General features: G+C 46.7%; 62 protein-coding genes and 1 pseudogene (2 of these 63 only partly in view). 43 read left to right on the top strand and 20 right to left on the bottom strand.

Features of this window, described 5'->3' with window-relative positions; genetic code table 11:
- The 13 genes from NYE36_RS19265 to NYE36_RS19205 all read left to right on the top strand — a co-directional run.
- On the top strand, positions 1–656 hold the 3' portion of the coding sequence (locus NYE36_RS19265; RefSeq protein WP_094032579.1) for a GNAT family N-acetyltransferase. Its footprint begins 208 nt before the window's first position; the window shows 656 of its 864 coding nt (coding positions 209–864); the start codon falls outside the window, past its left edge; the stop codon is at positions 654–656.
- A complete protein-coding gene (locus NYE36_RS19260; protein ID WP_047936283.1) occupies positions 656–1,777 on the top strand; it encodes an N-acetylneuraminate synthase family protein in 1,122 nt (373 codons plus the stop codon). The genes NYE36_RS19265 and NYE36_RS19260 overlap by 1 nt, the downstream gene beginning before the upstream one ends.
- Positions 1,770–2,510, top strand: coding sequence for a spore coat protein (locus NYE36_RS19255; RefSeq protein ID WP_176428389.1), 741 nt, complete (start codon positions 1,770–1,772; stop codon positions 2,508–2,510). The genes NYE36_RS19260 and NYE36_RS19255 overlap by 8 nt, the downstream gene beginning before the upstream one ends.
- 1 nt (position 2,511) lies before the next feature.
- Positions 2,512–3,528, top strand: a complete 1,017-nt coding sequence (locus NYE36_RS19250; protein WP_094032577.1) for a glycosyltransferase — start codon at positions 2,512–2,514, stop codon at positions 3,526–3,528.
- Positions 3,529–3,555: 27 nt separating this feature from the next.
- On the top strand, positions 3,556–4,293 hold the full coding sequence (locus tag NYE36_RS19245; protein WP_113766472.1) for a sugar phosphate nucleotidyltransferase: 738 nt from the start codon (positions 3,556–3,558) through the stop codon (positions 4,291–4,293).
- 2 nt (positions 4,294–4,295) lie between these two features.
- Entirely contained in the window at positions 4,296–5,243 is a 948-nt protein-coding gene (gene rfbB, locus NYE36_RS19240) for a dTDP-glucose 4,6-dehydratase (RefSeq protein WP_007407684.1), read from the top strand.
- 20 nt (positions 5,244–5,263) lie between these two features.
- Positions 5,264–6,112: a dTDP-4-dehydrorhamnose reductase gene (rfbD, locus tag NYE36_RS19235; protein ID WP_012118721.1), complete on the top strand. Its 849-nt coding sequence runs from the start codon at positions 5,264–5,266 to the stop codon at positions 6,110–6,112.
- On the top strand, positions 6,109–6,564 hold the full coding sequence (locus NYE36_RS19230; protein ID WP_003150986.1) for a dTDP-4-dehydrorhamnose 3,5-epimerase family protein: 456 nt from the start codon (positions 6,109–6,111) through the stop codon (positions 6,562–6,564). Before rfbD ends, NYE36_RS19230 begins: the two co-directional genes overlap by 4 nt.
- Before the next feature lie 215 nt (positions 6,565–6,779).
- The gene (bslB, locus tag NYE36_RS19225) at positions 6,780–7,241 is read left to right on the top strand and encodes a biofilm surface layer hydrophobin BslB (protein ID WP_022537147.1); all 462 of its coding nucleotides are present in this window, start codon (positions 6,780–6,782) and stop codon (positions 7,239–7,241) included.
- Positions 7,242–7,426: 185 nt separating this feature from the next.
- Positions 7,427–8,713: a Glu/Leu/Phe/Val dehydrogenase gene (locus tag NYE36_RS19220; RefSeq protein WP_003150991.1), complete on the top strand. Its 1,287-nt coding sequence runs from the start codon at positions 7,427–7,429 to the stop codon at positions 8,711–8,713.
- A gap of 207 nt (positions 8,714–8,920) precedes the next feature.
- Positions 8,921–10,468 carry an L-glutamate gamma-semialdehyde dehydrogenase gene (gene pruA / locus NYE36_RS19215; RefSeq protein ID WP_015418463.1) on the top strand — a complete coding sequence of 516 codons (1,548 nt, stop codon included), beginning with the start codon at positions 8,921–8,923 and terminating at the stop codon, positions 10,466–10,468.
- 71 nt (positions 10,469–10,539) lie between these two features.
- The gene (locus NYE36_RS19210) at positions 10,540–12,222 is read left to right on the top strand and encodes a M20/M25/M40 family metallo-hydrolase (protein WP_007407678.1); all 1,683 of its coding nucleotides are present in this window, start codon (positions 10,540–10,542) and stop codon (positions 12,220–12,222) included.
- 24 nt (positions 12,223–12,246) lie between these two features.
- A complete protein-coding gene (locus NYE36_RS19205) occupies positions 12,247–13,665 on the top strand; it encodes an amino acid permease (protein WP_032868187.1) in 1,419 nt (472 codons plus the stop codon).
- 32 nt (positions 13,666–13,697) lie between these two features.
- Here the strand turns inward: NYE36_RS19205 and NYE36_RS19200 are convergent, their stop codons facing one another.
- Positions 13,698–14,900 (bottom strand): multidrug effflux MFS transporter, encoded by a 1,203-nt coding sequence (locus NYE36_RS19200; protein ID WP_144463832.1) that lies wholly within the window; start codon positions 14,898–14,900, stop codon positions 13,698–13,700.
- Between the two features lie 222 nt (positions 14,901–15,122).
- Here NYE36_RS19200 and NYE36_RS19195 point away from each other — a divergent pair, with 222 nt between their 5' ends.
- From NYE36_RS19195 to NYE36_RS19165, 7 genes are all read left to right on the top strand, one after another.
- A complete protein-coding gene (locus NYE36_RS19195; protein ID WP_265451092.1) occupies positions 15,123–16,361 on the top strand; it encodes an MFS transporter in 1,239 nt (412 codons plus the stop codon).
- A 161-nt stretch (positions 16,362–16,522) separates the two neighbouring features.
- On the top strand, positions 16,523–17,137 hold the full coding sequence (locus tag NYE36_RS19190; protein WP_015418458.1) for a bacilysin biosynthesis protein BacA: 615 nt from the start codon (positions 16,523–16,525) through the stop codon (positions 17,135–17,137).
- The gene (locus tag NYE36_RS19185) at positions 17,127–17,837 is read left to right on the top strand and encodes a cupin domain-containing protein (RefSeq protein WP_003151000.1); all 711 of its coding nucleotides are present in this window, start codon (positions 17,127–17,129) and stop codon (positions 17,835–17,837) included. The genes NYE36_RS19190 and NYE36_RS19185 overlap by 11 nt, the downstream gene beginning before the upstream one ends.
- Entirely contained in the window at positions 17,834–18,595 is a 762-nt protein-coding gene (gene bacC / locus NYE36_RS19180) for a dihydroanticapsin 7-dehydrogenase (RefSeq protein WP_007407673.1), read from the top strand. The genes NYE36_RS19185 and bacC overlap by 4 nt, the downstream gene beginning before the upstream one ends.
- 17 nt (positions 18,596–18,612) lie before the next feature.
- Entirely contained in the window at positions 18,613–20,031 is a 1,419-nt protein-coding gene (locus NYE36_RS19175) for an ATP-grasp domain-containing protein (protein WP_064115281.1), read from the top strand.
- Positions 20,028–21,209 (top strand): MFS transporter, encoded by a 1,182-nt coding sequence (locus NYE36_RS19170; RefSeq protein ID WP_007407671.1) that lies wholly within the window; start codon positions 20,028–20,030, stop codon positions 21,207–21,209. Before NYE36_RS19175 ends, NYE36_RS19170 begins: the two co-directional genes overlap by 4 nt.
- 12 nt (positions 21,210–21,221) lie before the next feature.
- Positions 21,222–22,421, top strand: a complete 1,200-nt coding sequence (locus tag NYE36_RS19165) for a pyridoxal phosphate-dependent aminotransferase (protein ID WP_064115282.1) — start codon at positions 21,222–21,224, stop codon at positions 22,419–22,421.
- A 16-nt stretch (positions 22,422–22,437) separates the two neighbouring features.
- Here the strand turns inward: NYE36_RS19165 and NYE36_RS19160 are convergent, their stop codons facing one another.
- Both NYE36_RS19160 and hemQ read right to left on the bottom strand, forming a co-directional pair.
- Positions 22,438–23,217 (bottom strand): SDR family oxidoreductase, encoded by a 780-nt coding sequence (locus tag NYE36_RS19160; RefSeq protein WP_007407669.1) that lies wholly within the window; start codon positions 23,215–23,217, stop codon positions 22,438–22,440.
- 119 nt (positions 23,218–23,336) lie between these two features.
- Positions 23,337–24,101 carry a hydrogen peroxide-dependent heme synthase gene (gene hemQ, locus NYE36_RS19155; protein ID WP_003151011.1) on the bottom strand — a complete coding sequence of 255 codons (765 nt, stop codon included), beginning with the start codon at positions 24,099–24,101 and terminating at the stop codon, positions 23,337–23,339.
- A 261-nt stretch (positions 24,102–24,362) separates the two neighbouring features.
- Here hemQ and pta point away from each other — a divergent pair, with 261 nt between their 5' ends.
- Positions 24,363–25,334: a phosphate acetyltransferase gene (pta, locus tag NYE36_RS19150; RefSeq protein WP_007407668.1), complete on the top strand. Its 972-nt coding sequence runs from the start codon at positions 24,363–24,365 to the stop codon at positions 25,332–25,334.
- A gap of 37 nt (positions 25,335–25,371) precedes the next feature.
- Here the strand turns inward: pta and NYE36_RS19145 are convergent, their stop codons facing one another.
- Complete coding sequence (locus NYE36_RS19145) at positions 25,372–26,349, bottom strand: putative sulfate exporter family transporter (protein ID WP_265451091.1); 978 nt, start codon at positions 26,347–26,349, stop codon at positions 25,372–25,374.
- A 115-nt stretch (positions 26,350–26,464) separates the two neighbouring features.
- Here NYE36_RS19145 and NYE36_RS19140 point away from each other — a divergent pair, with 115 nt between their 5' ends.
- The 6 genes from NYE36_RS19140 (at position 26,465) to NYE36_RS19115 (ending at position 31,171) form a co-directional block, all read left to right on the top strand.
- On the top strand, positions 26,465–27,364 hold the full coding sequence (locus NYE36_RS19140) for a LysR family transcriptional regulator (RefSeq protein WP_007407666.1): 900 nt from the start codon (positions 26,465–26,467) through the stop codon (positions 27,362–27,364).
- 46 nt (positions 27,365–27,410) lie between these two features.
- A complete protein-coding gene (locus NYE36_RS19135) occupies positions 27,411–28,274 on the top strand; it encodes a biotin/lipoate A/B protein ligase family protein (protein WP_007407665.1) in 864 nt (287 codons plus the stop codon).
- A gap of 152 nt (positions 28,275–28,426) precedes the next feature.
- Positions 28,427–28,606, top strand: a complete 180-nt coding sequence (locus NYE36_RS19130; protein WP_003151018.1) for a hypothetical protein — start codon at positions 28,427–28,429, stop codon at positions 28,604–28,606.
- Between the two features lie 48 nt (positions 28,607–28,654).
- Positions 28,655–29,578 carry a hypothetical protein gene (locus tag NYE36_RS19125; RefSeq protein WP_015240789.1) on the top strand — a complete coding sequence of 308 codons (924 nt, stop codon included), beginning with the start codon at positions 28,655–28,657 and terminating at the stop codon, positions 29,576–29,578.
- Positions 29,547–30,344: a hypothetical protein gene (locus tag NYE36_RS19120; protein WP_025285431.1), complete on the top strand. Its 798-nt coding sequence runs from the start codon at positions 29,547–29,549 to the stop codon at positions 30,342–30,344. Before NYE36_RS19125 ends, NYE36_RS19120 begins: the two co-directional genes overlap by 32 nt.
- A complete protein-coding gene (locus NYE36_RS19115) occupies positions 30,335–31,171 on the top strand; it encodes a hypothetical protein (RefSeq protein WP_094032573.1) in 837 nt (278 codons plus the stop codon). The genes NYE36_RS19120 and NYE36_RS19115 overlap by 10 nt, the downstream gene beginning before the upstream one ends.
- Here the strand turns inward: NYE36_RS19115 and NYE36_RS19110 are convergent.
- From NYE36_RS19110 to NYE36_RS19090, 5 genes are all read right to left on the bottom strand, one after another.
- On the bottom strand, positions 31,161–32,114 hold the full coding sequence (locus NYE36_RS19110; RefSeq protein WP_094032572.1) for an ABC transporter permease: 954 nt from the start codon (positions 32,112–32,114) through the stop codon (positions 31,161–31,163). The two genes, NYE36_RS19115 and NYE36_RS19110, sit on opposite strands and share 11 nt — an antisense overlap.
- Positions 32,111–33,031, bottom strand: a complete 921-nt coding sequence (locus tag NYE36_RS19105) for an ATP-binding cassette domain-containing protein (protein ID WP_094032571.1) — start codon at positions 33,029–33,031, stop codon at positions 32,111–32,113. The genes NYE36_RS19110 and NYE36_RS19105 overlap by 4 nt, the downstream gene beginning before the upstream one ends.
- A gap of 97 nt (positions 33,032–33,128) precedes the next feature.
- A complete protein-coding gene (locus NYE36_RS19100; RefSeq protein ID WP_094032570.1) occupies positions 33,129–33,683 on the bottom strand; it encodes a DUF1700 domain-containing protein in 555 nt (184 codons plus the stop codon).
- Complete coding sequence (locus NYE36_RS19095; RefSeq protein ID WP_007614461.1) at positions 33,684–33,998, bottom strand: PadR family transcriptional regulator; 315 nt, start codon at positions 33,996–33,998, stop codon at positions 33,684–33,686.
- A gap of 260 nt (positions 33,999–34,258) precedes the next feature.
- The gene (locus NYE36_RS19090; RefSeq protein WP_094032569.1) at positions 34,259–35,047 is read right to left on the bottom strand and encodes an RsfA family transcriptional regulator; all 789 of its coding nucleotides are present in this window, start codon (positions 35,045–35,047) and stop codon (positions 34,259–34,261) included.
- 202 nt (positions 35,048–35,249) lie between these two features.
- Between NYE36_RS19090 and NYE36_RS19085 the strand changes: the two genes are divergently transcribed.
- The 3 genes from NYE36_RS19085 to NYE36_RS19075 all read left to right on the top strand — a co-directional run bounded on the left by NYE36_RS19085 (position 35,250) and on the right by NYE36_RS19075 (position 37,476).
- Entirely contained in the window at positions 35,250–35,474 is a 225-nt protein-coding gene (locus NYE36_RS19085) for a DUF1450 domain-containing protein (RefSeq protein WP_094032568.1), read from the top strand.
- 160 nt (positions 35,475–35,634) lie between these two features.
- A complete protein-coding gene (locus NYE36_RS19080; protein ID WP_003151035.1) occupies positions 35,635–36,936 on the top strand; it encodes an HD domain-containing protein in 1,302 nt (433 codons plus the stop codon).
- Positions 36,937–36,975: 39 nt separating this feature from the next.
- Positions 36,976–37,476, top strand: a complete 501-nt coding sequence (locus tag NYE36_RS19075; RefSeq protein WP_007407653.1) for a YwgA family protein — start codon at positions 36,976–36,978, stop codon at positions 37,474–37,476.
- A 64-nt stretch (positions 37,477–37,540) separates the two neighbouring features.
- Here the strand turns inward: NYE36_RS19075 and NYE36_RS19070 are convergent, their stop codons facing one another.
- Positions 37,541–38,920, bottom strand: coding sequence for an amino acid permease (locus tag NYE36_RS19070; RefSeq protein WP_094032567.1), 1,380 nt, complete (start codon positions 38,918–38,920; stop codon positions 37,541–37,543).
- 385 nt (positions 38,921–39,305) lie between these two features.
- Between NYE36_RS19070 and NYE36_RS19065 the strand changes: the two genes are divergently transcribed.
- Positions 39,306–39,725: a MarR family transcriptional regulator gene (locus tag NYE36_RS19065; RefSeq protein WP_007407650.1), complete on the top strand. Its 420-nt coding sequence runs from the start codon at positions 39,306–39,308 to the stop codon at positions 39,723–39,725.
- 37 nt (positions 39,726–39,762) lie between these two features.
- Here NYE36_RS19065 and NYE36_RS19060 read toward each other — a convergent pair whose 3' ends face one another.
- Entirely contained in the window at positions 39,763–39,951 is a 189-nt protein-coding gene (locus tag NYE36_RS19060) for a 2-hydroxymuconate tautomerase (protein WP_003151042.1), read from the bottom strand.
- A gap of 105 nt (positions 39,952–40,056) precedes the next feature.
- Between NYE36_RS19060 and NYE36_RS19055 the strand changes: the two genes are divergently transcribed.
- The 3 genes from NYE36_RS19055 to NYE36_RS19045 all read left to right on the top strand — a co-directional run bounded on the left by NYE36_RS19055 (position 40,057) and on the right by NYE36_RS19045 (position 41,822).
- Positions 40,057–40,716, top strand: coding sequence for a site-2 protease family protein (locus NYE36_RS19055; RefSeq protein ID WP_003151043.1), 660 nt, complete (start codon positions 40,057–40,059; stop codon positions 40,714–40,716).
- A 12-nt stretch (positions 40,717–40,728) separates the two neighbouring features.
- On the top strand, positions 40,729–41,247 hold the full coding sequence (locus NYE36_RS19050) for a YwhD family protein (RefSeq protein WP_007407649.1): 519 nt from the start codon (positions 40,729–40,731) through the stop codon (positions 41,245–41,247).
- Between the two features lie 143 nt (positions 41,248–41,390).
- Positions 41,391–41,822, top strand: coding sequence for a hypothetical protein (locus NYE36_RS19045; RefSeq protein WP_015240782.1), 432 nt, complete (start codon positions 41,391–41,393; stop codon positions 41,820–41,822).
- 24 nt (positions 41,823–41,846) lie between these two features.
- Here the strand turns inward: NYE36_RS19045 and NYE36_RS19040 are convergent, their stop codons facing one another.
- The gene (locus NYE36_RS19040; protein WP_244805615.1) at positions 41,847–43,919 is read right to left on the bottom strand and encodes a transglycosylase domain-containing protein; all 2,073 of its coding nucleotides are present in this window, start codon (positions 43,917–43,919) and stop codon (positions 41,847–41,849) included.
- A gap of 199 nt (positions 43,920–44,118) precedes the next feature.
- On the opposite strand from NYE36_RS19040, the gene speE reads away from it, so the two are divergent.
- From speE to NYE36_RS19025, 3 genes are all read left to right on the top strand, one after another.
- Positions 44,119–44,949, top strand: coding sequence for a spermidine synthase (speE, locus tag NYE36_RS19035; protein WP_003151052.1), 831 nt, complete (start codon positions 44,119–44,121; stop codon positions 44,947–44,949).
- 58 nt (positions 44,950–45,007) lie between these two features.
- On the top strand, positions 45,008–45,880 hold the full coding sequence (gene speB / locus NYE36_RS19030; protein ID WP_007614448.1) for an agmatinase: 873 nt from the start codon (positions 45,008–45,010) through the stop codon (positions 45,878–45,880).
- Positions 45,881–46,047: 167 nt separating this feature from the next.
- A complete protein-coding gene (locus NYE36_RS19025; protein WP_003151056.1) occupies positions 46,048–46,266 on the top strand; it encodes a LuxR C-terminal-related transcriptional regulator in 219 nt (72 codons plus the stop codon).
- Positions 46,267–46,856: 590 nt separating this feature from the next.
- Here NYE36_RS19025 and NYE36_RS19020 read toward each other — a convergent pair.
- The 7 genes from NYE36_RS19020 to NYE36_RS18990 all read right to left on the bottom strand — a co-directional run bounded on the left by NYE36_RS19020 (position 46,857) and on the right by NYE36_RS18990 (position 49,966).
- Positions 46,857–47,369 carry a stage II sporulation protein M gene (locus NYE36_RS19020; protein ID WP_031378560.1) on the bottom strand — a complete coding sequence of 171 codons (513 nt, stop codon included), beginning with the start codon at positions 47,367–47,369 and terminating at the stop codon, positions 46,857–46,859.
- A 43-nt stretch (positions 47,370–47,412) separates the two neighbouring features.
- A complete protein-coding gene (locus NYE36_RS19015) occupies positions 47,413–47,694 on the bottom strand; it encodes a hypothetical protein (protein WP_007407643.1) in 282 nt (93 codons plus the stop codon).
- Between the two features lie 185 nt (positions 47,695–47,879).
- A complete protein-coding gene (locus NYE36_RS19010; RefSeq protein ID WP_007407642.1) occupies positions 47,880–48,065 on the bottom strand; it encodes a DUF4177 domain-containing protein in 186 nt (61 codons plus the stop codon).
- A 34-nt stretch (positions 48,066–48,099) separates the two neighbouring features.
- Complete coding sequence (locus tag NYE36_RS19005; protein ID WP_007407641.1) at positions 48,100–48,303, bottom strand: hypothetical protein; 204 nt, start codon at positions 48,301–48,303, stop codon at positions 48,100–48,102.
- Between the two features lie 13 nt (positions 48,304–48,316).
- A complete protein-coding gene (locus tag NYE36_RS19000; protein ID WP_007407640.1) occupies positions 48,317–48,520 on the bottom strand; it encodes a helix-turn-helix transcriptional regulator in 204 nt (67 codons plus the stop codon).
- A 197-nt stretch (positions 48,521–48,717) separates the two neighbouring features.
- Positions 48,718–48,837: a PhrC/PhrF family phosphatase-inhibitory pheromone gene (locus tag NYE36_RS18995; protein ID WP_021494790.1), complete on the bottom strand. Its 120-nt coding sequence runs from the start codon at positions 48,835–48,837 to the stop codon at positions 48,718–48,720.
- The gene (locus NYE36_RS18990; RefSeq protein WP_265451087.1) at positions 48,821–49,966 is read right to left on the bottom strand and encodes a tetratricopeptide repeat protein; all 1,146 of its coding nucleotides are present in this window, start codon (positions 49,964–49,966) and stop codon (positions 48,821–48,823) included. Before NYE36_RS18990 ends, NYE36_RS18995 begins: the two co-directional genes overlap by 17 nt.
- Before the next feature lie 230 nt (positions 49,967–50,196).
- Between NYE36_RS18990 and NYE36_RS18985 the strand changes: the two genes are divergently transcribed.
- Positions 50,197–51,552: a YncE family protein gene (locus NYE36_RS18985; RefSeq protein WP_265451086.1), complete on the top strand. Its 1,356-nt coding sequence runs from the start codon at positions 50,197–50,199 to the stop codon at positions 51,550–51,552.
- A gap of 39 nt (positions 51,553–51,591) precedes the next feature.
- The gene (locus NYE36_RS18980) at positions 51,592–52,968 is read left to right on the top strand and encodes a YncE family protein (protein WP_199022226.1); all 1,377 of its coding nucleotides are present in this window, start codon (positions 51,592–51,594) and stop codon (positions 52,966–52,968) included.
- A gap of 6 nt (positions 52,969–52,974) precedes the next feature.
- Here the strand turns inward: NYE36_RS18980 and NYE36_RS18975 are convergent.
- Positions 52,975–53,487: pseudogene (locus tag NYE36_RS18975) on the bottom strand (bacteriocin biosynthesis protein AlbG); the annotation flags it as partial.
- 153 nt (positions 53,488–53,640) lie between these two features.
- On the opposite strand from NYE36_RS18975, the gene NYE36_RS18970 reads away from it, so the two are divergent.
- The 4 genes from NYE36_RS18970 to NYE36_RS18955 form a co-directional block, all read left to right on the top strand.
- A complete protein-coding gene (locus NYE36_RS18970; RefSeq protein WP_007407634.1) occupies positions 53,641–54,069 on the top strand; it encodes a DUF1934 domain-containing protein in 429 nt (142 codons plus the stop codon).
- Entirely contained in the window at positions 54,066–55,736 is a 1,671-nt protein-coding gene (gene argS, locus NYE36_RS18965) for an arginine--tRNA ligase (RefSeq protein WP_007407633.1), read from the top strand. Before NYE36_RS18970 ends, argS begins: the two co-directional genes overlap by 4 nt.
- 133 nt (positions 55,737–55,869) lie before the next feature.
- Positions 55,870–57,060, top strand: a complete 1,191-nt coding sequence (narK, locus tag NYE36_RS18960; protein ID WP_007407632.1) for a nitrate transporter NarK — start codon at positions 55,870–55,872, stop codon at positions 57,058–57,060.
- A gap of 97 nt (positions 57,061–57,157) precedes the next feature.
- A protein-coding gene (locus tag NYE36_RS18955) for a Crp/Fnr family transcriptional regulator (protein WP_007407631.1) crosses the window boundary here: on the top strand, positions 57,158–57,426 show its 5' portion. The gene runs 448 nt beyond the window's last position; 269 of the gene's 717 nt are visible here — the first part of the coding sequence; its start codon is at positions 57,158–57,160; the stop codon falls past the right edge of the window.

Raw genomic sequence — 57,426 nt, 5'->3', positions numbered from 1 at the left:
CCGGACAGCTCAAAAGGCTGTTTCAGGAATTTTACGCGGCAAGGCGGGCGGACGGCACTGATTTTATATTTATTAAAATACCGGCTGAAGATATCGGCGCGATGCAGGTCGTTCAGCAGCTTCCGAACGCTTATTTTGTAGGGAGTCTGCTCAAGCTCGTCAGTCCGGTGCGTGTATATAACAGCACACCGCCGTTTGAGATTACAGAAGCCGGACCCGGCGACACGGAAGCGATCAGCCGGCTGGCCCGCGACGCCTTTACAAAAAGCAGGTATTACCAAGATCCCCGCCTCAGCTATGAAAGTGCAAACCGCCTGTTTGAAGAGTGGGCGCGGAATAACGCGGAAGGCAGAGCTTCGTTACAATTCGCCGCCACATATAAGGGAGAGACCGTGGGCTTTATTCAGGGGCTGTCTAAAGGCGATGAATTCGTCCTTGATCTGATGGCGGTAAAGCCGGGCTTTGAAGGGAAAGGAGCGGGATTCCATTTAGCGGCGCACATTATTGAACAATCATTGCGCTTTCAGCATAAGACTGTATCAGCGGGAACGCAGCTCCACAATGTAAGAGCCATCCGCCTGTATGAAAGAATGGGATTTAAAGCGGATGCGTCCTATTACTACTATCATGTGTGGCCCGGGAAGGAGGCGGACTGATGGCATCATGCCAAATCGGAACGAAGTCAATCGGCGAAGGTTCGCCCGTATTCATCATCGCCGAAGCTGGAATTAATCATGACGGAAAACTGAGCCAGGCGTTTGAATTGATAGATGCGGCCAGTGAGGCCGGCGCGGACGCGGTCAAGTTCCAAATGTTTCAGGCTGACAAAATGTATCAGAAAGACCCCGGCTTGTACAAAACCGCTGCGGGAAAAGACGTCTCGATATTTTCTTTAGTGCAATCAATGGAAATGCCCGCTGAGTGGATCGAACCGCTGCTTGAATATTGTAAGAAAAAAGGCGTGCTGTTTTTAAGCACGGTATGTGACGAAGGCTCTGCCGACTTACTGTATGCGACTTCCCCTTCAGCTTTTAAAATCGCCTCCTACGAGCTGAACCATCTGCCGTTATTGAAATATGTCGCGGGGCTGAAGACCCCGATTATCTTCTCCACCGCGGGCGCTGATATTTCAGATATTCAGGAGGCTTATCAAACCATTACCGGCGAGGGGAACAAAGAAATTGCGATCATGCATTGTGTGGCGAAATATCCCGCGCCGCCTGAATACAGCAATCTGAGCGTCATTCCCATGCTTGCCGCCGCATTCCCGGATGCAGTGATCGGTTTCTCCGATCACAGCGCCCATCCGTATGATGTGCCGTGCGCGGCGGTCAGGCTCGGAGCGAAACTGATTGAAAAGCATTTTACGATCGATAAAAACCTGCCCGGTGCTGATCACTCCTTCGCCCTCAATCCGGATGAATTAAAACAAATGGTTGCGGCGATCCGCTCAGTTGAAGCGGAGCTGCGGCAGGGGCATCACGCTTCGGTGCCGGAAGTGCTGTCGGGAAGCTCCCATAAAACCACGACACCGATTGAAGGAGATATCAGAAGGTTCGCTTACAGAGGCATTTTTTCAACAGCGCCGATTCAAAAAGGCGAATGTTTTACGGCGGAAAACCTTGCCGTCCTTCGTCCCGGCCAAAAACCGCAGGGGCTCCACCCGAGATATTTTGAACTTTTAACTGACGGGACGCGTGCGGTCAGGGATATCCCCGCTGACACGGGCATCACTTGGGATGACCTTTTGACGAAAGGCAGCCCATATGATGACTGACATTTTGTTTATCATTCAGGCGCGGATGGGAAGCGGGCGTCTTCCCGGCAAAGTGCTGAAACCGATCGGCGGGTATACGATTCTCGATATGATTGTCAAAAGGGTTCGGCAAAGCGCGTATTATGATCAATCGCGGGATAATCTGATCGTCGCCGCGTCTGACAGCAAGACCGACGACATTTTGTCTGCGCACTGCCTCAGCAAGAACTACCGTGTGCACCGCGGCAGCGAGCAGCGCGTGCTTGACCGGTTTGCACAAGTCATCGAACGAGTAAAACCGGACATCGCAGTCAGACTGACGGGGGATAACCCGTTTGTCGACCCTTCACTGCTTGATTTTCTGATTCAATCGCATTTAGATCAGCACGCGGACTACACGTATATCTGCGGTACACCGCTCGGCATCGGCGGCGAGGCGGTAAACGCGCGACTTTTAACGGAGATCAATGCCGACAAAACGCTGGCGGACAAATACCAGGAACATGTCACGCTTTTAATAAGAGAATCTCCTGAGAGGTACCGGCTTCTCTTTCCTGAGCCCCCGCAGGAACTCCGGGCTCCTCACTTGCGGATGACCGTCGATACAGAAGAGGACTACAGGCTGGCCCGCGAGCTGTACGTAAAAGCGGGCTCGCGTCCTGATATTCCGGCAAAAGAATTGATCCATCTGCTGAATCGTGATCCGGAGCTCAGGGCCATTAATCAAATGATCCGGCAAAAAGAGGCTGATTAGCATGCGGGTTCTGATTTTCGCTGACGGGGGCCGTGACATCGGCATGGGGCACGCGGTCCGGATGAAGCTGCTTGCCGGTGTCATTAAGAACAATTGCTCAATAACGTTCTGCACAAATAAAGAGGCTTCTTCTTATCTGTCTTCTTATCTGTCTTCTGACCAATGGGAAGTGATCATCAAGCCTGACAAGGGACAGAAGGAATTTATTGTCCGGGAAATAAACAGGCAGGCTCCTGACCTTCTTATATTCGATCTGCTCGAGATGCCGTGTGACTGGTTAGAGGAAGTCAAAAATCATTCATCGGCACGCATCGTCTTATTTGAAGAAAAACGGGAACATGTCATTCATTTATGCGATGCCGTTATAAACGGCATTTACGGCGGGCTGAAAAGCCGGACGGTCCAAATGGGCAGCGCCGCTGTATATGAAGGCCCGGAGTATATGATTCTTCATCCGGGTTTTGAAAAAGCCAAACAGCTTTATCAGCTGAGAAAAGAATGCCGGACCATATTGGTCTCATTAGGAGGAAGCGACCCGAAGAAGCTTGTCTTTAAAGTGATGGAAGCATGCCGCCGCATCCCCGGCATTCAGCGAAAACGAGTGATCATCGTCATGGGCGGCGCCGCGCCTCATGCTGATAACGTGCGCGCGCATCTTACACAAATGCCTTATGCCGAGATGGTAAGGCAGACAAATGACATGGCCGCGCTTCTTTCGAGGGCTGATATGGCCGTCGTGTCCGGCGGGATCACTTTATATGAAACCATTTGTACAGGTGTGCCCTGTATCGTACTTTCTCAAGTGGAGCATCAAACTGAGACGGCGGAAAAATTCGCCGCACGGGGGGCCGCCGTTCATCTCGGCCTTGGTGAATGCATATCACCGGACGTTCTCGCACGGCATATGTCTGACATGGCCGCTGATTATCCGATGCGGACCGGACTTCATCAAAACGGAAAGCCGCTGGTTGACGGCAGGGGCATCAAACGGGCGGCGGCGATTCTTTATGATTTGTGATAAAACCACACGTAAGGAAGTGTTCATGTGAAAGGTGTTATCTTAGCCGGAGGCACCGGCTCACGCCTTATGCCGCTGACAAAAGCGGTCAATAAGCATTTACTCCCTGTCGGTCCATATCCGATGATTTACTGGTCGGTCATGAAGCTGGAAGAAGCGGGGATTACAGATATCTTGCTGATTACGCAAAAAGAATATATTCCGCAATTTCATAAACTTCTCGAAACCGGAGAAGAGCTCGGCGTCTCAATCACATATCAGGTTCAGCCAGCCGCATCCGGCATATCCGACGGTTTATCATACGCAAAGCGGTTTACAGGTCGCGATCCGTTCGTTCTGCTTTTGGGAGATAATATTTTTGAAGATTCATTAAAACCTTATACGGAGCGTTTCGCAAAGCAGGGAAAAGGAGCGAAAGTGCTGCTGAAAGAAGTGGACGATCCGGAGCGCTTCGGCATCGCCGAGATTGATGAGAAAAACAAACGGATCAAGTCGATCGTTGAAAAGCCGGAGCAGCCGCCGACCAGACTATGCGTCACAGGGATCTACATGTACGACGCAGAAGTGTTTTCCTATATTGAACAAATTTCCCCTTCAAAACGCGGCGAACTGGAAATTACGGATGTCAATAATTTATACATTGAACAAAGTGAGCTGACGTATGATGTGTTAACGGGCTGGTGGGTGGATGCGGGCACGCATGAATCGCTCTACCTCGCCGGAAGCCTGGCGCATCAGGCATTACAGAAAGGACAGGAGCATTAATCATGCCAAAATCATATTTAATTACAGGGGGCGCCGGATTTATCGGCCTTACTTTTACAAAGATGATGCTGAAAGAAACGGACGCGCAGATTACCGTCCTGGATAATCTCACGTATGCAAGCAGGCCGCTTGAAATAGAAGCCTTAAAAAAGAACGGCCGTTTCCGTTTTATCAAAGGTGACATTTCTGAAAAAGAGGACATTGACAAAGTCTTTTCCCAAATGTATGACGCTGTCATTCATTTTGCGGCTGAATCCCATGTGGACAGAAGCATAAATCAGGCAGAGCCGTTCATCACAACAAATGTGATGGGCACATACCGACTGGCGGACGCGGTGTTACAGGGAAAAGCCGGCAGGCTGATTCACATTTCCACAGATGAGGTGTACGGAGATTTGGCGCCGGATGATCCCGCTTTTACGGAGACGACGCCGCTTTCTCCGAACAACCCGTATTCGGCCAGCAAGGCAAGCTCAGACCTGCTCGTCATGTCTTATGTGAGAACCCATAAGCTTCCAGCCATCATTACGAGATGCAGCAACAATTACGGGCCGTACCAGCATCACGAGAAAATGATTCCGACCATTATCAGGCATGCCGTAAACGGCACGCCGGTTCCGCTGTACGGCGACGGGATGCAGATCAGAGACTGGCTGTTTGCCGAAGATCATTGCCGCGCCATTAAGCTCGTGCTGGAAAAAGGAACACTCGGTGACATTTACAATATCGGCGGAGGAAATGAACGGACGAATAAAGAGCTTGCGTCATTTATCATGAAGGAGCTCGGTGTCGAGGAACGGTTTGCTCATGTCGAAGACAGAAAAGGGCATGACCGCCGTTACGCCATCAATGCTTCAAAGCTGAAAAATGAGCTGGGATGGCGGCAGGACGTCACATTTGAAGAAGGAATGAGAAGAACCATTCGCTGGTATACAGACAGCCAAGACTAATCGGAAAGAAGGGGATCCGATTGACGAAGGTATTAGTAACCGGAGCGGCCGGCCAGCTGGGGCGGGAGTTATGCCGCCAGCTGAAGCAGGAAGGGTATGAAGTGATCGCCTTGACAAAAGCGATGATGAACATATCTGACCAGCGTTCGGTGCGGCACTCGTTCAGCCATTACAAGCCGGATATCGTCGTCAATACGGCGGCATACACCTCCGTTGACAAATGTGAAACGGAGCTCGACAAAGCGTATTTAATAAACGGAATCGGCGCTTATTATGCCGCGCTTGAGGCTGAAAACACCGGCGCGAAATTCATTCACATCAGCACCGATTACGTCTTCAGCGGCAAAGGAACACGGCCATACCAGACCGATGATCCCGCAGATCCGGGCACGATTTACGGAAAAAGCAAAAAACTCGGCGAAGAACTGATCCGGTTAACGGGGAAAAACCACACCATTATCAGAACATCGTGGGTGTACGGCAGCGGCGGGCACAACTTTGTCAATACGATGCTGAAACTTGCGGATACACATGATCAGGTGCGTGTCGTTAACGATCAAGTCGGGGCGCCGACGTACACAAAAGATTTAGCCGAAACGGTGATCGGTCTGTTTGACAGGCCGCCGGGCTTATACCACGCCGCAAACAGCGGAGTGTGCAGCTGGTATGAATTTGCCAAGGCTATTTTTGAAGAAAGCGGCAGAACCGCCGCCGTGTTGCCCGTCACGACGGAGGAATACGGAAATGAGACGCCGCGCCCCGCTTACTCGGTGTTGAGTCTTGAGTCGATTGAACGGCAGGGGCTCGGCATGAGGCATTGGCGGGAAGCGCTGCATGATTATTTACAAAGGGAGGGACAGTGCAAGTGATCGAAGGCGTAAAAATCAAAAAGCTGATCAAACACAGCGATGACCGGGGTTTTTTCTCAGAACTCGTCCGTGACGATGAACATCTCTTAGAGCGTTTCGGGCAGGCTTCCTGGTCCAAAAGCTATCCCGGCGTCATTAAAGCGTTTCACTATCATGAGAAACAGGATGACCTATGGTTTTTTCCGACGGGCCACGCCCAGGTCGTGCTGCATGACCTTCGCGAAGAGTCTGCAACCAAGGGAGAAACGGATGTCTACTACATGGGAGAAGACAATCCGATGCTCCTTCTCATTCCCAAAGGCGTCGCACACGGGTACAGAGTGCTGGGTGAAACCCCGCTGACCATTATTTATTTCACGACAATGTCCTACAATCCGGATCAGCCTGACGAAAAAAGAATCCCGTGGAATGATGACACCATCGGATTTGACTGGCAGACGGCTCACCGATAGCGCACAAGACGAAGACAGCGGATGTCTTCGTTTTTTGTGCTGATTCATCTCGTGAAAAATAAATGATAGAATATTCCAAAAAATAATTTACTTCCATGGATAAAGGTGGTAGATTATTCTCAGGAAAAGAGAAACCCAATTCGCGAATGGAATCATCAGACACGCTTTTCCGGCAGAGGACGCTCTGAATCCCATATGATCTGGAGGAATTCATGATGTTAAAAAGAAAATCATTTTCGGCCTTTCTCATCAGTGCTGCGGTATTTTCATCTGTGTTCTTGCCATCTTTTCATGCGAACGCCCAATCTGCCGTTATTGAAGCGAAAACCGTCAATAGTACGAAAGAATACGCGACGTCTGATATTGAAGTCACATACAAGCCGAATGCGCTGCTTGCCGTCGGCGCCGTTGAATTTCAATTTCCTGACGGGTTCAACGCCACTGTGAGGGACTCTGTAAACGGAAGAACACTGAAAGAAACGCAAATTCTCAACTACGGAAAAACGGTCAGACTTCCGCTTACCCTTGACTTATTGGGCGCGTCTGAATACAATCTCGTCCTGGTGCGTAAAAACCTTCCGCGCGCGGGCGCGTATACAATTAAAGGCGATTACGTAAACGGTTTGGGGGCCGGCAGTCTTTATGCCGAAACAAAGCTGGTTATTGACCCGCGTTAATCCAGGATGAAAGAGGCTGACAACAGCCTCTTTTTTTATGCGCAAAAAACCTGGCATGAATCTTGCATATAAAAAGGGCGTAACGACAATGTGAAAGGGATTGATGGGTTTTGGTGTAAAAGCGCTTACATTTTGTTCTGCCGGTAATTGAAGCTTACACGTAAAATACGATGAGGTGATAAAACATGTCAGCCAACCCGCTTTCTAAAAGCAATCAGAAAGATGAAGAAAAAGAAGTTCTTAATTTGTTCTTGTCAACACAATCGATCATAAAAGAAGCCCTGCGCAAACTGGGCTATCCTGACAATATGTATGAACTGATGAAAGAGCCGATGCGGCTTTTAACCGTCCGCATCCCTGTCAAAATGGACAATGGCTCAGTACAGGTTTTCACGGGCTACCGCTCACAGCATAATGACGCAGTCGGCCCGACAAAAGGGGGCGTGCGGTTTCATCCGGAAGTCAGTGAAGAAGAGGTTAAGGCGCTTTCCATCTGGATGACTTTAAAATGCGGCATCACAAATCTTCCTTACGGGGGCGGAAAAGGCGGCATCATCTGTGATCCGCGGACGATGTCATTCGGAGAGCTGGAACGGCTGAGCCGCGGATATGTGCGTGCGATCAGCCAGATCGTCGGTCCGACAAAGGATATTCCGGCTCCCGACGTATATACCAACTCGCAGATTATGGCATGGATGATGGACGAATACAGCCGCCTGAGAGAATTTGATTCACCGGGATTCATTACGGGCAAACCGATCGTTCTCGGCGGTTCACAGGGGCGGGAGACGGCGACCGCGCAAGGCGTCACGATTTGTATTGAGGAAGCCGTTAAGAAAAAAGGGATTCCATTGGAAAATGCGCGGATCATCATTCAGGGGTTCGGAAATGCGGGGAGCTTTCTCGCTAAATTTATGCATGACGCCGGTGCCAAGGTGATCGGCATCTCAGACGCCCACGGCGCTTTGTATGACCCTGACGGCCTTGACATTGATTACCTGCTGGATAAGCGGGACAGCTTCGGCACGGTGACGAATCTCTTCTCGGATGTCATAACGAACAGGGAGCTGCTGGAAAAGGACTGTGATATTCTCGTGCCCGCCGCAATCTCCAATCAGATTACGGCTGAAAACGCCCATCACATTAAAGCCTCAATCATTGTGGAGGCGGCAAACGGCCCGACAACGATAGATGCCACGAAAATTCTGAATGAAAGAGGCGTGCTTCTCGTGCCGGATATTTTGGCAAGCGCCGGCGGCGTGACGGTGTCTTATTTTGAATGGGTGCAAAATAATCAAGGCTTTTACTGGTCTGAGGAGGAAGTCGCCGGAAAACTGCGCAGCGTCATGGTGAATTCGTTTGAATCCATTTATCAGACAGCGCATACCCACAAAGTCGATATGCGTTTAGCCGCCTATATGACGGGCATCAGAAAGTCGGCTGAAGCGGCCCGGTTCCGCGGCTGGGTATAAGTGTTATCCGCAAAGAGATTTTGCATCAGTTATATAGCGGATCGCAAAATTTCTTTGCGTTTTCAGATTACAGCTGACAGATTCGGACAAGCTTCGTCCGCTTTCGGCAAAGATTTTCTTATTTTTATCACAAATTGCTATGCTGGTATGCTTCTTGCATCATCATAAAGCGTGAGCACACATTACAAAATACGGGGAGGAATTCTAATGACAGTTTCATACGCACACGAACCATTTACAAATTTTCAGGAAGAGACAAATAAACAATCGTTTCAGGAAGCGCTGGCTTATGTGAATTCACAGCTCGGCAAGCATTATCCGCTTATTATCAACGGTGAAGCGATTGAAACGGATAAAAAGATCATTTCCGTCAATCCGGCAGATAAAAAAGAAGTGATCGGTTCTGTATCGGCCGCCGGAAAAGAACTTGCGGAAAAGGCCATGCAGGCTGCGCTGCAGGCATTTCAAACATGGAAAAAAGTACGGCCGGAACACCGCGCGAATGTGCTGTTTAAAGCGGCGGCGATCATCCGCAGAAGAAAGCACGAATTCTCCGCGTATCTAGTGAAAGAAGCGGGAAAACCGTGGAAGGAAGCGGATGCGGATACGGCGGAAGCGATCGACTTTTTAGAGTATTACGCCCGTCAGATGCTGAAACTGAAAGACGGTTCTCCTGTAAAGAGCCGTGACGGAGAATATAATCAGTATCACTATGAGCCGCTTGGGGTGGGAATCGTCATTTCTCCATTCAACTTCCCGCTTGCGATCATGGCGGGAACGGCGGCGGCAGCCATCGTAACAGGCAACACGATACTGCTGAAACCGGCGGATGCGGCGCCTGTCGTGGCGGCGAAATTCGTTGAAGTGATGAAAGAAGCGGGCCTGCCGGACGGCGTGCTCCAATTCATACCGGGCGACGGAGGAGAAATCGGCGACTATCTGGTTGAGCATCCGAAGACGAGATTTGTGTCGTTTACAGGTTCCCGCGCGGTTGGATGCCGTATTTATGAACGCGCCGCAAAAGTACAGCCGGGCCAAAAGTGGCTGAAACGGGTCATTGCCGAAATGGGAGGGAAAGATACGGTGCTTGTAGACAGAGATGCTGATCTTGATCTTGCCGCTTCCTCAATCGTGTATTCCGCCTTCGGATTCTCAGGCCAAAAATGTTCAGCCGGTTCCCGTGCGGTCATCCATCAGGACGTCTATGATGAAGTTGTTGAAAAAGCCGTCGCTTTAACAAAATCACTCACTGTCGGAAGTCCGGAAGATTTTGATACATACATGGGGCCAGTCATCCACGAAGCATCTTATAATAAAGTCATGAGTTATATCGAAATCGGCAAAACAGAAGGAAAACTCCTGACGGGAGGCGAAGGTGATGATTCAAAAGGATACTTTATTCAGCCGACCATTTTTGCGGATGTTGATGAAAACGCCCGCCTGATGAAGGAGGAAATTTTCGGGCCGGTCGTCGCGATCTCAAAAGCCCGTGATTTCGACCATATGCTTGAGATTGCCAATAATACCGATTACGGACTGACGGGCGCTCTGTTATCAAAAACCCGCGCGCACATTGAACGCGCCCGCGAAGATTTTCACGTCGGAAATCTATACTTCAACCGCGGCTGTACGGGAGCGATTGTCGGATACCAGCCGTTCGGCGGCTTCAATATGTCAGGAACCGATTCAAAAGCAGGAGGACCTGACTATCTGATTCTTCATATGCAGGCAAAAACAACGTCTGAAGCCTATTAATCTTTCGGAAATAGCGCGATGAAAAAGAGAGTCGCGCTATTTTCTCTATATGAGGGTAAGGAGGATGGAATATGTATCAGCAGCTCAGCAAAATGCTTCCGGAGGAGAAAATAGAAGCCATTACGAAATCACTGGTGGCGTTAAACAGCATCAACGGCACATTGGGAGAAGGAAAAAAAGCCGACTATATCAAAGATATGATCAAGAGCTTTCCCTACTTTCAGGAGAATCCGTCACATGTGTGGGAGCAGGCGATTCCTGAGGACCCTTACGGCCGCAAAAATATTTTCGCATTTATTGAGGGAAACGGCGAAAGCCTGAATACGGTCATTTATCACGCTCATCTTGATACGGTCGGCATCGAGGATTTCGGCCCTTTAAAAGATATCGCTTTTGATTCCGACCGTCTCGCGGAGTATTTCTCAAACTATGAATTTGATCGGGATGTGCAGCGGGACGCCCGCTCAGGCGAGTGGATGTTCGGAAGGGGTTCGGTTGATATGCAGAGCGGTATTGCCGTTCATCTCGCCAATCTGCTTCACTTTTCTGAACGGCGCGATCAGCTGCCGGGCCATATTCTGTTCATGGCAAACCCGGATGAAGAAAGCCAGCATTCCGGCATTTTAACCAGCATTTCTGAATTAAAACGGCTGAAACAAGAAAAGCAGCTTCGTTATTTAGCAGCGATTAATAACGATTTTATCACCCCGCTGTATGAGGGTGACACGACAAGGTACATCTACACGGGCGCGGCAGGAAAGCTTTTGCCTTGCTTTGCGATTTACGGGCGGGAGGTGCATGTCGGTGATACGCTGTCCGGCATCGATCCGAATTTGATCGCGTCAGAAATCACCAGAAGAATTCACAACAATATTCATATGGCGGAAAACATTGAAGGGGAGCTTGTGCTTCCGCCGACCTGCCTGTACCAGCGTGACAACAAGGAAGCGTATAACGTGCAGACCGCCGTCAGCAGCTATGTCTATTTTAATTATTTTATTTACGAGAAAACCGCCAAAGAAGTCATGGATCAGCTGACCGCCGTGGCTGACGAAGCCTGCAAAGAGACAGAACGAAAATTATCTGATTATTACGACGAATACTGTGAGAGAACGAGCCTGCCGAAAAAAGAGATGTCATGGAACGTTCAAGTGTACAGTCTGGAAGATTACCTGAAAAGGCTGAGAAGCCGCGGGATAGACCCTGCACAGTGTATCGGGCAGGCATTTAAAACATATGAACATCTTGAACTGCGGATGAGATGCTTTAAAGCCGTCGAGGAACTGCAAAAACTCGATCCTGAGCAGGGAGCCAAGGTCATTATTTTCTATGCGCCGCCTTACCTTCCGCACAATTATCTGAAAGAAGAGAGCACACGGGACCGGCTTTTGCAGCATGTCATTCAAGAAGCGGTCGATAAAACAGCGGCGTCAACCGGAGAAACATTCGCCTTTAAAAAGTTTTTCCCTTATTTAGCGGACGGAAGCTTTTTATCGCTGCATGAAACAGACGAGGAGGTCTCCGCCTTTACCGATAATTTTCCGGGCTGGGATGTCATCGGGACGATTCCTTTTAAAGAAATCAGGGAATTGAATATTCCGTCGGTCAATATAGGGGTATACGGAAAGGACGGCCATAAATGGACGGAACGCGTGTACAAGCCGTACACATTCCATGTGCTGCCGGAACTCATTCAGCAGACAACAATGCACCTTTTGCACAGCTACCGATTAGACATACGCACAAATGGCTGACATAACAGAATAAGGGGGATGTATATGCAGGGAGATACCAATCAAACTGAATTGCAGCGCACGATGAAGGGCCGGCATTTGTTTATGATCGCCCTCGGCGGCGTGATCGGGACGGGGCTTTTTCTGGGCTCCGGTTTTACGATCAGTGAAGCGGGACCGATCGGCGCGATATTGGCTTATGTGATCGGCGGATTTTTAATGTATTTGGTGATGCTTTGTTTGGGGGAGCTCGCGGTCGCCATGCCGGTCGCAGGATCATTTCAGGCGTATGCGGCAAAGTTTCTCGGGCCGTCGACGGGTTTTACGATCGGATGGATGTACGCATTCAGCTGGGCCAATACAGTGGGGCTTGAACTGACGTCGGCGGGGATTTTAATGCAGCGGTGGTTTCCGGCCGTTCCGATTTGGGTGTGGTGCCTTGTATTCGGCGTCGTCATTTTTTCCATTAACGCGCTGTCTGCGCGGAGTTTTGCGGAAATGGAATTTTGGTTTTCCAGCATTAAGGTCATGGCCATTGTATTGTTTATTATTCTCGGCTGCGCTGCGGTATTCGGCTTTGTCGGTTTTAACGGCGGGCAGACGGCTCCGTATCTGTCAAACTTTACGACGGACAAAGGGCTTTTCCCGAACGGTGCCCAAGCCGTGCTGTTTACCCTTGTCATGGTGAATTTTTCATTCCAGGGCACCGAGCTGGTCGGAATCGCCTCGGGAGAAAGCGAAAATCCGGAAAAGACGCTTCCCCGCTCAATCCGAAACGTCATATGGCGGACGCTGTTTTTCTTCGTGCTGGCGATGTTTGTTCTCGTGTCCATTTTGCCGTACCAAACGGCAGGCGTCATCGAAAGCCCGTTTGTGGCTGTGCTGGATAAAATCGGCGTTCCCTATGCGGCTGATATCATGAACTTTGTCATCCTGACCGCCATGCTGTCGGTGGCGAATTCCGGGCTGTACGCTTCGTCCAGAATGATGTGGTCCCTATCAAAAACTAAGATGGGCCCCGCTTCCTTAACGAAACTGACGAAAAAAGGCGTGCCTCTGAAAGCTCTTTCCATCACCATCGCTATCTCCGGTTTATCCCTGCTGACAAGTGTATTCGCGGCTGAAACGGTGTATGTGTGGCTCATTTCCATCTCCGGTATGATTACGGTCGTCGCGTGGATGTCAATCTGCGCTTCACAATTCGTTTTCCGGAGGCGCTTTCTCGCTGAAGGAGGAAACCTGAAAGACCTGGCATTTAAAACGCCTCTTTATCCGATCGTGCCGATTCTCGGATTTTCGGTTTACGGTCTTATCTTAATCAGTCTCATCTTTATCCCCGACCAGCGTATCGGTCTGTACTGCGGCGTCCCGCTGATGATCATCTGTTACGCGTATTATCACTTCGGTATTAAAAAACGCCTGAATCGTGAGCCGGCTTCTTCGAAAAAAGGCGCTGCCGGATAAGAAAAAAAGCCCTCCGCAAAAAGCGGCGGGCTTTACTTTGTTTTTCGTTTGGCCGACAGCACATAGGATAGAACGGCAAAGAACTCAAAACCGAAAATGCTGACGGCCATCGGCCAGGCATTTTCTTCTCCGGCAATCCCGACAAGGGGAGCGGCAGCCGCACCGCCGATAAAGGGCAGGAGTCCGAGAAGAGCCGCAGCGCTTCCCGCGCCTTTCTCCTGTTTCTGCATAGCCAGAGAAAATCCCGTCGTCGTGACGATCCCGACAGAAGAAACAATGATGAATAAAGAAATGCAGACCGCCGTCAGGCCTAAACCAAACGCAAGTGATAAAAGCAAAGCGATGCTTCCGATGACGGCGATCAACAGTCCGGAGACAAACAGCTTCCGTTCATCATGTGTTTTGGCCATCCGTCCGGTGATTTGGGTGGCGCATATGATTCCCGTACCGTTTACGGCGAACAGCAGGCTGAACATTTGGGCCGATACGCCGTAGATGTTTTGCAGTACAAACGGCGATCCGGCAATATATGCGAACATGCCGGTCATCACAAATGCCTGGCTGAGCGCAAATCCCATAAACATCCGGTCGCCAAGCAGGCCCCGAAACGTCATCAGCGTCTCCCGGAGTCCGCCGCTTGTCCGCTTTTCCGGCGGGAGTGATTCAGGCAACGCCGTAAGCACGGCGGCAGTAATGATACAGCCGATCACCGCCAGCACGACAAATACGATTTTCCAGCCGGCAAACTGAAGGATAAGTCCCCCTGTAATCGGCGCTAAAATCGGCGCCGCCCCATTGACGAGCATCAGTAATGAGAAAAAAGCCGTCAATTCTTTTCCGGAATACATATCGCGCGCGGACGCCCGTGCGATGACGATTCCGGCCGCCCCGGTGAATCCTTGAATAAACCTCATGACAATTAAAAACGAAACAGAAGGGCTGAAGGCGCATAATAAAGAAGACAGCGTATAAAGCAGCAATGACAGAATGAGCGGCTTCCGGCGCCCGATCATATCACTGAGCGGCCCGACAACGATCTGCCCGACCGCCAGCCCCAAAAGACAAAACGTCAGGCTCAGCTGCGCAAGTGACGCTGTCGTATGAAGATCGGCCGCCACCTCAGGCAAAGCGGGCAGATACATATCGAGCGAAAGCGGCCCGAATGAAGCGAGCGTCCCGAGAATCAGTACCATGCCGAGGCCTGCGCGGGCGGCCTTTGAATCAGCGTTATTCATTTCATGACCCCCACCTTAACAAATGATTCTATCACTATAGCATAACCGGACGACGTATTTTATATCATTTGTTGAATACAAACTAAATATTTTATTTAAAATCTGAATGTAAATAAAAAAACAGAATTAGTTTTCATGTGAAATGTAAAATGGAATATAAGGATGCTAAACTATAAAACAACAAAAGGTAGAAAAGTTTTACGGAAGAGGTGTTCAAAGAGCATGAACAGCAAACAAACCGATCACATCGAAACGAAACGCCGATTTCCGATATGTCTCGCGCTTGCTTTGACATTAGGCGTATTTGCCGCCGGTTCTGAAGAGCTGGTGATTTCTCCGCTGCTTCCGGATTTAGCGCGGGCTTTCAGCTCGGATGTCAGTGTGCTGGCGCTTTCCATCAGTATTTACGGAGTGATGATTTTTATCGGCGCGCCGCTTCTCGTTCCGCTGGGAGATAAATATTCCCGGGAGCTCAGCCTGATGGCGGGGCTCCTTATATTTACGGCCGGCACGGTGATCTGCGCGCTGGCGCACAATCTCTTTTTCTTCTTTCTGGGCAGGGCGCTTTCCGGGCTTGCGGCGGGTGCGTTTGTGCCGACAGCTTATGCGGTGGTCGGCGACCGTGTGCCTTATGCGTACCGCGGCAAGGTGATGGGTCTGATCGTGTCAAGCTGGTCGCTCGCTTTGATTTTCGGCGTTCCGATCGGCTCTTTTATCGGCGGCGTTTTAAATTGGCGGTGGACGTTTTGGATTTTCGCCCTCATGTCTGTCCTCGTTGCTTCGCTCATTTTCATTGAGGCGCGCCGCAGCACGACGGATGGGGATAAAACAGAAGAGGAAAACGGACGGCAGGCAGGCACTTTCCGGGATGCGCTGAAGGTGCCCCGTGTCCCTGTATACCTCACGATCACTTTTTGCAACATGATCGGTTTTTACGGCATGTATTCCTTTCTCGGCACATATCTTCACCGCGTGCTGCCGGGGGGGAATACAGCTTCAGGGCTGCTGATCATGGTGTACGGAATCGGTTTTTCCATGAGCGTGTTCACCGGAAAAATCGCAGATAAGGCGGGGAAAATGCGCTCTTTGATGGCGGCATTGGCCGTGATCAGCATATGGCTTTCCTGTCTCGCCTATGCGCCGTCATCAATGCCGTTTTTGGTCATCGGGTTATTCGTCTGGGGATTGATGCAAAGCCTGACGGTGACCTTGCTCAGCACCATTTTAAGTGATTGCTCACAGAGCCGCCGGGGCAAAATCATGGCATTTTACAGCCTGGCGTCCAATTTGGCCGTCACCTTGGGTTCTGCTGTCATGGGTCCGGTCTATGTCGGATACGGATATGCAGCTGTTGGATTTATCTGTGCGGCCGTCACCCTCATCGGCTTTGTCCTCAGCGTTTTCGCATACAGAAGGTATGGGAAATATGAGCATCAGGCCGACCAATCATTGTATCGGTAAAATAAAGTTTCTATAATTTTGCAAATGTTAATTTTTAACACCTTATATCTTAAGGTGTTTTTTAATATATAGGAATAATTATCAATATTTTCAAATAATATTGACAGCTTGAACGTCTATGGATAATATTTACTTAAAATTTAACAGATTGGTTGGTGCTCATGATTATATTGGATAATAGCATTCAAACGAAAAGCAAGGCTTATTCAATATCTAAACTGATTACGATCAACACGCTCGGTCCTGAAGGGACAAGCAGTGAGTACGCAGCAAAAAACTTCATCACCAATTTTACCCTTCTCCAAGGGGTGAACAGCAAATTATCACTGCATGATACATTTGAATCGTGCATTGAAAAAACGCTTCAAAGTCCGCTGGAATACACAATTGTGCCTCACGCGTATGACGGCATTAAGCACTTCTACATGAGACCGGATCTGCAGCTTCTGCAAATTTTCAGGTGCGACACCCCGATGTACGGCCTGGCTGTCCGGCCCGGTTTTGAATATACGGATGACATGCTTGATCAGACTGTCATCGTATCCCACCCGTCTCCTATCAATTTGATTAAGTATTTTACCCGTAAAGATGTCACGTTTGATCTGGTGAACTCAACGAGCGCAGCCGCGAAAAGAGTGAAGGACGGTTTGTCCGACATCGCGCTGACAAATGAGCTGGCCAGACAAAAGTACGGCCTTCACTTTGTCAAAACATTTAAAAGCATTCCCATGAGCTGGTCATTATTTGGAAAAGGAGAGATTCATGATGAAAACTGAACAAGATTTGCAGGAACTTTATTTCCCGACGCCTAAATTAATAGAATGGGATAACGGAGTAAGACAATATTCGTCCGTCAGAGGAGATACGGAAGTTCTGCTTTCTTACGTTCCGCCGCATACAAACGTGGAACCGCATCAGCATAAGGAAGTCCAAATCGGCCTTGTCGTTTCCGGGGAGCTGTCCATGACTGTCGGAGATGTCACAAGAAAGATGACAGCGCTGGAATCAGCCTATATCGCGCCTCCTAATGTGCCTCACGGCGCAAGAAATGAGACGGATCAAGAAGTGATCGCCATTGATATTAAACGCCTGAAAGCCGGTGAAACCTACACAAGCCCTGAAGATTATTTTTTGAATATTTTTAAAACGAGAGACTTATTGCCCGGTATGGAAGTCACGTTCTTCGTGGAAGACTGGGTGGAAATCATGCTTGCCAACATTCCGGGCAACGGGGGAGAAATGCCGTTCCATAAACACCGCAATGAACAGATCGGCATCTGCATCGGCGGCGGCTATGATATGACCATTGAAGGCTGCAAAGTGGATATGACATTCGGCACAGCTTATTTCTGCGATCCGAGAGAAGATCACGGCGCCATCAACAGATTTGAAAAAGATTCAAAATCAGTCAATATCTTTTTCCCTCCGCGCTATAACAGAGCAAAAGCGAAAAAATTAGAGGCGAAAGAGTCATGAACCTGACGGATAAAACCGTCCTCATCACAGGGGGCGCATCAGGCATCGGTTATGCCGCGGTTCAGGCGTTTCTGAATCAGCAGGCGAATGTGGTCGTCGCGGATATTGATGAGGCGCAGGGAGAAGCGATGATCAGGAAAGAAAACAATGACAGGCTGCATTTTGTGCAGACGGATATTACAGATGAGCCGGCATGTCAAAACGCCATCCGGTCAGCGGCGGACAAGTTCGGCGGATTGGACGTGTTAATCAATAACGCCGGCATCGAAATTGTCGCCCCGATTCATGAGATGGAGCTGAGCGATTGGAACAAGGTGCTCAACGTCAATCTGACGGGCATGTTTCTTATGAGCAAGCACGCGCTCAAGTATATGCTCAAAAGCGGCAAGGGCAACATCATTAATACGTGCTCCGTCGGAGGAGTCGTTGCATGGCCCGACATTCCCGCATATAACGCCTCTAAAGGCGGCGTATTGCAGCTGACGCGTTCGATGGCCGTCGATTACGCCAAACACAACATCCGCGTCAATTGCGTGTGCCCGGGAATCATTGATACACCTTTGAATGAAAAGTCGTTCCTTGAAAACAACGAAGGCACGCTTGAAGAAATCAAAAAAGAAAAAGCGAAAGTCAATCCGCTGCTGAGACTCGGCAAGCCTGAAGAAATAGCGAACGTCATGCTGTTTCTCGCGTCGGATTTATCAAGCTATATGACCGGAAGCGCGATCACCGCAGACGGTGGATACACCGCACAATAGAGAAGGAGTGTTTACATATGGAGAGAAAAACAGTATTGGTTATCGCTGACCTTGGGGGATGCCCGCCGCATATGTTTTACAAAAGCGCAGCCGAAAAATACAACCTCGTCAGCTTTATTCCGAGACCTTTTGCAATTACAGCCTCTCATGCGGCATTAATTGAAAAATACTCGGTCGCGGTCATAAAAGATAAAGACTATTTTAAGAGTCTGGCTGATTTTGAGCATCCCGATTCGATTTACTGGGCTCATGAAGATCATGACAAACCTGAGGAAGAAGTAGTCGAAGAAATCGTCAAGGTGGCCGGCATGTTCGCGGTTGACGCCATTACGACCAACAATGAACTGTTTATCGCTCCGATGGCAAAAGCGTGTGAACGTCTCGGCCTGCGGGGAGCGGGCGTACAGGCCGCTGAAAATGCCAGAGATAAAAACAAAATGAGAGCCGCCTTCAACCGGGCCGGCGTCAAGTCTATCAAAAACAAACGGGTGACGACGCTGGAAGATTTCCGCGCCGCGCTTCAGGAAATCGGAACGCCGCTCATTCTGAAGCCTACATATCTGGCGAGCTCCATCGGCGTGACGCTCATCAAAGAGAGGGAAACGGCAGAAGCCGAATTTAACAGAGTCAATGAATACCTGAAGTCGATTAACGTACCGAAAGCGGTCACGTTTGAAGCGCCGTTTATCGCGGAAGAATTTTTGCAGGGCGAGTATGACGACTGGTACGAAACAAGCGGTTATTCCGACTATATCAGCATAGAAGGCATCATGGCCGACGGAGAATACTTCCCTGTCGCGATTCATGATAAAACACCGCAAATCGGATTCACGGAGACATCGCATATTACGCCGTCCATCCTGGATGATGACGCGAAGCGGAAAATCGTCGAAGCAGCCAAAAAGGCGAATGAAGGACTCGGCCTCGAAAACTGCGCAACCCATACAGAGATTAAATTAATGAAAAACCGGGAAGCCGGACTGATTGAATCAGCGGCACGATTTGCGGGCTGGAACATGATTCCGAATATTAAAAAGGTCTTCGGCGTCGATATGGCGCAGCTGTTATTGGATGTTCTCTGTTTCGGAAAAGAAGCCGATCTGCCGAAAGGATTATTGGAGCAGGAGCCATGCTATGTTGCCGACTGCCACTTGTATCCTCAGCATTTCAAAGAAAACGGCCAGCTGCCTGAGACGGCTGTCGATTTCGTCATTGAAAGCATTGACATTCCCGACGGCGTCTTAAAGGGAGACACCGAAATCGTTTCTTTCTCGGCGGCCGAGACGGGTACATCCGTGGATCTGCGGCTGTTCGAAGCGTTCAACAGCATTGCGGCGTTCGAGCTGAAAGGAAGCAATTCGGGTGACGTGGCCGAATCAATCAAACAAATTCAGCAGCAGGCGAAGCTGACTGCAAAGTATGCGTTACCGGTATGAAACAGCTGAAACCGAACTCTAAGTATTTGCTTTTCGGGCAGGCGCTTTCGTTTATGGGAGACTATTGCGTTCTCCCGGCTCTGCTCATTTTGTCTACATACTATCACGACTACTGGGTGACGTCCGGCGTCATCGCGGTCCGCAGTATTCCGATGGTGTTTCAGCCGTTTTTAGGCGTGCTCGTGGACCGGCTCGACAGGGTGAAAATCATGCTGTGGACGGATGTGATCAGAGGTGTCATCTTTTTGGGGCTGACATTTCTCCCGAAAGGCGAATATCCGCTGCTTTTTCTGGCGCTGCTGTTTGTTTCTTACGGAAGCGGCGTGTTTTTTAACCCGGCACGTCTCGCGGTCATGTCGTCTTTAGAAGCGGATATTAAAAATATCAACACTTTGTTTGCAAAAGCCACGACGATTTCGATTATTGTCGGCGCTGCAGCCGGCGGACTTTTTCTGTTAGGCGGTTCTGTGGAGCTTGCCGTCGCGTTTAACGGGGTGACCTATCTTGTCTCCGCGTTTTTCATCAGCCGCATTAAGCTTCAATACGTGCCGATTCAGTCAGAAAACGTGAGAGAAGCTTTTCAGTCGTTTAAAGAAGGCCTGAAGGAAATCAAAACAAATGCTTTTGTGTTAAACGCCATGTTCACGATGATTACGATGGCGCTTTTGTGGGGTGTCGTCTACAGCTATTTCCCGATTGTCAGCCGCTTTTTAGGGGACGGTGAAATCGGCAATTTCATCCTGACGTTCTGTATCGGCTTCGGCGGCTTTATCGGCGCCGCTCTTGTCAGCAAATGGGGCTTTAACAACAATAAAGGGCTGATGTATTTTACAGTGTTATCGATCGTCTCGCTTGCGCTGTTTTTGTTTACCCCGATTTTCGCCGTGTCAGTCATTGCCGCCATTCTTTTCTTTATCGCAATGGAATACGGTGAAGTGCTGGCGAAGGTCAAAGTTCAGGAGAACGCGGCGAACCAGATTCAGGGCCGGATTTTTTCGGTGGCGGAGGCCTCCATCGGATTGTGCATCGCCGTCGGTTCCATGCTGATCAACATTGTAGACGCGGCAGTCATCATGGCGTTTATCGTCCTTTTGGTCAGCGGGCTGTTTCTGCATACAAAACTGGTCAATAAATCCTTTTCAGAACGGAATAACGAATCAGAGCAAATTCATTTATAAGGAGCCTTTCAGATGGAAATCATACCGTCCGACGTCATCAAGACACTTCCGAAACAGGAATTTTCGCTCGTTTTTCAAAAGGTAAAAGAGATGGAGAAAACGGGAGCCCAGATCATTAACCTCGGGCAGGGGAATCCCGATCTCCCCACACCGCCGCATATCGTTGAAACATTGCGGGAGGCTGCGCTGAATCCTTCGTATCACGGATACGGCCCGTTCAGAGGCTATCCGTTTCTGAAAGAAGCCATCGCGGAATTTTATGAGAGAGAGTACGGGGTATCGGTCAATCCGGAGACAGAAGTCGCGCTGTTCGGCGGAGGGAAAGCTGGTTTGTACGTTTTGACGCAATGCCTGCTGAATCCCGGCGATATCGCCTTAGTCCCGAATCCCGGCTACCCTGAGTATTTATCGGGAATTACAATGGCCAGAGCGGAGCTGCATGAGATGCCGCTTCATCCGGAAAACGGCTATCTGCCGGATTTTGAGCGGATTGATCCCGCCGTCCTGAAAAAAGCCAAGCTGATGTTTTTGAATTACCCGAATAACCCGACGGGCGCGACTGCGGATCAGGCGTTTTATGAAAAAGCGGCAGCGTTTGCAAAAAAACATGACATCCACCTTATTCACGATTTTGCATACGGCGCGTTCGAATTTGATCAGAACCCGGCCAGCTTTCTTCAGGCGAAAGAAGCGAAAACGGTCGGCGCGGAGCTTTATTCATTTTCGAAAACCTTCAATATGGCAGGCTGGAGAATGGCATTTGCCGTGGGGAATGAGAAAATCATTCAGGCGGTCAATGAGTTTCAGGATCACGTCTTCGTCGGCATGTTCGGCGGTCTTCAGCAGGCGGCAGCGGCGGCGCTGTCAGGAAATCCTGAGCATACGGAGCGTCTGAAGCGCACATATAAAGAACGGATTGACTTTTTCACGGCGTTATGTGAAAAGGAATTAGGCTGGAGCATTGAAAAACCGAAAGGGACTTTTTATGTATGGGCTGAAATTCCGAATGAATTCGAGTATTCACACCAGTTTTCGGACTATCTGCTGGAGCATGCCCATGTTGTCGTGACGCCCGGCGAGATTTTCGGCAGCGGCGGAAAGCGTTATGTCAGAATATCAATGGTGGCAAAACAGGGTGATTTAAGGGAATTCGTGCTGCGGATTCAAAAGCTCGGTTTGTCCTTTCCTTCATTACAAGAAACATCCCGCTGAGAGCGGGATGTTTTTATTATATGCTTTTCATGCTGCCGCCGTCGGCTGATACTTGCTGTCCGGTAATATAGGAGGCTTCTTCAGAGGCAAGAAAGGCAGCCAGCGCCGCGGTTTCTTCCGCAGTTCCGACACGCTTCATCGGGACGCCTGAGGCAATCCGTTCTTCCGCTTCCGCTTTAGAAATGCCGTTTTGCTTCATGACATTCTTCACGAATTGGTGATAACGGTCTGTGGCGATAAACCCGGGATTCAGACAGTTGACAGTAATGTGAAAAGGCGCAAGCTGAATGGCGATGTTTTTGCTGGCATTAATTAAAGCGGCGTTCATCATGCTGTTGGTAAACATATTGGCGCCGGGTTCTTTCCATAGGTTTCCGACGATATTAATGATTCTGCCGAATTCGTGCTGTTTCATGATTGCTGCGGCCGTTTTCATAGAGTCGATATAGGCGATCGTTTTATTCGTAAAGGTATTTGTCATATCCTCTATATCGCAGTTTTCAAAGGTATCCGGCGAGCCGCCCGGAATGTTGTTGATCAATACATCAAGCCGTCCGCATTGTGATCTGATCTCTTCAAAAATGCCGGCTCTTGTTTTCTGGTCCGACATATCCCCGGCCAGAACGGTGACGCCCGCATCCGGATGTTTGGCGAGGATCTCTTCTTTTACCGATTCGATATTTTCGGGAACTCGTGAATTAATGACGGTATGAAAGCCATTGTCCGCCAGTTTCAGAGCGATCGCTTTGCCGATCCCCTGACTGGCTCCCATAATAAATGCGGTCCGTTTTGACAACTGTCTGCACCCCTTTACCAAAATGGAATCTCCTTTACATCGTAAAAAAAAATGATAAAAATAGCAAATTTTAATTAAATTCTGACAAAGAAAAAACCCGCCGGACAGGCGGGTGGTTATTACACGTGCAAAAACTTCGGAAGCGTGTCGAGAGACAAGCGGTTTCCGACAAAAAATGAACCGAATTCGCCGTAGCGCGCGCTGACTTCATCAAAGCGCATTTCGTAAACAAGTTTTTTGAACTGAAGCACATCATCGCTGAAGAGCGTGACGCCCCATTCGTAATCGTCAAAACCGACAGATCCCGTGATAATCTGTTTGACTTTGCCGGCATAGCTCCGTCCGATCAAGCCGTGGCTTCTCATCAGGTTTCTGCGTTCATCCATAGAAAGCATGTACCAGTTGTCATTGCCGCTTCTTCTTTTATCCATCGGATAGAAGCAGACGTATTTCGCTTCCGGCAGCTCAGGATACAGGCGGGCGCGGACATGCGGATTTTCATACGGATCGCCTTCTCCGCTTGCGAGGTAGTTGCTCAGCTCAACCACGGACACGTAAGAATAAGCCGGGATTGTAAATTCAGCAAGCTTTGATTTGTTAAATTCAAGCTCGATTTCGTTCAGCTCTTCCATTGTCGGGCGAAGAATCATCAGCATAAAATCAGCTTTCTGTCCGACGATGCTGTAGATCGTTTGCGAGCCTTTGCCTTCTTTTTGGGCGACGCCCCATTTTTCAAGCAGTCCCGTAAATTCGTGAATAATCGACAGGCGCTCATCGCTGGATAACATCTTCCATGACGTCCAGTCCATTGTGCGGAAATCGTGAAGCGCGTACCAGCCGTCAAGCGTTTGGGCGGCTTCGTTCGTTTTTTGCTGCTCACTCATGTATCTTCACTCCTATATCTTTTCATTACATTGATGCTCTCACTATATCACAGTTTAACCGTTTCGGCTGTGGAGAAACCTTGAATAATCCGAAGCCTTGTGTCAGAAACTATGCCGTGAACAAACGGTCAATTAAATTAGTTAGAAAAATAAGATTTCTTTTTGAAAGCGCTATAATAGAAGTTGGTTATTTGAATTTAGCTGGAAGAAGAGTATGCTGTAAAAGTAAGCGTTTTTTGTCAACATAGAGGAGGGTATATCGTGGCAGATTTATTTACAAAAGTACAAGAAAAAGTCGCAGGAAAAGATGTGAAAATCGTATTTCCTGAAGGGTTGGACGAACGTATCCTGGTTGCGGTCAACAACTTGGCGGGCAACAAGGTATTAAAGCCGATCGTAGTCGGCAATAAAGAAGACATTCAAGCAAAAGCGAAAGAATTAAATCTTACGCTTGACGGCGTGGACATTTTTGACCCGCATACATATGAAGGCATGGAAGAACTCGTTCAGGCTTTCGTAGAACGCCGCAAAGGCAAAGCGACGGAAGAACAGGCCCGCAAAGCTTTGCTGGACGAAAACTATTTCGGCACAATGCTTGTGTACAAAGGTCTCGCAGACGGACTTGTCAGCGGAGCTGCACATTCTACTGCTGATACGGTGCGCCCTGCACTGCAAATCATCAAAACAAAAGAAGGCGTGAAAAAAACATCAGGCGTCTTCATCATGGCCCGCGGTGACGAGCAGTATGTGTTCGCTGATTGCGCGATCAACATTTCTCCTGACAGCCAGGACCTTGCCGAAATCGCCATTGAAAGCGCCAATACGGCTCAAATGTTTGACATTGACCCGCGCGTTGCCATGCTCAGCTTCTCTACAAAAGGATCGGCGAAATCAGACGAGACGGACAAAGTGGCTGAAGCCGTGAAAATTGCGAAGGAAAAAGCGCCTGAGCTTACGCTTGACGGCGAATTCCAATTCGACGCTGCATTTGTGCCGTCTGTCGCGGAGAAAAAAGCGCCGGACTCCGACATTAAAGGAGACGCGAATGTATTTGTATTCCCAAGCCTTGAAGCAGGAAACATCGGCTACAAAATCGCTCAGCGCTTAGGCGGCTTTGAAGCGGTCGGACCGATTCTGCAAGGATTAAATATGCCTGTAAACGATCTTTCCAGAGGATGTAATGCGGAAGACGTCTACAATCTTGCGTTAATTACGGCTGCTCAAGCGCTGTAATCCGCAAAAGCCGGCCTTTACGAGGGCCGGCATTTTTTTATAGAAAGAACGTCACTGCGGCCCAGCCGAACAGGGACAAACAGAGAGAACCGATCAAGCCTGCTGCGAGCGCCCGCCAGCCGTTATGACGAAACGCCGATATATGGACTTTCAAACCGAGACCCGCCATCGCCATGCCGATGAAAACATAAGACACTTGAACAAGAAACGCGGAAAACGAGGCTGAAATAACGCCTGATGTATGGATGGCGCTCATTCCGAGAAATCCGAAGATAAACCAAGGGATGGGGAGCGAAGCGGCAGAAGCCGTCTTTGACTTTCCGCTGCGGCGCGCCCGCATTCCGAGCATGAATGCGGCCGGGACGAGCAGCGCGACCCGGGTCAGTTTGACGATCACCGCCATCTCGACGGCTGCTTTTCCTCCGGCGCTGCCGGCCGCCGCCGCATGCGCCACCTCGTGAAGCGTTGCCCCGCAAAAGGCTCCGTAAGCCGCAGGAGAAAAGCCCAATCCATGATAAGCAAGAGAATATACAACAGTAAAAACGGTTCCTAATAACGAAACGGCGGCCGCGCTGATGGCGGTTGCATTTTCATTTGATCTGATCTGCGGCGCGATCGCGGCAATGGCAGCCGCTCCGCAGATCGCTGTGCCGCAGGCTGTCAGCGTGCTGAGTGTCTGATCTATACGGAACAGCCGGGACAGTCCGTATACAACGGCACCCGCAAACATCATACAGCAGACGGCAATTGCAAATACGTGCCAGCCCGCATGATAGATATCCGCCAGATTCAGTCTCATGCCAAGCAGGATGATGCCTGCTTTCAGCAAGTATTTGCTTGAGAACGCGATCCCCGGCTCTAATGCCGCCCGCTGTCCGAATACGGCGCGCCAGAGCATGCCGATCAGCATTGCAAGGACAAGCATTCCGAACATATGCAAAAACGGCAGGCGGCTGACATAGAAAGCCGCAAACGCAATTCCTGCGGTAACTGAAACACCTTTTACCATCTTCATCTCAGTCACTTCCCATTATCTTGATAACTCCACTTTACTGCGGTCTTAATCATTAGTAAAATATATTTATATGATCTAAACGATTAGGAAAAATAATGATTAGGGGCGATGCTTTTTGTATTATGGGGAACTGAAAACATTCATTGCCGTCGTGGAAGAAAAAAACTTTACAAAGGCGGCGCAGAAGCTGATGATTTCTCAGCCGAGCGTCAGCCTTCACATTAAAAACCTGGAGAAAGAATTTCAAACCGCCTTGCTGAACCGCTCTCCGAAGCACTTTACGACTACGCCGACGGGGGACATTCTCTATCAGCGCGCCAAGCAGATGGTCTTTTTGTACGAACAGGCGAAATCCGAAATTTACGCCCATCATCATTATGTCAAAGGGAAGCTCAAAATCGCCGCGAGCTTTACCATCGGCGAATATATTCTGCCGCCGCTTCTCGCAAAGCTTCATAACGAGTATCCCGAGCTGAACCTGGACGTCATGATCGGAAACACGGAGGAGGTCAGCGAAGCGGTTCGGATGCTTCAAGCCGATATCGGATTAATTGAAGGGCATACGGGGAAAAACGAGCTGGACATTCAGCCGTTTATGGAGGATGAATTGTGCATTGCCGCACCGAACGGACACCCGCTCGCCGGCAGAAAAAACATCCCGGCTGCAGAATTGCAAAATCAAGCGTGGGTGACGAGGGAGAAGGGTTCGGGAACGAGGGAATATTTAGACCATGTCCTTCAATCAAACGGACTGCGGCCGAAATCCATGATGACGATCAGCAGCAACCAGGGCGTCAAAGAAGCCGTGATCAGCGGAATGGGTCTTTCCGTTCTGTCAAAAAGCGTGCTGCAAAAGGATCTGCTTCACGGCAGCATTTCCGTGCTTGAGATAAAAGGATTCTCCTTAAAACGGAAACTGTCTATCATCCAATCTTCCATTATGGAGAACACAAAAAACAAAGAAATCTTCATCGCTCTTTTGAAAAGCCAATTTCAATCATCACAAGCGGAGTGATATAATAAATGCATGGAAAGCCTATGACGAAAGGGATTTAATATAGATGGGAAAGCAACCGATTGATTTACTGATGCAGCCGAGCTGGAGAATCATTGACCAATCCAGCCTCGGCCCTTATTTTGATGCGAAGCAGTCATTCGCAATGGATGATACGCTGTGCGCCTCCGTAGGCAAAGGGGAATCGCCTGCGACGGCACGCTCTTGGGTGCACCACCGGACGATCGTGCTCGGCATTCAGGACACGCGCCTGCCGTTTTTAGAGGACGGCGTGAAATTGCTGGAGGACGAAGGCTACCGTGTCATTGTCCGCAATTCCGGAGGCCTCGCCGTCGTACTGGACGAAGGCGTATTGAATATCTCGCTTATTTTTGAAGACGAGAAAAAAGGCATCGACATCGACAGAGGCTACGAGGCGATGACAGAACTGGTGCGGAGGATGCTGCGTCCGCACCATGCCGAAATTGAAGCATATGAAATTAAAGGATCGTACTGTCCGGGCAGCTATGATCTCAGCATCGGCGGCCGAAAATTCGCGGGAATCTCACAAAGACGCCTGCGGGGCGGAACCGCGGTTCAGATTTACCTCTGCGCCGATAAAAGCGGAAGCGAACGCGCCGATCTGATCAGACGTTTCTATCAAGCCGCTTTAAAAGACAAAAGCAACGATACAAAAGGCGTATATCCCGATATCCGGCCCGAAACGATGGCTTCATTAAGCGAATTGCTGCAAACGGACATTACCGTGCAGGACTTAATGCTGGCGCTTTTGACTGAACTGAAGGAACTCAGCGGACGCCTGTATGCAGCCGGATTATCGCCGGAAGAGGAAATGGTATTTGAAAAAAATCTGACCCGAATGCTGGAACGGAATGAGAAGGTGTTCGGCACGCAGGAAAGCTTGGACTAAGTCCGGGCTTTTTTTGTTTTTGGTAATTATATACTATTTAGTTATAGTGAAAAAGAATCGTTATATCAAAACTAGTTTACATTATATACCTTATTTGATTAATATATTTATGTAGGTTCCAAATAATTCTATAAACTGAAGGAGATGGAGATATGAACTTTAAAAAAATAAAAGAAGAAAAAAGAATCACGATCCCGACACATTTGTTAGCCGGAGATGCGGAACAATCAGGCAATTCTTTCGCTTGGAGCGGCTGGGTGCTTGTAGTGCCGAGCCAAGAAGACAATCAAAACCCGAATTTGAATTTCTCTGATTTAGCCGCTCAAAAGTAGGATAATCACTGTTTGGAGCCTACACATCTGAGACGAGGCGGTGAGAGTGTGACACAAGAGTATATAAGAGAAATTAAGCGGGGAGCACTGTCATGGATTGTTAAAAATATCCATTATTTTGATATGAATCATAAAGTAGCAAATGATTTCAGGTGGCGCCTTAAAACATTTATAGAACTCATTTTTCTTACCAATTACCTGATCAGAAATCAGGCAGATGATAAGGAAGTTGCTGTTTTAACGGAGTTTATTACAGAAAGGCTCCGTAATGATCAGCTTGAAGAATTTATTCATTTTGATCCGGACGGTCTCGCCGGATTGGCTATTGCGGGTGAATTTCTTACCTTGACTGATCACCCGTCACGGGCTTCGGTGATATGGGAGCTGGAAAAATTCACGGCAGCGCGTTTTGATTGCAGCCTTGCTAAAGTTCCCTTTCGGAAAATGGATCTGAAGTACAGTCTGCAAAGAGCAGGCGTAACCTCAGAAATAACGGATTTTTCTGACTTATATCACTACACAGCAGCTGGTCAGGATATCCCAAATACATATATGACGGATCATGATGCGTACAGCATCACTCATACGATTTTTTATATAACAGACATGGGATGTTCTTCGCTTACGGATAAAGAGTATCATCTGCCGTCCTTAAAAGAAAAGGTCCTGAAATTTCTCGGGATCTATATCTGTCTTGAGAATTTAGATATTACCAGTGAATTATTGATGTGCAGCTCTTTTTTACATATCAACATGGATAAGGACAACCATAAACCGCTCTATGAAGCAGCCTGGAATAAAATCTATCAGGGCCGAATGAAAGAGGGGAATGTCCCGAGCATCACCTATCAACATAAACCCGGTTTGACAGGTGAACAGCGAAGAGAAGATGTGTTCAAACATTGCTATCATACAACACTTGTCGCCGCTGGTGCCGCGCATGCCTGTCTTAGAGCAGAAAGGAACGATTAACTTGAATAGATTAGCTGAAGAGACAGATCAATTTTTATTATCTTTTGCTGAACAATCGCTTCCGGATCAAAAGAGCATTCAGCTGTTTGCCGGCTTCTGCAAGTACTACAGGAAGACGAGCCATTCTTCCGCTGTAAAAGAACATACTGAAAGGATTGCCTCCGCTTTCGTTGATAAGTCATGCTGGGAAGATCTGTTTCACTGTAACACGGCCATTGTCAATGAGTTGATTCATATCTATTTAACGGCAAAAGCTTATAAAAAGAAGCAGGGAATGGATTCGGATGATCAGGTCATACGTCACGGATTGCAAAACGGCTATCTTATAAAAAAAGAATGGCCTTATTTTAAATACGCCGAATTTGTCGGTTTGCTGAGCGAGCTGGGAATGTCAACTGACCATGAAAAAGTGCGCTTTTACAAGAATTCGATGTTTCAGCCTTTGCTCCATGACGCATGGAAAAGAACAGCTGAAAACGAGCTGGAGTTTGTCGAGTACTGTCTTCTTCATTTGAATGAGGGAGAGCATCTGCTTCATCCCGGCTTGAAGGTGTCCATTCAAAAATGGCTTGTATTTTGTCTCGGCAGCCGAAAAATGAAACAGCTGTGCAATATGTTATTTATCCAATCGTGTATCGATCCATTTTTTTATGGCTGTCAAGCGGCTCTTCATCAAATAAATAACGAGAATCCATCCATTCATTGTGCTCCGGCTCTTCTGCCGGCGATTGAGATTCTGAATCTGGAGTGTGGAACATGCAGATAGTCAAGGAACATTTTAATATAAAAAAAACAGAAGAATGGCTGCTGGGTTTTTGGAAGAACATTCAGCTGCAGCCGGAAGAAATGGAAGCAGATGATCTCATGCACCTGTTTTGCGGTTTAGCGGCATGTCATCATTTTGAAAGCAGAAAGGATACAGAAGAAGTTATTCTATTCCTAGACCGTTATTTCGGAGAAAAAACACACGAATGCCATCCGGTCCTGTTCGCGTATGCGTATCATGTGTACCGCAGGATAGATGCCGCAAAAAGCATCTTTTTTCATAACGGACTTGAACAAATGGCCCGCGGTTTACAAGAGGAACTGAAATCAGAGCCCTCCTCTATGATCCTCATGGTGTTAGGGTCTTATTTTGGGGCGGTGACTCCGGAAGAACTGATCGTGTTCTTAGAAACCGGGATGAAACGTGAGGCCGATTTGCTCATGGCACCGGGCGGCATGCAGGAAGAACAGGCGGATGCCCTTTATGCCGTCACTTATTTGCAAATGAATGAATTGCAGCCTTTTCTCACGGAATGGTACAAAACATCAGACTTTGCTTTTTCAGGTTTAATGTTAGCCGAGTGCAGAAAGTATCACATTGACGCCGTTGCAAAATACACAGCCATTATGAAATTTCTCCAATTCGATGAGGCGCTTTTTATACGGGAAGGGCGGGAATTTCTACGCTTTCAGCAGCGAAGCAGCGGGAGCTTCGGTTATTTGAATCCGTTAGCGATGGACCAAGGGGCGGTCAGCGGCAAATTGCTGGACCGGCAGTATTTCCTGCCGTCCGCTCATTATGCCGCCGCCTCTCTGTCTATGCTGTAATGTCTCTCTTTTGAAAGACGGAAAAAGAAATCAATAAACATATAAGAAAGTAGATCGCTATAACCGTCATGGAATAGGGGATGTTTAACGTTGAAATCGCATCACCCGCACTTTTATTTACATAAGCAACGAGATTTAAATGCGGAAAGAGCGTAAATTTATACCACGTAAATTGGGCAAGCAAATCAGTTCCGCCCAATATACTGCCGGCAAACAGCAGTAAAATGGATAAGCAAAGGGAGAGCGCCTGGCTTTTGCACAATACTGACAAAGTGAACGCAATGGTGACAATGCTTATAATTGATATGAAACGAAAAAGCAGAATGATTCCGGATGCTTTGATTGAACTGATGGTATACAGACTGTCATTTAAATGAGTATAGACGAGCGGATATGAAGCATTGGAAAAACCGAATAACACGCCGCCGATCAGCAAACAGCTCACACAGTAAAATAAGTAAATCATACCGGTAAACAGAAGGGAGGCCAGAAATTTCGATGTTAAAATCCGCCATCTTCGGTTCGGGCTTGTAGCGATAAACTTAATCGTTCCAAGGGCAAACTCTTTAGAAACAATCCCGCTGACGGTTAAAATCGCGGTTAAGCTTACGAAAATCTCAAGCCCGTTTGAAGTAACCGTGCCGAAAAACCTCCAGCCGTTCCATTCATAAGGGTTGATGTTATGCTCCAAATAATAGTCTTTATTCTTAACATCAGCAGAATAATAAACGCCTGTCGTTTCAGCGGGTTTATCAATTTCTTCCTGTTTTTTTTCGGCGAGAAGCCGTTCTTTCCAATTGTTATCCGAGGAAGCATCTAACTCATGATTCATAATAAGGCCGGCTAGCAAAACGATGAGAAACAGGAAAAAAAGAGATAAAAGTGTGCCTTTTTTTCGGGTTATTTTTATGAATTCGTTCTGCGCCAGATGAAATATGCTCATACCGCGTCCTCCTGATCTGTAATCATCATGTATTTCTCTTCCAATGACAAAGTTCTTGCAGAAACGCGGGAAATCAGAATCTCTTTCTCTGCCAAAGATTTAATGACATACGGGATGGTATCTTCTTCCGCTTCCAATTCAATGATGCGGCTGTCTTTTTGCTGTACTTGAAGAATACCGTCCTGCTCTAATATTTCTTTCGCCCTTGCCGGATGATCGACCGTGACGGTAAACAGTTTTTTCTGACCAAGGTCATGTCTGTTCTTCATGTCTTCAATTCCTAAAATCCGTCCCTTTTTAATATAGGCAACCCTATCGCAAATCTCCTCCATTTCCGACAATAAATGGCTTGATAATAAAATGGAAACCCCTTGCTTCGCTAAATCGGAAAGAATGGTGCGCAATTCTTTCATTCCTTTAGGATCGAGGCCGTTCATCGGTTCATCAAGAATTAATAATCCGGGATTGTGAAGAAGAGAATAAGCGAGCCCCAAGCGCTGTTTCATACCTAATGAGAAATGTTTCACTTTTTTGCGGGCAGCCTGCTCCAATCCGACTTTTGTAAGAGTATTCATAAGCTCATCCGTTCGCAGCGAGGTGCTGCGCAGTTTAGTAAAATATTTTAGGTTTTGCAAAGCGGTCATATTCGGATACATATCCGGGCCTTCAATGATAACCCCGATATGTCTCATAAAATATTCAAAGTCGCTGTCCGGTCTGCCTCTGAATGAAATGGCTCCTTCTGTTTTTTTAATAAGCTGTACGATCATTCTGAAAATAGTGGTTTTTCCTGAGCCGTTCGGCCCTAAAAGGCCGAATATCTCACCTTTTCTCACATCGAAAGAAATTGACTGTACAATAGGGGTATGATTGATTGTTTTAGAGACATCTTTTAATATCAGGGCTGGTTCAGTCATGATTTTTGCACACCTTCCTTATGATTTAGGGTAAAAGCCGTCAAAACCGAAGAACATGCTTCCGATCAGGCCGGCAACGATTAAAATGAGAGCAATGCTATACCACATTTTTCGATTCAATGGTTTCCCTCCTTACAACGCTGACATTCCATTTGAAATAGCGCAAAAAGATGCGGAATATCAGTTTCGAAAGATCAAATCCGGCCATAAACACCGCCATACCCGCTCCAAGAACCATACATCCGTTAAAAATGGCTGTTACAATCGGCACTTTTACAAGGAGAAAGAATGATCCGGTCATCAGCATCAGGCCGATCGCCATCAAACTTAACACCGCAACAGAGGCAAAAAGAAACGGTGTCAGCATAAACATGAAGTTGAACATGCCCATCCCCAGCATCAGGCCGAATGCTTTGAAAAAGGAGCTCCATGTTTTCTGCTCCTCGGCATCACTGATGAAAATATCCGCTTTTAAGGCGCGCGCAAGTGTTTTGGGGTTTCCTAAATTGCCCGCGATTTGTTCATCGCTTTTTCCTTCAGCGCTGCCCATTTGGAATATTTCGCCGATATCGGCCAGTATCTCTTTTTGTTCAAGTTCCGGCAGATCTTTTATTTCCCGCCGGAGATGTTTTAAATATTGGTCTTTACACATTCATTTTCCCTCCTTAATGATGCTGTTCACTTTTTCGGACAGATCAAGCCATTCCGATTTTAATGTTTGATGATAAAAGGCGCCTTCTTCTGTTACTTTGTAATATTTGCGTGACGGGCCTTGATCGGAAGCTGCTGTATACGTTTTTAGGTAGTTATTTTTTGTGAGTCTTCGTAATATGGGGTAGATGGTGCCCTCCGATACAGGGAACGTTTCACTTATGATCTTGATTAATTCATAACCATATAAATCTTCATAAAGAAGCAGGGACAACACACAAAGTTCCAATGCTCCTTTTCGTAATTGGCTACTCATTTACTATCATTCCCATCATATCTAATAATTGTATTCTCTATACAGTGTATTGCACAGTAGCTAATCGATCAATAATTCCCAAGAACCATTTGGGATGAGGAATTGAATCTTTATGCTTATGTGCGGGCGGGGACCGAGATGCGCACCCCTTGCGGGAAGAAGGCCTCCTGAACAATGTTTACATTAATATAGATCAGGATGCGCGTCATTGACAAATGGCAAAAACCCCTTTTTCCATGACAAGGAAAGGGGTTTTTTCGTTATTCGGCCATTTTTTCTAAATTGCCGTTCCGGTCCATTTTAAAGGACGGAGAGGCATGTTCGTCGTCTTCAAATAAAACTAGTTTTCTGGCTCTGTTCATAATTTTCACCAAGGTTTCGTAGTCTTCCTGAATGGTTTTTTGATCTTTTTCAAGCTTTTCGACGGCCGCTTCCAGCTGCTCGGTTTTAGACTGAAGTTCTTGGTTTTCCCGTTTTAAACGGTCATTTTCCATTTGCAGGGCGGAAGTTTGCTTTCCGCTGCCTTCATAGCTCTGCAGAAATTGAATGACATCTGCCATTGTGAGCTCCGCCATTGTGAGCTCCGCCTTTTGGCTCGGCTGCTGAGGCGCCAGCAAATGTGATAAACTAGCTAACTCTTCCTTGAAGCTTTCATCGACATAAGGCATATGTTCGCCGGACATGACGGCTTGCCGATCCTCTTTTGGCGCTTCCGTTTGAACCGTCTCTTCGGCTGCGGTTTCCTGCATGATATCCGCATCCGGTGCAGGCGGCTGATATAATAGTTTCTTCTTGGCCGGCTGGCCGTTTCCGAGCGCGCGCATCCGCTGTTTCCGCTGTTTTTTGGCGAGCTGAAGCGCTTTTTCGTATTGATGGCGGACAACGGCATTCCATCTGAAACCGCACGCTGCCGACGTTCTGTTTAATTTATCGCCTACCTCTTCAAAGGCGTTCAGCTGCGTGCTTCCTTCCCGAACGTGACGGAGCACGGTTTCCGCGAGCAGCAGGTCGTTTTCCTCCGACCAGGCGTCCTGTCTTTGTTTTGTCAATGTTCTCAACCCCCAATATCTTTGATGGTATTAGAATGTCCAGATTGGAAAATATTTATACAAATTGGCTGAAAGAATGAGAGATACGCAGAGCCTTGCAGGATAAGATGAATCCTTGTACAATGAAATGTGATGTGATTTTTTTCGTTTTTAAAATTAAGATTTAACATAGAGGAACATTGAATGAAGGGAAGCGTACATCATGACTAATGAATTCCGAGTGTGTGATGATTGCCAGGCCACCAATATTAAGACTTTGCTGCCGCGTTTGAAAGAAGCTGACCCGGATGCAAAAGTGGAGGTCGGATGTCAGTCATATTGCGGGCCCGGACGCAAAAAATCGTTTGCTTTCGTAAACAACCGCCCGCTGTCGGCGCCGACTGAGGACGAGCTGATTGAGAAAGTGAAAAAGAAGATCAAAAAGTAAATGTGTATTTTTACGACAGCCTCGCCCGATGGGTCAGGCTTTTTTGCTTCAAAAAATCAATGACGGAAAACTGGAACAAAACGCCGGACAAATTCAAGGATGTTTTCAAATTACAGAGCCGATATAATAGAATCACGGCTAAAAAAAAGAGGGAATGACGATGGCGTATCCAAACGGAAAATTATCAGAAGAAAAAGTGTTTAAAGATCCCGTTCACCGCTATGTTCATGTGCGGGACAAGCTGATCTGGGATTTGATCGGCACCCGTGAATTTCAGCGGCTGCGCCGGATCAAACAGCTCGGTACGACGTATTTGACGTTTCACGGCGCGGAACACAGCCGTTTTAACCATTCTCTCGGCGTCTATGAGATTGTCAGACGAATGGTTGATGATGTTTTTAAAGGGCGTCCTGAATGGGATGACAATGAACGCGAACTCTGTCTCAGCGCCGCGCTTTTGCACGATTTGGGACATGGGCCGTTTTCGCATTCCTTTGAAAAGGTTTTTCATCTGGATCATGAAGACTATACGAGGGAAATTATTCTCGGCGACACCGAGGTGAATCAGGTTCTCAGAAAGGCGGGACCGGGATTTCCGCAGGATGTTGCCGAAGTCATTGCCAAAACATACAAAAACAAACAGGTGGTCAGCCTGATTTCGAGCCAGATTGACGCCGACAGGATGGATTACCTTCAGCGGGACGCATACTATACGGGCGTCAGCTACGGACATTTTGATATGGAACGGATTTTAAGGGTGATGCGTCCGCGAGAGGACCAGATCGTCATTAAGCAAAGCGGCATGCACGCCGTCGAAGACTATATTATGAGCCGCTATCAAATGTACTGGCAGGTGTATTTTCATCCCGTGACGAGAAGCGCTGAAGTCATATTGACGAAAATTCTCCACCGTGCGAAGCAGCTCCATGAAGAAGGGTATATCTTCACTCATGCTCCCGTTCATTTTTATTCCATTTTTGAAGGGAAGCTGACGCTTGCGGATTATCTGAAGCTTGATGAAGCCATCATTTTATATTATTTCCAGGCTTGGGAGGAAGAAGAGGACCCGATTCTGTCCGACTTGTGCCGCCGCTTCATTAACCGCCAGCTGTTTCAATATGCCGAATTTAACCCCAATGAGGAAATGTCGGCTTATTTTGAACTGACCGCTCTGTTTAAAGAGGCGGGAATTGATCCCAATTACTATTTAGTGGTCGATTCTTCATCGGATCTGCCGTATGATTTTTACCGGCCGGGTGAAGAGGAGGAGCGTCTGCCGATTCACCTGTTAACGCAGAACGGCCAGATCAAAGAGCTGTCCAGGCAGTCCGCCATTGTCGAATCCATTTCGGGCAAACGCCGGACGGACCATAAGCTCTACTATCCGATGGACCTCATTTGTGACGATTCAGAAAACCCTGAAGCAAAATTAAAAATCCGGCAGCTGCTGGGACTGACATAGAAGGATTTTGGTAAAGAAGGAAAAGGAGATGTCGGGAATTTGTTGAAAGAACATGCAAAACTGATGAAGGTGTTCTCGGATTCTGGAGAAATCATCGGGCGGAAAAAGCTGCAGAAAATCATTTATATCGCGAAGAAAATGCAGTATCCTTTCTACGAAAAATATGATTTTCATTTTTACGGCCCGTATTCCGAAGAACTGACGCTTCGAATTGAAGAGCTGTGCAATCTTGGGTTTCTGGATGAGGTGAAGGAAAAAAAGGGCGGCTACTTTCAATACCGGTACTCGCTGACGGAGACGGGAGCCGAGTTTTTACATCATGCGGAGCTTACGATGCCGGATATGAAGAAGTACATCGACAGCGTCAACAGCCGCTCATCCCGGTTTTTGGAGCTGGTGTCTACGATTTTGTATTTTGACGGCCTTGAAGCTGAGGAAAAGAAAGAGAAAGTGTTTACGATAAAAAGCAAACAGAAATATACAGATGAAGAATATGATGAGGCGCTTCACTACATAGAAGAGCTGAAACACATTTGTTAAAGGCGATGGATTTCGTCTTTTTTGATGAAAAAACCAGGCCGCGATAAAGCGGGCCTGGTTTTGTTTATTGTCTCAATTTGCTGTGCTTGTACGAATATAAAAAGTAAACGATGACGCCGATGATCAGCCAGACGGCAAAATAAAGCCACGTTTTCAGCGGCAGATTGATCATTAAAAACAAACAGCAGATAATGGCCAAAATCGGCAGTACGGGTACAAAAGGCACTTTAAATCCCCGCGGCAGATCCTTATGGGTGCGGCGCAGAATCAGCACGGACAGACTGACCATGGCAAATGTCAATAGCGCGCCGATGTTTGAGAGATCTGACAGCTCTTTCAGATCAACAAAACCCGCGATGCAGGCGCTGATCAGTCCGATCAGCCACGTATTAAAGATCGGAGCTCCCGATTTCTTTCCGACAATGGTAAAGACTTTCGGCAGCATTCCGTCTCTTGCCATCGCAAAAGATATACGGGTCGCCGCATAGGTATGGGCGAGAACGACGGCCATCAGTCCGATCACCGCACCGGCAGCGATAACGCCCGCCACCGCGTTTTGTCCTACAGTCTGTAACACATAAGACATGGCTTCCGGCACATTAAGCTGTGAATACGGAACCATACCCGTCATGACGAGACAGACGATGACGTATACAAATGTACAGATTACCAGTGAACCGATAATACCAATCGGCAGGTTGCGCTGCGGTTTTTTGACTTCTTCAGCCGAAGCGGAAATCGCGTCAAATCCGAGAAACGCAAAAAAGACGGCAGAAGCCCCCGTAATGACGCCTTTGATCCCAAAAGGCATAAAAGGATGCCAATTGCCCGGCTTTACAAAAAAGCTTCCTGTGATGATAAACAGCAAAACAATTCCGATTTTCACGAGAACCATTATATTATTAAAGGTTTTGCTCTCTTTGGAGCCGCGTGACAGAACGACGGCAATTAATAGAGTAATGATGATGGCAGGAAGGTTGACGATGCCCCCCTGGCTCGGCACGTGCAGCAGACTGTCCGGCAAAGGCATGCCGATTTCGGCTAACAGATTATTAAAATAACTTGACCAGCCGCTTGCCACCGCCGACGCCGTCACCATATAAACGGATAAGAGCGTCCAGCCCATTAAATGGCCGACAATTTCTCCCATGGTGGTATAAGAGTAAATATAGGCGCTTCCGTAAACCGGGAGAACAGAAGCGATTTCGGCGTAACATAATGCTGCAAGGCTGCAGACAACGGCTGCAATGATAAAAGAAAAGATTACGGAAGGCCCGGCGTTTTTCGCGGCCGTAATGCCTGTAAGAACCATGACGCCCGTCCCGATGACGGCGCCGATGCCCAGTAATGTTAAATCAAATCCACCCATCGTTTTGGCAGTCTGCCTGTTTCTGCTTTGTTCAAGCAGCTGGGTGATGTCTTTTTTTTGTAGGATATTCCGCAACACGCATCCCTCCATCCAAAAGTAAAAGCCAAGAGGGCCTCTTTGGCTTTTACCCGTGTCACATCTTCTGTGTAATCGACAATCCTGTGTTCTGTTTCCCCGTCTGTTCCGTTTCTTTTCCAGTCATATTGTCTGCCGCATCCGATCAGATTATCCTTTCCGTCAAACGCAGTCACCCTTAATGATTTTACCTGAATCATGTCTATAAAACCAGCATTGCATAAAAGGGATGGGTGAAAAAGCAGGAGATAATAGTCTGTATAGGGCAGGATAAAAGTTGCGGGCTTTCCGGCCGAAATTTTGACTTTCCCCGCGAGGTATCAGTAAAATGTAATAAAAAACAATCAAATGATGATGGATGCATCTTGAAATGGGGAGTTTCTGCATGGAGCATGATATATTGCAAGCAAATGTACTGGATTACGCGCTCACGAAATATTTAAAGAGCACGAAAAAGCTTGATGAGGCGACAATTCCGAAGAGTATAAACAATATCAGAGGATTTATTCTCAGGATTATTTACCGGCACGGCACGTGCACGATTAAAGATATATTGCAGGAAGTTACATTATCGCCTTCAGCCACGACAACCGCTCTGAATCATTTAGAAAAAGAGGGTTTCGTGGAAAGGTCGAGAAATAACGAAGACCGACGCACGGTATGGATGACGCTTTCCGAATCGGGAAAAATGGCGGCCATGCAAATGATTGAAAACCGGCAGATGCTCATTGACGAGCTGTTCGAAGCATTGACAGAAGAAGAAAAGAATACCTTTTTCAGCCTCGTTGAAAAAGTAATGAAATAAGCCGGCCTGACATAGCAGCGCCGGCCATTATCAAGGATTACTCCGTATCGCTGATCCGTTTGCCGGCGACGGCGTAATGATCCTTTCTCATTTCTTCAATCATGACAATGATCTTTTCTTCGGCTGCGCCTGTCGTTTCTTTTACGGCTTCTGTCACTTTTTCAACCAGATTCCGTTTTTGTTCATCTGTGCGGCCTTCAAGCATTTTAACGGTTACGAGCGGCATGGTGCTGATCCTCCTTTATCGTTTCCTCTCTTTGGAAGAGAGGTCACTTATAGTATACTGAATGAAGGACAATCTTGCATTTTTTAAAAAAGGGGATTTTTACATTTGGACAGATTTTTATATTATCCGCTGGAGCTTATGCCCTATGTCGTGATTACGCTGATTGTGGCATTTACGATGCATGAACTGGCGCACGCGTATGTCGCGTATCGGTTCGGAGACGATACCGCGGCGAGACAGGGCAGATTAACGCTCAATCCGATTAAACATCTTGATGTTTTCGGAACGATTCTAATTTTGGTCGCGGGTTTCGGCTGGGCCCGTCCGGTGCCGGTGAACCGCCGCGCCTTTAAAAGACCGCGGCTGGCGGGAGTGCTGGTTTCCGTCGCCGGGCCTGTAAGCAACCTGCTTCTTGCCTTTATCGGTTTCTTTTTGCTAGTGTTGATGCATGCTTACGGAATGGAGCTGCTTTCTGCATTCAGCATGGGGCTTGACCGCTTTTTCTCTATTTGGATTCAGCTGAATCTCGCGCTGTGTTTATTCAACCTGCTGCCGCTTCCTCCGCTTGACGGCTACCGGATTATTGAGGATCTCGTGCCGCCGCGGGTGCGCGCCAAAATGACTCAGTTTGAGAGCTACGGGATTATCGTGTTTCTCGTGCTGTTTGTGACACCGGTCGGCTCCTATGTCGTGTGGCCGCTGTTAAGTGAGGGGAGAGACTGGATTCTCAAGGTATTTGCCATTATATTTCAACCGCTTTTGTAGGAGGGTATTTTCATGGAAGAAAAAAAGAAGAAAACAATCGGATTTAATATTATTAAAAGTGATCCGACCGACGGACATGGCGGTTTTGGCGCCGGGGCGCTGAGCCTTGACAATATTTCTCCGGTATTTGTCGATGTGGAAGAGAAGGAAGCCTTCGTTGACATCGGCGCCATGCATGCCCGCAGTGTCGTTGAAAAAGGCATCAAATTCCTGCCGAACAAAGATGAAGTGCCGAACGGAAAACCGTACTGGCTCGTGTGGGTCACCATCGACAGAAAAGAAGAAGGCCCTTATTACGCGGGTGTGACGGCTTGTGAAATGACCGTAGACAGAAGTATCCGCAGAGGCTATAAGTCATTGCCGGAGCATGTGAATTTAATGGATAAATCAATGAAGCGCTGCATTATCGTGGACAAAATGGACGCCAGCTCAAAGCAGGTGCTTGCTGAATTTCTGCAGAAGCATGACCAAGGGCTCTGGGAACGTTCATCCGATGAATTGAAAACAGGTCTGCTTCCGGAAGAAAAATAATTTGTGAACTTTTTGTGAACTTTATAAATATTTGCACTATTTTGCAATTGTACTGAGTAAACTGTTGATACAGAATCAGGACATGGAAAGTCCCGAGCCGAACCAAGACTCGGGGTTTTTCATGTTTACGCGGAGGTTTCATCATGTTCACCGTCTTTGAAATCGGGCCATGGGTCATTGAAGCAGATGCGGAGGAAACGAGAAAACAATACGAAAAATCATGGCCTGATCCTTGCGATTGCGGGAGCTGCCGGAACTTTTCCGAGGCGGTGAATCTCCTTCCCGCCGAGAAAACAAGATTGTTTACGCAGTTTGGGATTCGTCCGGCTGTCTGTCACGACTTGGGGGAGCATGGAAAGGAAAACGGCCTGCATCATTATGCGGGCAGCTATCCGATTGTCGGCAGGCTTAGGGAAGGCTGGCCGAAGTTTCATATCGAGAGGGCGGGAGATATCCGCTTTTCGTTTTCATTGCCGAGTACAACATTTTTTATACCGAAGGGTTTTCCTGACCCTATTATCCATCTCGACTTTTCACTCTTGCTCCCATGGGTGCTTGAGGAAGACGCGGATTAAAGCCCGGCGCGCAATGCACCGGGCTCAGTCTTTTTTGCCGAGCCACTTATCCCACCACTTTTTGCGCGGAGCTTCTTTGCGGGCGGGGGCGTGTTCCTTTTCTTTTTTAGAAGGTTCCGGTCCGTAGCACACATCCGCGGGCTCAGTGCCTGCGATGAAATACGTATAATGCTTTGCGGCGCAGCCGGGTCCCGAAGTGTAGCCGGAAGCGGGATCGATATAGACGCCCGTGACGCCCTTCGGCGGTTTAAGCGCTATTTCCGGTTCTCCTTCGAGCGCCTTCTCCATAAAGTCCGCCCAAATCGTCTTCGCATAGCTTTTTTCTTCTACTGAATCAATCGTGCTGCTTTTGTCATAACCTGTCCATACACCGGCGGCAAGAGCAGGGTTAAAGCCGATCATCCAGCTGTCTGCGCTTGTCGTGCCTGATTTACCGCCATAGGTTCGGGTCAGCCGGTCCGAAATGGTGCGTCCCGTGACGGAAGTATAGCCGTTTAAATCCTGATCAAACATGCCCGTCATCATGCTCGCCGTCACAAAAGCGGCTTTTTTATCAAGCGTCTGCTGATGTCCGCGCGGCTGTTCATACAAGACGTTGCCGGCGGTATCCGTCACTTTTGTGATAAAGGAAGGGGTGATTTGTTTTCCCCCGTTTGCGAGCATCGCGTAGGCATTAACCATCTCAATCGGGCGCACGGGTTCAGTTCCGAGCGCCAGAGACGGAAGAGGCTTTAAATGTTCGCTGATGCCGAATTCCTTTGCCGCCGACACGAGCTTATTCATGCCGAGAAAGAGATGGGTCTTCACCGCATAAATGTTGTCTGATAATGCAAGCGCCTGAAGCAGCGTAATCGGTTTATTGGCGTAGTAGCCGTTGTAATTGCTTGGAGAATAAGTATCTCCGTTGTCGTCAATCTTGAACTCTGTGGCTTCGCTTTTCATCAGCGTGACCGGTGTAAAGCCGCTTTGAATCGCTTTGTAGTACAAAAGCGGCTTGATCGTGGAAGCCGGCTGCCGTTTCGCCTGTGTCGCCCGGTCAAACGGGCTTTTTTCGTAGTCACGTCCGCCGAGAAGCGCAAGCACGCGCCCTGTTGCCGGATCAATCGCGGAAAAGCCGACCTGAATGTCAGAGCCGGTACGGATCGTATGTGCCACAGTGTTTTCCGCAATCCGCTGCATGCGCTTATCAAGCGTCGTATAAACACGCAATCCGCTCGTTGCGAGCTGTTCGCGCGTCATGCCGAGCTTTTTCTCGAGTTCTTTCATCGCATCATCGTAAAAATAAGGCGCCGTTTTCGCTGCGGTCCTGTTTTTCAGCGGCTGATAGGCAAGCGGCGTTTTCTTAAGCCTTTCCGCCTTTTCTTTTGAGATCATTTTTTGGCCGATCATCAGTCGGAGAATGGTTTCCTGGCGCTGTTTGGCCTTCTTTTCGCTGACATATGGCGAATAGCCGGACGGGCCTTTCGGTATGCCCGCCAAAAGCACGGCTTCCGCATCGTTCAGATCTTTGGCGTGTTTGCCGAAATACAGGCGCGAGGCGGCTTCAATTCCATATGCGCCGTGGCCGTAATATATCGTATTTACATAACCTTCTAAAATCTCGTTTTTAGAATAGTTCTGTTCAAGGCGGATCGTGTAAAATGCTTCGTTCCATTTTCGTTTCCATGTCTTATCATGCTCAAGGTAGAGATTTCTCGCGTATTGCTGGGTGATGGTGCTTGCGCCCTGAACCTTGGCCATTGCCTTTATGTCAGCCAGCGCGGCGGCGGCCATCCGCCGGTAATCAAAACCGTGGTGATTGTAAAAGTTTTGATCCTCCACCGCAATGGCGGCCTGCACCGCTATCGGATTGATATCTTTTAACCGCACCCAGTAGCGCTTTTCCCCGAAATCGGTCTCACCTAGCTTTGAGCTGTCATTTGCATAAAGAATCGTAGACTGAGGAACCCGGACGGAGGGGGCCCCCTGCCATTTCGCTGCAAGAAGAACGGATGTGAAGCAGACGCCGGCCAGCATTCCGCCGATCAGTGTCAGAAAGATGCAGGCACGGATGATTTTGAATGTGATTCTGAGCTGTTTTCCAGATACTTTATCCACTTTTGGGGACCCCCTTTTTCATGATTCTATTATTATGTGAAAAAAGGGGGTTTTTTAAACATATCAAACCGGACACTTCTTTACTTTTTCCCCTCCATCCTCTATACTTTTTCCTTAGGTGAAAATGAGATTTTAACCGGAATAAAAGCGATACAGACGCTTACAATAAATGAAATAAGCCTTGAAAGGGAGATGACAATTGAGCGAGCTTTGGTATACGGAGAAGCAGACGAAGAATTTCGGCATTACATTAAAGGTGAAACAGACATTACATACGGAACAGACGGAATTTCAGCATCTGGAAATGGTGGAGACAGAAGAATTCGGCAACATGCTGTTCTTAGACGGAATGGTCATGACTTCTGAAAAAGACGAATTTGTCTATCATGAAATGGTTGCGCACGTCCCGTTATTTACGCACCCGAATCCGGAAAACGTCCTCGTTGTCGGCGGCGGAGACGGCGGTGTCATCAGAGAGATTCTGAAGCACCCAAGCGTAAAAAAAGCGACGCTGGTCGACATTGACGGCAAGGTTATTGAATACTCTAAAAAATTCCTTCCGTCCATTGCGGGCAAGCTTGATGATCCGCGCGTCGACGTGAGAGTCGATGACGGTTTCATGCACATCGCGAAATCAGAGAATGAGTATGACGTCATCATGGTTGATTCAACAGAACCGGTCGGACCGGCCGTCAATCTGTTCTCAAAAGGCTTCTATGCCGGAATTTCCAAGGCATTAAAAGAAGACGGCATCTTCGTCGCGCAGACGGACAACCCGTGGTTTACACCGGAGCTGATTACAAACGTACAGCGTGACGTGAAAGAAATCTTCCCGATCACCCGTCTGTATACGGCTAATATCCCGACGTATCCGAGCGGCCTGTGGACATTTACGATCGGTTCTAAAAAGTACGATCCGCTTGAAGTGGAAGACAGCCGTTTCTTTGACATCGACACGAAATATTACACGAAAGAGCTTCACAAAGCGGCATTTGTTCTTCCGAAATTTGTGAGCGACTTAATCAAATAAAAACGTACGGCGCAGGAGCGAATCTTGCGCTTTTTTACAGGAAAGCGAGGGTTTTATCATGAGGTTTGATGAAGCATATTCAGGAAAAGTATTTATCGCAAGCCGCCCCGACTGGAAAGAGGCGGACGCCATCCTTTACGGCATGCCGATGGATTGGACGGTCAGCTACCGTCCGGGTTCACGATTCGGGCCGGGGAGAATCCGCGAGGTGTCTATCGGTCTTGAAGAATACAGCCCGTATCTCGACCGTGACTTGGCTGATTTGAATTTCTTTGACGCCGGAGACATTCCGCTTCCGTTCGGCAATCCGCAAAGAAGCCTTGATATGATTGAAGAATACGTGGACAGCATTTTAGAAAAAGGAAAGTTCCCGCTCGGCATGGGAGGGGAGCACCTTGTATCATGGCCTGTCATAAAAGCCATGTATAAGAAGTTTCCGGACCTTGCCATCATTCATTTTGACGCGCACACCGACCTGCGCACGGATTATGAAGGCGAACCGCTTTCCCACTCTACTCCGATCCGCAAAGCGGCCGAGCTCATCGGGCCGCAAAACGTATTTTCATTCGGCATCCGTTCCGGAATGAAGGAAGAATTTGAATGGGCGAAAGAAAACGGCATGCACATTTCTAAGTTTGAAGTGCTTGAGCCGCTGAAAAAAGTGCTGCCGCAGCTTGCGGGACGCCCTGTTTATGTCACCATCGATATCGACGTTCTTGATCCCGCTCATGCGCCGGGAACTGGCACGGTTGACGCAGGAGGCATCACGTCTAAAGAATTGCTCGCGTCCATCCATGAAATCGCGCGCTCAGAAGTCAATGTAAAAGGCGCTGACCTCGTAGAAGTTGCGCCGGTCTATGACCACTCAGAACAAACCGCAAACACGGCAAGCAAGATGATTCGTGAAATGCTGCTTGGGTTTGTGAAATAAAAGAATTTCCCCCGCTTGAAACACGCGGGGGATTTTTATATTGTATATAAACTACTTAGAAGTTAGTAAAAGCAACATATTATTTTACCATTAATAATTGATGTTATTGATAAAAATTATATAATAGGGTATTATTTAGTAAATACATTTTTAGAAAGGAAGTTAGAATGAAAACAGCAGTAGAAAATGAATTGGAATTAAAAAAGATTGAAATTTCAGTAATTAAACTGATAATTGCTGAAAAACCTAATAAAGAGATCGCTAAGTCATTAAACTACTCGCAGCGTAATGTCGAATATATCATAGCCGGTCTCTGTAAAAAGTGGAATGTGAGTACTAGAGTCGGTATTGTTTCGGAAGCATATAAAAGGAATTGTATACAGTGAACGAAATGAAAGAAAAACCCCTATTGAGGGGGTTTATTTATATATGCTAAAAAAACATTCTATACAGGAATGCCGTAAAAATAAAAACTGAGATTGTCAGGTAGTTCAAATTTGTTCTCCATTTCAGAAGAATAAACAAAAGAAATAAGTATGCAATATTGAACAAATCAAAGATAGAAAAAATCAAATGATTACTTGTGAAAAATAAACTAGTGTTTGGATGTTCTGCGAAAATGTTTTTGAATGATATAAGAAAAAACTTAATTGCGACCGGGATGTTAGAAAACATAAATAGAGAATAAAAGGTTTTAATCTTAATTTGAGCGCCAAGAAAATTTATAATGAGAAATAATACAAATCCTTCAAAAATCACCCCGAACATTAAAAGAAACAGTGCGGCTATCGCAATGATATAATCTAAATGTTTTACTTGCTCAACAACTTGTATAGGGATGTTTTTGGGAATTAAACTTTTCATAAAAGGTAATAGGGAACTTAAATAAAAAGCTAACCCGATAATATAAAACAAAAATGAGGACAAAAAATTAATGTTTCGGTCCTTAAATGAAGATAATTCAATTTGCATAATCCTAAGAGACTCCTTTTATAAAGATAGGTGTAAGAAATGTTTCTAACATAGCTGCTATCATTAAACCGAGAAATATAATACCAATATATTTAAAAGTGAATTTTAAATTTATTTTGAGGAGTAATAAATCCAAAGTTAATTTCATTCCTACAGAAGCTGCAAGAAGCAATACCGGGACTTCAATTATTCCATGGGGTATAACAAGCAGTAAAAGGTTTAAATTGTCTTTGATGTTTCCTATGGCATTTCCTAAAATGAATCCATTAATAATTAAAACTGCAATCGTGCCGAGTGACAGCGTCAACGGGCCTAAAAAAACAAGCAGACTCGCTACTTTAATATTATTAAAGAAAATCTGAAAAAAATCCGGACGGATATTTCGATTTAGATTATTTACATTTGAAGCGGGATCTGTATAAAAATATGCTGTAAATAAAGCAATTAAAAATAAGATCAGACAGAGTATGTACAATTTGACTAAAACGTTCTTTTTAAACAAAGTATTTTCATCCATTCGTTTAAGGGACTGCCAGGGATATTGAATTTAATGTTTTATGTTAAGCTGCTGCTGTACTTGCTGCAGCCAATTGTTCTAAAACGGCTAAAGGCAAGCCTGCACCAAGAGATCCTAAAACAGTAATGATAGCCAGGACTGAACCCGTTGCGGTGATAGCACTGACAATCCAACTAGGAGCTATTATTCCAGCTCTGTTTAAAATATCGATGACATCCATGCTTAAATGATTATGTTTTATACTGAAAAGAGCGAGAACAATGATTCCTGATGCTACTAATGTAAAAATCGCTTTACTATTTTGTGTTTTTAAAAGTAGACTCATTTTTTCCTCCAATTTTTTCAATATCCCCAGCAAGTTAAATAATAAAATATATTGGAAGCTATTTGAATTGCGGATTTCCGAAAAAATATTTAAGAGGTGAAATCCGTTAAGGTATCTGCTGGCTTATTTTAGTACAAAGAAAGCCGGACCATATGTATGATCCGGCTTTCTTTGTACTGAAACATTTATACTTTTTTTTCAAGAATAATATCAAAATAATCGGCTGCCCCATAACCTGAAATAGGAGGAGCAAATATTTGAACCAGCTTCCATCCTTGCTGCGAATACTTTTCAATAATTTCTTTATAGTCTTCTTTAGGCTTTCCTTTCCATCGGTTTACTTCTACTTTTATAAACTTATATTCGTACATTGCTGTATAATCCTCCGGAAGTGTATTGGAATTGTTACCTTGTTTTTCGATTATGATAAACTTGAATCCATAAATAGAGCGCGCAGCCTATTAAAAGTATTGGAAATTGCCATCCTGTATTTCCGTTTTTAAAATAATCTATTAATGACCATATCAGTAAAGCGACAGTATAAAAACTAAATGCTATTCTGGCGGCTATACCCGATTGGTGTTTTTGCATCTCATCCATTTTCTTCATAAGAACCGCTCCCTTACTTTTTTTTGGCGTTATAGTTGAATACTTTATCTATTCCCGTATTTAATGCGTGAGCTATCGAAAAAGCCAGACTTAAAGTCGGGTCATATTTATTATTTTCAATTGCATTGATGGTTTGCCTGGTCACATTGCAGAGCTTAGCCAGATCATTTTGTGAAATATCAGCTGCTGTTCTAAGTTTTTTTATATTGTTATCCACTAAAACCCTCCTTAAATATTTTTGTTTTTACTTTAAATTTTCAAATTTATATATATTTATTTTAAATAATATATGTATATGTGTCAAATACTTTTTACACATTTGAATTTCAAGGTATACTTTTTGTTTTTGCAAATTAGTTGTTTATATAAAAAACGGCTTGCAGTTTAACCTGCAAGCCTAAAAGTAATCATCATTTAAATCATTCCGCGCTGAGCAACTTCAAATTGATGTTCCGGTGCACTTGCAATGTCGGCTGAAACAAAAATAGTACCTATCGCTAAGCAAGTAAGTGCTAATTTATACTTCAATTTCATACAACTTCACACCTCCTTGAATCTGCTGTCTTGTTTCTTCCACCTTTAAAAAATATGCGGAAGCCTTCTCGAAATTTTCTCTTTCATGATAATATTTTGCCACATCTAAGGCAAAATCTTCAAGATCAGCATACATCGATTTATCTCTGAGTAAGTCAAAACATTCCATGATTGCTTCTTCATCAGGCTCACCGACATATAAAGATTCTAAAAATTCATACTCGGCGATATATAGGGAATCTTCTGCCTCCTCTGCATAAGATACCCCTTTGTCATGATATTGTCTGGCTATGGCCATATTTCCGATTTTATAATGTATTTGTGTGATTAAGAAATAGGCTTGCGGGAGAGAAGTGATGATGTTCCCATCTTCAAAAACAGCTATTGCCCGTTTTATGTAATCAATGGCTGGTTTGTAATTTTCTTGGCTGTTAAAACAAAGTCCGATATTATATAGAGTCCGGCCCATTAATTGTGGCTGCTGTTCTGCCTCTGCCATGGCATAAGCCTTTTTAAAATGCTGAATTGCTTCATCATATTGCTTTAAGTCAAGAAAGTTGGTAGCGAACAATGAATGGCACTGAAGCACCCTTATATTATATGCCTCCTGCTTATGATAAATTTTATAAGCCTGCCGGGCATAATCCATAGAAAAATAAGTCTGTTTCATATAATAGTAGGACTCTGACATTTTAAAGTAAAATTCAGCTTTTTCTATATGATCTTTAACGTACGTGAGTTTGCTTTCAGCTTTCTTAAAAAACTGAATCGCTGAAAGATATTCACGGCATTCCAGCTCATACATCCCCCGGAAAAAATTAAAATAATAATCAAGGCGTCCGGTCAGCCGGGCCTGCTTTTTATCAATATCCGCGAGCAGATCCGATAGTCTCGGCTGTTCTTCTATCCGCTGCGATTCAAGCGGTTCGAGGTATTCGAGCATCAGATTGTGGCGGAATTCCATGAGAGAATAGTATAGATGAAGATCCTGATCATCTTCCAGACCTGCAAGTTCTTCTTTGATTTCTCTCCGCAAGTACTCGGCGTCCGGGATGCTGAACCTTCGAATGTACATATACCATTCGTTGATTTTTTCTCCAACCGCTGAAGACGATAAAACACTCGCCACTATTCCGAATCCCTCCCTTCCACGTTATGTATATGACATATTTTATCATTTTCATTCGGAAGGATAGCGCAAAAATACCGCAATGTTTTCTTTCGTTAAAACCGCATGTCTGCGGATATCATTTCAAAAATCCGCTATTATCCCCACAATTTGTACAAGCAAACAAATACACCTTCCCATATTCTGTTGTATCTGCGTGAGCAGTGTATGTCTGAAAAGGAAGTGAAGATATGAGAAATAACAAGCTTTCCTTTAAAGAAAAAGCAGGAGCCGCACAAGAAGAATGTTTATGTTTTTGCGAGGAAGAAGCAAGCCGTGAAGCGATGTTTCAAGCGCCGATTGAATTGCCTGAGGGATTTGTTGTTGATCCGGCTGAAGCTGTTGCAAACGTGACGTGGAATGCAGACAGCCTTTCTTGTGTCATTGAACGCTGTTTCATTGAGACGGGGCCAGAGCCTGATGAAATCGGTGTTCAATTCGCAGTGCGCCTGCAGGGAACTGTTACGCTTCTCGTCAGTGTCTCACCAGTGCGAAATCAATATGGACAAGGGAACGGGTCTGTTTCTGTCATCCGCAATGCAGAGATTGACCAAGTCGTCTATTATTCCGATGAGCCTGATGATTGCCCGGATGTCAGTGACATTACGATCGAGAACCTTATTGTCGTTCCGCCATTCTATGGCAGTCCTTTATCGGTGACGGGCACGATTGTGCTTGTGCCCGAACCGGAACCCGTTTATGCGTTTACAGCGAATCCAAACGATCAATCGGTTTCTGTGATAGATACAAACACTCACACCGTTGTGACAAAAATTGCTCTACCGTACCGGCCGACAGGTATTGAAATAACTCCGGATAAAAGCGCTGTGTTTGTTTTGCACTTCAACAATAATGTGATTTCTGTCATCGATTATGACACTTTAACAGTGACAGCATCCATACTGCTGGATCAGCCGCCTAGATCGATAAAATGTATCCCAAATCATGAGTTTGCTTATGTTCTCGGCGATACTGCGATTTATGTGATTGGAATTGATACGTTAACTGTGGATAGGTCGATTCCTGTGGAAGGATTTGATTTTGCAATTGATCCCAATGGGTTATTCGCCTATGTTCTTGATTTTGGTTTAGTGCAAAAAGTGGACCTATTCACCGGTGAAGTCACAGGAACGATTGAACGAGAGCTTATCGTATCATCCATAGAAACAAATTGGCCGGAGCGGTATGCGTATGTCTTAGAACAAGAATTCTTATTCAATTATTTGACGGTTATTGACTTAAATACGTTTACGGTCAGCATTACCCAAGAGCTGGAGCCTGATGGCCAATATGTAATGTTTACGAGTGGATCAGAGGTGTATTTACATGACAGCTTCACTGGCAATTTATATGCTGTCAGTCCGAATGGTGCAGGCGTTATAGGAAATGTTCCGCAATCGGCAAGAGACTTTGCGTTTACTCCGAATGGCGAATTTCTGTATGCTGCTCATTTTTTAGAGCAGAACATCACTGTTTACAACACGGATGATTATTCTGTGGAAACTGTGATATCTCTTGGGGTTTCACCGGGAGATATTGTGATTTAACCAACTGCATGCTGTACATTTCTAAAAGGACGTGAATTCATGAAAAAGAATGATCTGTCTGCTTTACAGGAAAATTGTTTCTGTTTTTGTGATGAGGAAATTAGCAGAGAAGCGCCGTTTCAAGTGCCGATTGACATTCCCGAGGGGTTCACCATTGATTCTGCCGAAGCAGCTGCGACGGTTACATGGAGTACTGCTCATTTATTATGTATCAGTGAGCCTTGCTTAATCCAGACTGGGCCGGAACCAGAAGATATCGGTATTCGATATGCCGTGAGAGTAAAAGGGACCGTTACGCTTCTTGTCAGTGTGTCGCCTGTACGAAATCAATATGGACAAGGGGACGGGTCTGTTTCTGTGATTCATACTGAAGAGATTGATCAAGTTGTTTATTATGCAGCGCAGTCTGGCCGCTGTCCTGATTTCAGTCAGATAACAGTGGAAGATCTTCTCATTGTACCGCCTTTCTACGGCAGTCCGCTTACGGTGACCGGGACACTTGTTTTACCGCCACCGCCAGACCCTCAATCGTATGTGTTTACAGCCAATTCAGGAGACAGCACGGTTTCGGTTATTGATTCAGATTTAAACACTGTTGTAAAAACAATCCCTTTTTCTGACGTGCCAACTAATCTAGGCGTTACTTTCGATAAAGCTTTCACGTATGTCCTCCATGGGAATACCAACCTTGTCTCAGTGCTAGATAATAAAACATTAACCATCATAAATACCATCACTGTTGGAGGAGGGCCGAGAAAGGTTGAATTTGATTCAACAGATGAGTTCGCGTACGTGATGGCCGCCGGATCTATATATATGATCAACATGGCCTCTCAATCGGTCATTGATGTCATTCCGATACCCGGCGCTTTAGACTTTGCTCTTGATCCGAATGGACAGTATGTCTATACCGCTAATGGAAGCAGTTGGTCGGTTGATAAATATGATGTAAATACTGGGCAGTTGGTAGAAAGTATCATAGATACATTTGAATTTCCCAGTTTAATTGCCACTCCTTACGCTGGAAATTTTGCGTATGTGTTGAATGGTGAGCTGCTGCCGAAAGGTGTAACGGAGATCAGTTTGTCACCATTAAGCAGGGGAGGCGACTTCAACCGTTTATTTGAAACGCTGAGGACGATTGTATTTTCTCGCGATAGCACTAGGGCTTATTTTCTAGAGCCATATAGTGAACCGTTTCTCATTAATAACTTATACGTAGTTAATACGGCTGGACAGAGGATCATTGCAAACGTGTCTCTGCCCGGCGCCTTTGACCTCGCCGTAACACCTGATAATCAGTACATTTATGCAGCACAGCCCGACGACAATACCGTAACCGTGTACCGCACGAGTGATTATACAGCCATGACGGTGATTCCGGTTGGGACTGGTCCGTCAGCGATTGCGATGTAGCTTATTTCACAGGTTGAGAGAAGCAGAGCTGCGATAAAAAAATCGTTTATAAATAAATGAGCCGATCTGCTGGATGGCAGCCAGGATGATTAAAAACAGCAGTTCACTTACAGTGAAACTGAGCATCCGCCAAACCCCGGCTCCTGTCAGCGCTCCCGCATGCCCTTTTTTGAACAGGCTGACATGCTGGAAAAGCTGCAGCAAGTACGTCCGCATAAAATACAATAAATACAAAATCAGTAACACCGCGAGTCCCATTGATACGGCAAGGGGCGTGTGAAAGCGGAAAGGGACGGCTTTGACGATTTCGAACACGCAGCCGAATATGATGACTTGGCATAATACAGCAGCCATCACGTGTGTTTGGCGGACGTTTTTATCGCTGTCACGCAGCGCTTTGACATCGTTGGCATTTCTGCTGCACAATCTATGTTGCTGGAAGTCGCAGCAGCTTCGATGAGACTGTGGGAGTTTCTGATAAGCTGCTGTCATGTTTTTTACGGATTGGGTGACATAGTGATATGATTTTCTCTTCTCATAAGGAACTGCTTTTTATGAGGTTTATCTTCAAATCTAATGAGCAATGATGGTAAGATAGAAGCAGTTGAAGTTTACAAGCTGAATGATTATACTATTCAAGTCAAAGTGGAATGATGAAAAGGACGTGTCAAAATGAAGCAAGAGACACCGATAACACTCCATGTGAAGTCTGTGATCGAGGATGACGGAAATGATGAAGTCATCGAATTCCGTACTACCGGATTTTACTATGTAAAACAACAAAAAGTGTATCTATCTTATTATGAAGAACACGACCTAGGCAAAGTAAAAACGATTGTGAAGGTGAGCGAAGGCGAAGTCCTGATCATGAGGTCAGGCGCTGTTAAAATGAATCAGCGTTTCATAACGGGAGCTTCCACAATTGCGAAATATAAAATGTCATTTGGTGAGCTTGAGCTGGAAACAAGCACAAAATCGATTCAATCTGATCTCGGTGAAGAAAAAGGCCGAATCAGCATCGCATATGACATGCATGTCGGAGACGGGCAGCAGCATTTACATAATATGACGATCACGTATGAGGGAGGAACTCACGCATGAACATTGCGGAACAAATGAAGGACGTGCTGAAGGAAGAAATCAAAGCGGCCGTTCTGAAAGCGGGCCTGGCGGACGAAAGCCAGATTCCAAGCGTACTGTTAGAAACGCCGAAAGAAAAAACACACGGTGATTATTCCACAAACATGGCGATGCAGCTGGCGAGAATCGCAAAAAAAGCGCCGCGCCAAATCGCTGAGGAGATCGTGGCGTCATTTGATAAAGGCAAAGCTTCCATTGAAAAGATGGATATTGCGGGACCTGGCTTTATCAACTTTTACATGAACAACAGCTACTTAACAAAACTGATCCCGTCCGTGCTTGAAGCGGGTGAACATTACGGAGAGACAAACATCGGACAAGGCGAAAAGATTCAGGTCGAATTCGTATCAGCCAACCCGACGGGAGATCTTCACTTAGGCCATGCGCGCGGCGCGGCGGTAGGTGACGCGCTGTGCAGCGTTCTTTCTAAAGCGGGCTATGATGTGAGCCGCGAATACTATATTAATGATGCGGGCAACCAGATTAACAACCTGGCGCTTTCCGTTGAAGTCCGTTATTTTGAAGCGCTCGGTCTCGAGAAACCGATGCCGGAAGACGGCTACCGCGGCGAGGATATTATCGCCATCGGGAAAAAGCTTGCCGAAGATTTCGGCGACCGTTTCGTACATGAAGAGGAGAGCGAACGTCAGGCGTTTTTCCGTGAATACGGCTTAAAGTACGAGCTTGATAAACTTCGCTCCGATCTGGAAAATTTCCGCGTGCCGTTTGACGTATGGTATTCTGAAACGTCACTGTACGAAAACGGAAAAATTGATCAGGCGCTTGAGGCGCTTCGCGAAAAGGGCCATGTATACGAAGAGGACGGCGCGACATGGTTCCGCTCCACAACGTTCGGCGACGATAAAGACCGTGTGCTGATCAAAAAAGACGGCTCATACACTTATTTGCTGCCGGATATCGCATACCATAAAGACAAACTTGACCGCGGATTCGACAAGCTCATCAATGTATGGGGCGCGGATCACCACGGGTATATTCCGCGTATGAAAGCGGCAATTGAAGCGCTCGGTTACAAGAAAGGCACATTGGAAGTTGAGATCATTCAGCTCGTTCATTTATACAAAAACGGCGAAAAAATGAAGATGAGCAAACGTACGGGGAAAGCCGTAACGATGCGCGACTTGATTGAAGAAGTCGGCTTGGATGCCGTGCGTTATTTCTTCGCGATGCGCAGCGCTGATACGCACATGGATTTTGACTTGGATCTTGCCGTATCCACATCTAACGAAAACCCTGTGTATTATGCACAATACGCACATGCACGTATTTGCAGCATGCTTCGCCAAGGGGAGGAGCAGGGACTTAAACCGGCGGCAGATCTTGATTTCAGCCATATTCAATCAGAAAAAGAATATGACCTGCTGAAAACGATCGGCGGCTTCCCTGAGGCAGTGGCAGAAGCGGCGGAAAAACGCATTCCTCACCGTGTCACAAACTATATTTATGATCTGGCTTCCGCTCTGCACAGCTTCTACAATGCGGAGAAAGTCATCGATCCGGAAAATAAAGAGAAGAGCCGCGCGCGTCTCGCTTTAATGAAAGCGACGCAAATTACGCTGAACAATGCGCTTCAGCTGATCGGCGTATCCGCTCCGGAAAAAATGTAATGATGATCAAAGGACAAAGTCTTCGGGCTTTGTTCTTTTTTTGTATATAAAGCGTGTGATGTAATTCACAATCCCGTACACTGAGTTTTTGTATGATAAGACTGATATTGAATCAGTGAAAGGGGCAAGCCGAATGATCAATCGTCAACATATTCAATTATCGTTGCAGTCATTAAGCTTAGTGGCAGGGTTTATGGTGTGGGTGCTGATTTCATCGCTCATTTCTCAAATGACATCAGATATTCATTTAAGCAAAGGCGAGATTTCATTGGTGACGGCGATTCCCGTTATTCTCGGATCGCTTCTCCGTATTCCTTTAGGATATTTAACGAACAGGTATGGCGCGCGGCTGATGTTTATGATCAGCTTCATCCTGCTTTTGTTTCCTGTATTTTGGATCAGTATCGCGGATTCTTTATTTGATTTAATCGCGGGCGGCTTTTTCTTAGGGATCGGGGGAGCGGTATTCTCCATCGGAGTGACGTCCCTCCCGAAATATTATCCGAAAGAAAAGCACGGAGTCGTCAATGGGATTTACGGTGCCGGAAACATCGGGACCGCCGTTACTACCTTTGCGGCGCCGGTTATCGCTCAAGCCGCGGGATGGAAAGCAACCGTGCAGATGTATCTTGTTTTGCTGGCTGTTTTCGCATTACTGCACGTTTTGTTCGGCGACCGGCATGAGAAGAAAGTCAAAGTTTCCATAAAGACACAAATGAAAGCCGTTTACCGAAATCATGTGCTGTGGATGTTGAGCCTGTTTTATTTTATTACGTTCGGCGCCTTTGTCGCCTTTACCATCTATCTTCCGAATTTTTTGGTTGAGCATTTTGGGCTGAGCCCTGCGGACGCCGGTCTGCGGACGGCCGGCTTTATTGCGGTCTCTACGCTGCTCAGGCCTGTGGGAGGGTTTCTTGCAGATAAACTGAGCCCGCTCCGCATTCTGATGTTCGTTTTTGCAGGGCTTACGCTGTCAGGGGTCATGCTGTCATTCTCCCCGACGATCGGCCTTTATGCGTTTGGATCGCTGACGGTGGCAGTCTGCTCAGGGATTGGAAACGGGACGGTATTTAAACTGGTGCCTTTCTATTTTTCGAAGCAAGCGGGGATTGCCAACGGAATTGTTTCAGCTATGGGCGGACTGGGCGGTTTTTTCCCTCCGCTGATTCTGGCAAGTGTATTTCAGGCAACAGGCCAATACGCGATCGGGTTTATGGCGCTTTCAGAGGTCGCGTTAGCCAGCTTTGTTCTTGTGATCTGGATGTATTGGCAGGAAAGAATGAAAACACATACGGAGAGAAACAGTCAGAGCCTCAATTCATAATGATCCATTCACAAGATTGTTAGTTTTTTCTGGGTGAGTGCAAATCAAGTCACGTTACAATATACATACGCAACGTGACTTTCTTCGAGGTGAGCTCATGAATATTCTCTCTGTCCGAAAATCTGATAAAGAACTTCTTTCCCGCGAACTGCATGAATTGCTGGAATCGATCAGTACGAAAAGGAAAATGAAAAAACACACTTATTTGTTTCAAGAAGGAATGGATGCAAAAGAGCTTTATCTGATTCAATCAGGACTCATTGAAATCGGCAAGCTGACGTCTGACGGAAAAGACCTGACGCTTAGAATCTGCCAAAAAAACGATATTGTCGGGGAATTGACGCTATTCACAGATGAGCCGAGATA

Source organism: Bacillus sp. FSL R5-0593 (genome assembly GCF_038603755.1).
Classification (GTDB): domain Bacteria; phylum Bacillota; class Bacilli; order Bacillales; family Bacillaceae; genus Bacillus; species Bacillus velezensis.
The sequence above is the reverse complement of the archived record's forward strand: the minus strand, read 5'-3'. Positions and strand labels throughout refer to the sequence as shown.

Excerpts from the sequence above, each read along its gene's own strand:
- NYE36_RS19260 (WP_047936283.1), top strand. The coding sequence starts at position 656 with ATGGCATCATGCCAAATCGGAACGAAGTCAATCGGCGAAGGTTCGCCC.
- NYE36_RS19135 (WP_007407665.1), top strand. The coding sequence starts at position 27,411 with ATGGGAAAGCAACCGATTGATTTACTGATGCAGCCGAGCTGGAGAATC.
- NYE36_RS19195 (WP_265451092.1), top strand. The coding sequence starts at position 15,123 with ATGAACAGCAAACAAACCGATCACATCGAAACGAAACGCCGATTTCCG.
- NYE36_RS19010 (WP_007407642.1), bottom strand. The coding sequence starts at position 48,065 with ATGTACGAATATAAGTTTATAAAAGTAGAAGTAAACCGATGGAAAGGA.
- hemQ (WP_003151011.1), bottom strand. The coding sequence starts at position 24,101 with ATGAGTGAGCAGCAAAAAACGAACGAAGCCGCCCAAACGCTTGACGGC.
- rfbB (WP_007407684.1), top strand. The coding sequence starts at position 4,296 with ATGCCAAAATCATATTTAATTACAGGGGGCGCCGGATTTATCGGCCTT.
- pruA (WP_015418463.1), top strand. The coding sequence starts at position 8,921 with ATGACAGTTTCATACGCACACGAACCATTTACAAATTTTCAGGAAGAG.
- NYE36_RS18970 (WP_007407634.1), top strand. The coding sequence starts at position 53,641 with ATGAAGCAAGAGACACCGATAACACTCCATGTGAAGTCTGTGATCGAG.
- NYE36_RS19060 (WP_003151042.1), bottom strand. The coding sequence starts at position 39,951 with ATGCCGCTCGTAACCGTTAAAATGCTTGAAGGCCGCACAGATGAACAA.
- NYE36_RS19145 (WP_265451091.1), bottom strand. The coding sequence starts at position 26,349 with ATGAAGATGGTAAAAGGTGTTTCAGTTACCGCAGGAATTGCGTTTGCG.
- argS (WP_007407633.1), top strand. The coding sequence starts at position 54,066 with ATGAACATTGCGGAACAAATGAAGGACGTGCTGAAGGAAGAAATCAAA.
- NYE36_RS19105 (WP_094032571.1), bottom strand. The coding sequence starts at position 33,031 with ATGACTGAACCAGCCCTGATATTAAAAGATGTCTCTAAAACAATCAAT.
- NYE36_RS19220 (WP_003150991.1), top strand. The coding sequence starts at position 7,427 with ATGTCAGCCAACCCGCTTTCTAAAAGCAATCAGAAAGATGAAGAAAAA.
- NYE36_RS19115 (WP_094032573.1), top strand. The coding sequence starts at position 30,335 with ATGCAGATAGTCAAGGAACATTTTAATATAAAAAAAACAGAAGAATGG.
- NYE36_RS19005 (WP_007407641.1), bottom strand. The coding sequence starts at position 48,303 with ATGAAGAAAATGGATGAGATGCAAAAACACCAATCGGGTATAGCCGCC.
- NYE36_RS19205 (WP_032868187.1), top strand. The coding sequence starts at position 12,247 with ATGCAGGGAGATACCAATCAAACTGAATTGCAGCGCACGATGAAGGGC.
- bacC (WP_007407673.1), top strand. The coding sequence starts at position 17,834 with ATGAACCTGACGGATAAAACCGTCCTCATCACAGGGGGCGCATCAGGC.
- NYE36_RS19100 (WP_094032570.1), bottom strand. The coding sequence starts at position 33,683 with ATGTGTAAAGACCAATATTTAAAACATCTCCGGCGGGAAATAAAAGAT.
- NYE36_RS18980 (WP_199022226.1), top strand. The coding sequence starts at position 51,592 with ATGAAAAAGAATGATCTGTCTGCTTTACAGGAAAATTGTTTCTGTTTT.
- speB (WP_007614448.1), top strand. The coding sequence starts at position 45,008 with ATGAGGTTTGATGAAGCATATTCAGGAAAAGTATTTATCGCAAGCCGC.
- NYE36_RS19130 (WP_003151018.1), top strand. The coding sequence starts at position 28,427 with ATGAACTTTAAAAAAATAAAAGAAGAAAAAAGAATCACGATCCCGACA.
- NYE36_RS19015 (WP_007407643.1), bottom strand. The coding sequence starts at position 47,694 with ATGAGTCTACTTTTAAAAACACAAAATAGTAAAGCGATTTTTACATTA.
- NYE36_RS19120 (WP_025285431.1), top strand. The coding sequence starts at position 29,547 with ATGCCTGTCTTAGAGCAGAAAGGAACGATTAACTTGAATAGATTAGCT.
- NYE36_RS19065 (WP_007407650.1), top strand. The coding sequence starts at position 39,306 with ATGGAGCATGATATATTGCAAGCAAATGTACTGGATTACGCGCTCACG.
- NYE36_RS19085 (WP_094032568.1), top strand. The coding sequence starts at position 35,250 with ATGACTAATGAATTCCGAGTGTGTGATGATTGCCAGGCCACCAATATT.
- NYE36_RS19175 (WP_064115281.1), top strand. The coding sequence starts at position 18,613 with ATGGAGAGAAAAACAGTATTGGTTATCGCTGACCTTGGGGGATGCCCG.
- NYE36_RS19250 (WP_094032577.1), top strand. The coding sequence starts at position 2,512 with ATGCGGGTTCTGATTTTCGCTGACGGGGGCCGTGACATCGGCATGGGG.
- narK (WP_007407632.1), top strand. The coding sequence starts at position 55,870 with ATGATCAATCGTCAACATATTCAATTATCGTTGCAGTCATTAAGCTTA.
- NYE36_RS19190 (WP_015418458.1), top strand. The coding sequence starts at position 16,523 with ATGATTATATTGGATAATAGCATTCAAACGAAAAGCAAGGCTTATTCA.
- NYE36_RS19045 (WP_015240782.1), top strand. The coding sequence starts at position 41,391 with ATGTTCACCGTCTTTGAAATCGGGCCATGGGTCATTGAAGCAGATGCG.
- NYE36_RS18985 (WP_265451086.1), top strand. The coding sequence starts at position 50,197 with ATGAGAAATAACAAGCTTTCCTTTAAAGAAAAAGCAGGAGCCGCACAA.
- NYE36_RS19200 (WP_144463832.1), bottom strand. The coding sequence starts at position 14,900 with ATGAATAACGCTGATTCAAAGGCCGCCCGCGCAGGCCTCGGCATGGTA.
- NYE36_RS19170 (WP_007407671.1), top strand. The coding sequence starts at position 20,028 with ATGAAACAGCTGAAACCGAACTCTAAGTATTTGCTTTTCGGGCAGGCG.
- NYE36_RS19110 (WP_094032572.1), bottom strand. The coding sequence starts at position 32,114 with ATGAGCATATTTCATCTGGCGCAGAACGAATTCATAAAAATAACCCGA.
- NYE36_RS19050 (WP_007407649.1), top strand. The coding sequence starts at position 40,729 with ATGGAAGAAAAAAAGAAGAAAACAATCGGATTTAATATTATTAAAAGT.
- NYE36_RS19020 (WP_031378560.1), bottom strand. The coding sequence starts at position 47,369 with ATGGATGAAAATACTTTGTTTAAAAAGAACGTTTTAGTCAAATTGTAC.
- NYE36_RS19025 (WP_003151056.1), top strand. The coding sequence starts at position 46,048 with ATGAAAACAGCAGTAGAAAATGAATTGGAATTAAAAAAGATTGAAATT.
- NYE36_RS19255 (WP_176428389.1), top strand. The coding sequence starts at position 1,770 with ATGACTGACATTTTGTTTATCATTCAGGCGCGGATGGGAAGCGGGCGT.
- NYE36_RS19165 (WP_064115282.1), top strand. The coding sequence starts at position 21,222 with ATGGAAATCATACCGTCCGACGTCATCAAGACACTTCCGAAACAGGAA.
- NYE36_RS19095 (WP_007614461.1), bottom strand. The coding sequence starts at position 33,998 with ATGAGTAGCCAATTACGAAAAGGAGCATTGGAACTTTGTGTGTTGTCC.
- NYE36_RS19080 (WP_003151035.1), top strand. The coding sequence starts at position 35,635 with ATGGCGTATCCAAACGGAAAATTATCAGAAGAAAAAGTGTTTAAAGAT.
- NYE36_RS18995 (WP_021494790.1), bottom strand. The coding sequence starts at position 48,837 with ATGAAATTGAAGTATAAATTAGCACTTACTTGCTTAGCGATAGGTACT.
- NYE36_RS19210 (WP_007407678.1), top strand. The coding sequence starts at position 10,540 with ATGTATCAGCAGCTCAGCAAAATGCTTCCGGAGGAGAAAATAGAAGCC.
- bslB (WP_022537147.1), top strand. The coding sequence starts at position 6,780 with ATGTTAAAAAGAAAATCATTTTCGGCCTTTCTCATCAGTGCTGCGGTA.
- NYE36_RS19185 (WP_003151000.1), top strand. The coding sequence starts at position 17,127 with ATGAAAACTGAACAAGATTTGCAGGAACTTTATTTCCCGACGCCTAAA.